The 57,671-nt window shown below is 45.5% G+C and carries 53 protein-coding genes (1 of these 53 running past the window's edge); 28 read left to right on the top strand and 25 right to left on the bottom strand.

Translation table 11 applies throughout. The features are described 5' to 3' along the window. A protein-coding gene (locus VNE01S_RS15470; protein WP_053395819.1) for a hybrid-cluster NAD(P)-dependent oxidoreductase crosses the window boundary here: on the bottom strand, window positions 1-375 show its start. It extends 1,443 nt beyond the left edge of the window; the window shows 375 of its 1,818 coding nt (coding positions 1-375); its start codon is at window positions 373-375; its stop codon lies off the left edge, out of view. A gap of 247 nt (window positions 376-622) precedes the next feature. Here VNE01S_RS15470 and VNE01S_RS18930 point away from each other — a divergent pair, with 247 nt between their 5' ends. Together VNE01S_RS18930 and pyrC are read left to right on the top strand one after the other, a co-directional pair. Further along, window positions 623-781: a YqaE/Pmp3 family membrane protein gene (locus VNE01S_RS18930; protein WP_082331697.1), complete on the top strand. Its 159-nt coding sequence runs from the start codon at window positions 623-625 to the stop codon at window positions 779-781. Between the two features lie 172 nt (window positions 782-953). Beyond that, window positions 954-1,982: a dihydroorotase gene (gene pyrC, locus VNE01S_RS15465; protein WP_053395820.1), complete on the top strand. Its 1,029-nt coding sequence runs from the start codon at window positions 954-956 to the stop codon at window positions 1,980-1,982. 60 nt (window positions 1,983-2,042) lie between these two features. On the opposite strand, the gene VNE01S_RS19730 is transcribed toward pyrC, so the two are convergent. Continuing rightward, a complete protein-coding gene (locus VNE01S_RS19730; RefSeq protein WP_281178107.1) occupies window positions 2,043-2,165 on the bottom strand; it encodes a hypothetical protein in 123 nt (40 codons plus the stop codon). Window positions 2,166-2,525: 360 nt separating this feature from the next. Here VNE01S_RS19730 and VNE01S_RS15460 point away from each other — a divergent pair, with 360 nt between their 5' ends. Then, window positions 2,526-4,145, top strand: a complete 1,620-nt coding sequence (locus VNE01S_RS15460; RefSeq protein ID WP_053395821.1) for an SNIPE associated domain-containing protein — start codon at window positions 2,526-2,528, stop codon at window positions 4,143-4,145. Window positions 4,146-4,249: 104 nt separating this feature from the next. On the opposite strand, the gene VNE01S_RS15455 is transcribed toward VNE01S_RS15460, so the two are convergent. Next, window positions 4,250-4,450 carry a restriction endonuclease subunit S domain-containing protein gene (locus tag VNE01S_RS15455; protein ID WP_053395822.1) on the bottom strand — a complete coding sequence of 67 codons (201 nt, stop codon included), beginning with the start codon at window positions 4,448-4,450 and terminating at the stop codon, window positions 4,250-4,252. A gap of 81 nt (window positions 4,451-4,531) precedes the next feature. Next, window positions 4,532-6,445, bottom strand: coding sequence for a methyl-accepting chemotaxis protein (locus VNE01S_RS15450; protein WP_053395823.1), 1,914 nt, complete (start codon window positions 6,443-6,445; stop codon window positions 4,532-4,534). A 367-nt stretch (window positions 6,446-6,812) separates the two neighbouring features. On the opposite strand from VNE01S_RS15450, the gene VNE01S_RS15445 reads away from it, so the two are divergent. The 7 genes from VNE01S_RS15445 (at window position 6,813) to VNE01S_RS19480 (ending at window position 13,846) form a co-directional block, all read left to right on the top strand. Beyond that, entirely contained in the window at window positions 6,813-7,769 is a 957-nt protein-coding gene (locus tag VNE01S_RS15445) for an AAA family ATPase (protein WP_053395824.1), read from the top strand. Window positions 7,770-7,779: 10 nt separating this feature from the next. Further along, a complete protein-coding gene (locus VNE01S_RS15440) occupies window positions 7,780-8,697 on the top strand; it encodes a DUF58 domain-containing protein (RefSeq protein ID WP_053395825.1) in 918 nt (305 codons plus the stop codon). A gap of 3 nt (window positions 8,698-8,700) precedes the next feature. After that, the gene (locus tag VNE01S_RS15435; protein WP_053395826.1) at window positions 8,701-9,165 is read left to right on the top strand and encodes a DUF4381 domain-containing protein; all 465 of its coding nucleotides are present in this window, start codon (window positions 8,701-8,703) and stop codon (window positions 9,163-9,165) included. Window position 9,166: 1 nt separating this feature from the next. Continuing rightward, window positions 9,167-10,135 (top strand): vWA domain-containing protein, encoded by a 969-nt coding sequence (locus tag VNE01S_RS15430; protein ID WP_053395827.1) that lies wholly within the window; start codon window positions 9,167-9,169, stop codon window positions 10,133-10,135. Further along, window positions 10,128-11,981 (top strand): vWA domain-containing protein, encoded by a 1,854-nt coding sequence (locus VNE01S_RS15425; RefSeq protein ID WP_061781653.1) that lies wholly within the window; start codon window positions 10,128-10,130, stop codon window positions 11,979-11,981. The genes VNE01S_RS15430 and VNE01S_RS15425 overlap by 8 nt, the downstream gene beginning before the upstream one ends. Further along, a complete protein-coding gene (locus VNE01S_RS15420) occupies window positions 11,981-13,615 on the top strand; it encodes a BatD family protein (RefSeq protein WP_053395829.1) in 1,635 nt (544 codons plus the stop codon). Before VNE01S_RS15425 ends, VNE01S_RS15420 begins: the two co-directional genes overlap by 1 nt. A gap of 63 nt (window positions 13,616-13,678) precedes the next feature. Continuing rightward, window positions 13,679-13,846, top strand: a complete 168-nt coding sequence (locus tag VNE01S_RS19480; RefSeq protein WP_169773947.1) for a hypothetical protein — start codon at window positions 13,679-13,681, stop codon at window positions 13,844-13,846. Between the two features lie 75 nt (window positions 13,847-13,921). On the opposite strand, the gene VNE01S_RS15415 is transcribed toward VNE01S_RS19480, so the two are convergent. Beyond that, the gene (locus VNE01S_RS15415) at window positions 13,922-16,045 is read right to left on the bottom strand and encodes a sensor domain-containing diguanylate cyclase (RefSeq protein ID WP_053395830.1); all 2,124 of its coding nucleotides are present in this window, start codon (window positions 16,043-16,045) and stop codon (window positions 13,922-13,924) included. A 336-nt stretch (window positions 16,046-16,381) separates the two neighbouring features. Between VNE01S_RS15415 and VNE01S_RS15410 the strand changes: the two genes are divergently transcribed. Next, window positions 16,382-16,819, top strand: a complete 438-nt coding sequence (locus tag VNE01S_RS15410; RefSeq protein ID WP_053396134.1) for a L,D-transpeptidase family protein — start codon at window positions 16,382-16,384, stop codon at window positions 16,817-16,819. 10 nt (window positions 16,820-16,829) lie between these two features. Here VNE01S_RS15410 and yddG read toward each other — a convergent pair whose 3' ends face one another. The 6 genes from yddG to VNE01S_RS15380 all read right to left on the bottom strand — a co-directional run bounded on the left by yddG (window position 16,830) and on the right by VNE01S_RS15380 (window position 21,552). Further along, window positions 16,830-17,714 (bottom strand): aromatic amino acid DMT transporter YddG, encoded by an 885-nt coding sequence (gene yddG, locus VNE01S_RS15405; RefSeq protein WP_082331698.1) that lies wholly within the window; start codon window positions 17,712-17,714, stop codon window positions 16,830-16,832. 284 nt (window positions 17,715-17,998) lie between these two features. Beyond that, window positions 17,999-18,397 carry an OsmC family protein gene (locus tag VNE01S_RS15400; RefSeq protein WP_053396135.1) on the bottom strand — a complete coding sequence of 133 codons (399 nt, stop codon included), beginning with the start codon at window positions 18,395-18,397 and terminating at the stop codon, window positions 17,999-18,001. Window positions 18,398-18,410: 13 nt separating this feature from the next. Next, window positions 18,411-19,388: a Gfo/Idh/MocA family protein gene (locus tag VNE01S_RS15395; RefSeq protein WP_053395832.1), complete on the bottom strand. Its 978-nt coding sequence runs from the start codon at window positions 19,386-19,388 to the stop codon at window positions 18,411-18,413. Between the two features lie 96 nt (window positions 19,389-19,484). Continuing rightward, on the bottom strand, window positions 19,485-20,099 hold the full coding sequence (locus VNE01S_RS15390; RefSeq protein WP_053395833.1) for a LysE family translocator: 615 nt from the start codon (window positions 20,097-20,099) through the stop codon (window positions 19,485-19,487). Window positions 20,100-20,162: 63 nt separating this feature from the next. Continuing rightward, window positions 20,163-21,113, bottom strand: a complete 951-nt coding sequence (locus tag VNE01S_RS15385) for a LysR family transcriptional regulator (protein WP_053395834.1) — start codon at window positions 21,111-21,113, stop codon at window positions 20,163-20,165. Continuing rightward, complete coding sequence (locus VNE01S_RS15380; protein ID WP_053395835.1) at window positions 21,103-21,552, bottom strand: Lrp/AsnC family transcriptional regulator; 450 nt, start codon at window positions 21,550-21,552, stop codon at window positions 21,103-21,105. Before VNE01S_RS15380 ends, VNE01S_RS15385 begins: the two co-directional genes overlap by 11 nt. 264 nt (window positions 21,553-21,816) lie before the next feature. Here VNE01S_RS15380 and VNE01S_RS15375 point away from each other — a divergent pair, with 264 nt between their 5' ends. From VNE01S_RS15375 to VNE01S_RS15325, 11 genes are all read left to right on the top strand, one after another. Next, a complete protein-coding gene (locus VNE01S_RS15375; RefSeq protein WP_053395836.1) occupies window positions 21,817-22,866 on the top strand; it encodes an ethylbenzene dehydrogenase-related protein in 1,050 nt (349 codons plus the stop codon). Window positions 22,867-22,933: 67 nt separating this feature from the next. Next, on the top strand, window positions 22,934-23,515 hold the full coding sequence (locus VNE01S_RS15370; protein ID WP_053395837.1) for a hypothetical protein: 582 nt from the start codon (window positions 22,934-22,936) through the stop codon (window positions 23,513-23,515). Further along, the gene (locus VNE01S_RS15365) at window positions 23,512-23,952 is read left to right on the top strand and encodes a cytochrome c3 family protein (RefSeq protein WP_053395838.1); all 441 of its coding nucleotides are present in this window, start codon (window positions 23,512-23,514) and stop codon (window positions 23,950-23,952) included. Before VNE01S_RS15370 ends, VNE01S_RS15365 begins: the two co-directional genes overlap by 4 nt. Window positions 23,953-24,099: 147 nt before the next feature. Next, on the top strand, window positions 24,100-25,359 hold the full coding sequence (gene yjeH, locus VNE01S_RS15360; RefSeq protein WP_053395839.1) for an L-methionine/branched-chain amino acid transporter: 1,260 nt from the start codon (window positions 24,100-24,102) through the stop codon (window positions 25,357-25,359). Window positions 25,360-25,468: 109 nt separating this feature from the next. Further along, window positions 25,469-26,815 carry a magnesium transporter gene (locus VNE01S_RS15355; protein WP_053395840.1) on the top strand — a complete coding sequence of 449 codons (1,347 nt, stop codon included), beginning with the start codon at window positions 25,469-25,471 and terminating at the stop codon, window positions 26,813-26,815. Window positions 26,816-27,967: 1,152 nt separating this feature from the next. Then, a complete protein-coding gene (locus VNE01S_RS15350; RefSeq protein WP_053395841.1) occupies window positions 27,968-28,441 on the top strand; it encodes a dCMP deaminase family protein in 474 nt (157 codons plus the stop codon). Between the two features lie 615 nt (window positions 28,442-29,056). Next, complete coding sequence (locus VNE01S_RS15345) at window positions 29,057-30,493, top strand: glyceraldehyde-3-phosphate dehydrogenase (protein WP_053395842.1); 1,437 nt, start codon at window positions 29,057-29,059, stop codon at window positions 30,491-30,493. 169 nt (window positions 30,494-30,662) lie between these two features. Then, on the top strand, window positions 30,663-30,869 hold the full coding sequence (locus VNE01S_RS15340) for a hypothetical protein (RefSeq protein WP_053395843.1): 207 nt from the start codon (window positions 30,663-30,665) through the stop codon (window positions 30,867-30,869). A gap of 20 nt (window positions 30,870-30,889) precedes the next feature. Continuing rightward, window positions 30,890-32,059, top strand: coding sequence for an alpha/beta hydrolase (locus VNE01S_RS15335; protein WP_053395844.1), 1,170 nt, complete (start codon window positions 30,890-30,892; stop codon window positions 32,057-32,059). A 114-nt stretch (window positions 32,060-32,173) separates the two neighbouring features. Next, entirely contained in the window at window positions 32,174-32,659 is a 486-nt protein-coding gene (locus tag VNE01S_RS15330) for an acyl-CoA thioesterase (RefSeq protein WP_053395845.1), read from the top strand. A 115-nt stretch (window positions 32,660-32,774) separates the two neighbouring features. Then, window positions 32,775-33,020, top strand: a complete 246-nt coding sequence (locus VNE01S_RS15325; protein WP_053395846.1) for a hypothetical protein — start codon at window positions 32,775-32,777, stop codon at window positions 33,018-33,020. Window positions 33,021-33,030: 10 nt separating this feature from the next. On the opposite strand, the gene VNE01S_RS15320 is transcribed toward VNE01S_RS15325, so the two are convergent. From VNE01S_RS15320 to malE, 5 genes are all read right to left on the bottom strand, one after another. Further along, the gene (locus tag VNE01S_RS15320; RefSeq protein ID WP_053395847.1) at window positions 33,031-34,683 is read right to left on the bottom strand and encodes an ABC transporter substrate-binding protein; all 1,653 of its coding nucleotides are present in this window, start codon (window positions 34,681-34,683) and stop codon (window positions 33,031-33,033) included. 80 nt (window positions 34,684-34,763) lie between these two features. Further along, entirely contained in the window at window positions 34,764-35,375 is a 612-nt protein-coding gene (locus tag VNE01S_RS15315; RefSeq protein WP_053395848.1) for an outer membrane beta-barrel protein, read from the bottom strand. A 545-nt stretch (window positions 35,376-35,920) separates the two neighbouring features. Further along, the gene (gene malG, locus VNE01S_RS15310) at window positions 35,921-36,811 is read right to left on the bottom strand and encodes a maltose ABC transporter permease MalG (RefSeq protein WP_053395849.1); all 891 of its coding nucleotides are present in this window, start codon (window positions 36,809-36,811) and stop codon (window positions 35,921-35,923) included. Window positions 36,812-36,823: 12 nt separating this feature from the next. Beyond that, a complete protein-coding gene (malF, locus tag VNE01S_RS15305; RefSeq protein WP_053395850.1) occupies window positions 36,824-38,398 on the bottom strand; it encodes a maltose ABC transporter permease MalF in 1,575 nt (524 codons plus the stop codon). 73 nt (window positions 38,399-38,471) lie between these two features. Further along, a complete protein-coding gene (malE, locus tag VNE01S_RS15300) occupies window positions 38,472-39,653 on the bottom strand; it encodes a maltose/maltodextrin ABC transporter substrate-binding protein MalE (RefSeq protein ID WP_053395851.1) in 1,182 nt (393 codons plus the stop codon). Window positions 39,654-40,329: 676 nt separating this feature from the next. On the opposite strand from malE, the gene malK reads away from it, so the two are divergent. Beyond that, window positions 40,330-41,454: a maltose/maltodextrin ABC transporter ATP-binding protein MalK gene (malK, locus tag VNE01S_RS15295; RefSeq protein WP_053395852.1), complete on the top strand. Its 1,125-nt coding sequence runs from the start codon at window positions 40,330-40,332 to the stop codon at window positions 41,452-41,454. A 333-nt stretch (window positions 41,455-41,787) separates the two neighbouring features. Here malK and VNE01S_RS15290 read toward each other — a convergent pair whose 3' ends face one another. Both VNE01S_RS15290 and VNE01S_RS15285 read right to left on the bottom strand, forming a co-directional pair. Next, window positions 41,788-42,630, bottom strand: a complete 843-nt coding sequence (locus VNE01S_RS15290) for a MalM family protein (protein ID WP_174522343.1) — start codon at window positions 42,628-42,630, stop codon at window positions 41,788-41,790. A gap of 82 nt (window positions 42,631-42,712) precedes the next feature. Next, on the bottom strand, window positions 42,713-44,122 hold the full coding sequence (locus VNE01S_RS15285) for a carbohydrate porin (protein WP_053395853.1): 1,410 nt from the start codon (window positions 44,120-44,122) through the stop codon (window positions 42,713-42,715). A 442-nt stretch (window positions 44,123-44,564) separates the two neighbouring features. Between VNE01S_RS15285 and glgX the strand changes: the two genes are divergently transcribed. Then, complete coding sequence (gene glgX / locus VNE01S_RS15280) at window positions 44,565-46,541, top strand: glycogen debranching protein GlgX (protein WP_053395854.1); 1,977 nt, start codon at window positions 44,565-44,567, stop codon at window positions 46,539-46,541. A gap of 49 nt (window positions 46,542-46,590) precedes the next feature. Here the strand turns inward: glgX and VNE01S_RS15275 are convergent, their stop codons facing one another. The 6 genes from VNE01S_RS15275 to VNE01S_RS15250 form a co-directional block, all read right to left on the bottom strand. Further along, window positions 46,591-47,658 (bottom strand): YjhT family mutarotase, encoded by a 1,068-nt coding sequence (locus VNE01S_RS15275; RefSeq protein ID WP_053395855.1) that lies wholly within the window; start codon window positions 47,656-47,658, stop codon window positions 46,591-46,593. Window positions 47,659-47,836: 178 nt separating this feature from the next. Further along, complete coding sequence (locus VNE01S_RS15270; protein ID WP_053395856.1) at window positions 47,837-48,670, bottom strand: MurR/RpiR family transcriptional regulator; 834 nt, start codon at window positions 48,668-48,670, stop codon at window positions 47,837-47,839. 140 nt (window positions 48,671-48,810) lie between these two features. Then, window positions 48,811-49,707: a dihydrodipicolinate synthase family protein gene (locus VNE01S_RS15265; RefSeq protein WP_053395857.1), complete on the bottom strand. Its 897-nt coding sequence runs from the start codon at window positions 49,705-49,707 to the stop codon at window positions 48,811-48,813. Window positions 49,708-49,754: 47 nt separating this feature from the next. Then, complete coding sequence (gene siaM, locus VNE01S_RS15260; protein WP_053395858.1) at window positions 49,755-51,038, bottom strand: sialic acid TRAP transporter large permease SiaM; 1,284 nt, start codon at window positions 51,036-51,038, stop codon at window positions 49,755-49,757. Window positions 51,039-51,047: 9 nt separating this feature from the next. Then, window positions 51,048-51,569 carry a TRAP transporter small permease gene (locus VNE01S_RS15255; protein WP_156309871.1) on the bottom strand — a complete coding sequence of 174 codons (522 nt, stop codon included), beginning with the start codon at window positions 51,567-51,569 and terminating at the stop codon, window positions 51,048-51,050. A gap of 56 nt (window positions 51,570-51,625) precedes the next feature. Next, the gene (locus VNE01S_RS15250; RefSeq protein ID WP_053395860.1) at window positions 51,626-52,591 is read right to left on the bottom strand and encodes a sialic acid TRAP transporter substrate-binding protein SiaP; all 966 of its coding nucleotides are present in this window, start codon (window positions 52,589-52,591) and stop codon (window positions 51,626-51,628) included. A gap of 248 nt (window positions 52,592-52,839) precedes the next feature. On the opposite strand from VNE01S_RS15250, the gene VNE01S_RS15245 reads away from it, so the two are divergent. The 4 genes from VNE01S_RS15245 to VNE01S_RS15230 all read left to right on the top strand — a co-directional run bounded on the left by VNE01S_RS15245 (window position 52,840) and on the right by VNE01S_RS15230 (window position 56,563). Continuing rightward, window positions 52,840-53,538 (top strand): N-acetylmannosamine-6-phosphate 2-epimerase, encoded by a 699-nt coding sequence (locus VNE01S_RS15245; protein ID WP_053395861.1) that lies wholly within the window; start codon window positions 52,840-52,842, stop codon window positions 53,536-53,538. Further along, a complete protein-coding gene (locus tag VNE01S_RS15240) occupies window positions 53,538-54,401 on the top strand; it encodes an N-acetylmannosamine kinase (protein WP_053395862.1) in 864 nt (287 codons plus the stop codon). The genes VNE01S_RS15245 and VNE01S_RS15240 overlap by 1 nt, the downstream gene beginning before the upstream one ends. 3 nt (window positions 54,402-54,404) lie before the next feature. Further along, window positions 54,405-55,538 carry an N-acetylglucosamine-6-phosphate deacetylase gene (gene nagA, locus VNE01S_RS15235; protein ID WP_053395863.1) on the top strand — a complete coding sequence of 378 codons (1,134 nt, stop codon included), beginning with the start codon at window positions 54,405-54,407 and terminating at the stop codon, window positions 55,536-55,538. Window positions 55,539-55,696: 158 nt separating this feature from the next. Then, on the top strand, window positions 55,697-56,563 hold the full coding sequence (locus VNE01S_RS15230) for a hypothetical protein (protein ID WP_053395864.1): 867 nt from the start codon (window positions 55,697-55,699) through the stop codon (window positions 56,561-56,563). A gap of 4 nt (window positions 56,564-56,567) precedes the next feature. Here VNE01S_RS15230 and VNE01S_RS15225 read toward each other — a convergent pair whose 3' ends face one another. Continuing rightward, on the bottom strand, window positions 56,568-57,470 hold the full coding sequence (locus tag VNE01S_RS15225; RefSeq protein WP_053395865.1) for a LysR substrate-binding domain-containing protein: 903 nt from the start codon (window positions 57,468-57,470) through the stop codon (window positions 56,568-56,570). Between the last annotated feature and the right edge of the window lie 201 nt (window positions 57,471-57,671).

Raw genomic sequence — 57,671 nt, 5'->3', positions numbered from 1 at the left:
ACAATAAAGAAGCTCGACTCGTTGCCCTAATACTTCGCTGAACCAATCATCGGCTTCATCAGTTGTTGTGTAGGCAGTGAAAGAGTCTTTCCACACTTGCGCGGGTGCTTCCTGCATTTTGAAATCGTGATAACGAATACGTAGCGGTGTTTTCCCCTGTGCACTAAAAATCAATCCATCCGCAGTCAGACTAGAGTTAACCGTCACCATTTGCGGGTATTTTCTGGCGGTTACCATCGAGCCATCGGCAAGAGCCAACATAAATCGGCGGTCAAAAGTAAGCCCTTGCTTTTCAACCCAAGCAGACGACAGCGCAATACCGCCGACCGATTTAACAGGAAAGACATTGATTTGAGAGAGAGTGGGTGCTGACATTACTAATCCTAAGTATTCGTTATTGTGGTCTTATTATACGCAAATCACTTTTGTTGTCTTGAACCAGCGAATACTGCGACCACAATAAGAGCGCTGTTCCACTTTTGATAACTCTCTCGGTAAATAGCAGAAATTCATAAACTTTCTGCTTTAATAAAAAGAACGTTGAATCAAAACTCGTGAGTGGATCGTCATCAACATGACATGGTTCACCGCCATACTACGATCAAGTTGTAAGGAGAACCCCATGAATAAACTCGTCATGATACTGCTATGTATCTTTTTGCCCCCTGTCGCGGTATTTATCGACCGTGGCCTCGGCAAAGATTTCATTATCAACCTTATTTTAACGTTGATTTTCTTCCTGCCTGGCAGTATTCACGCGCTATGGTTGACCATGAAATAACCTCGCCGTTCACCCGCTCGTTTCCCCCCACTACATGTGTGCTTGGAAAAAAGGGGTGAAATAGCGCTCGCTTTGCTCTATCATCCTGTCGCCTAAGCGTAAGCGTTTGCTTTAACAGTTATCGCTTTGTTTAGGCTCCAATCAGACAACTCAAATTATGGTGGGAGCAATAATGACAACACTTACGATTACACGTCCTGACGACTGGCATGTTCATCTTCGCGACGGTGACGTTTTAAAGGATACGGTGCGTGATATTAGCCGCTACAACGGACGAGCGCTTATCATGCCGAACACAATCCCACCTGTAACGACTACGGAAATGGCGCTGGCATACCGCGAGCGTATCATGGCAGAGAAGCCTTCAGAGCAATTTGAGCCACTCATGGCGCTTTACCTGACAGACAACACCACACCAGATGAAATTCGCAAAGCGAAAGCGTCTGGCAAAGTCGTGGCAGCGAAGCTTTACCCAGCGGGTGCAACCACTAACTCAGATTCAGGTGTTACTTCAGCGAAAAACATTTACCACGTATTGGAAGCGATGCAAGAAGTCGACATGCTGCTACTGGTACACGGCGAAGTCACCACGCACGATGTGGATATTTTTGACCGCGAGAAAGAATTCCTAGATAACGTACTCGCGCCAATCGTTAACGACTTCCCAAACCTGAAAATTGTGTTAGAGCACATCACAACTGCAGATGCGGCGAACTTCGTTAAAAACGCAAACGACAACGTGGCTGCAACCATCACCGCTCACCACTTGCTTTACAACCGCAACCACATGTTGGTTGGCGGTATCAAGCCTCACTTCTACTGCCTACCGATTCTTAAGCGCAACACCCACCAAAAAGCGCTGATTGAAGCGGCAACGAGCGGTAGCAAAAAGTTCTTCCTTGGTACAGATTCTGCGCCACACGCAAAAGGCATGAAAGAAGCCGCTTGTGGTTGTGCTGGCTCTTACACTGCGCATGCTGCCTTAGAACTGTATGCAGAAGTATTTGAGCTAGAAGGCAAGCTAGAGAACCTAGAAGCATTTGCCAGCCATAATGGCCCTGACTTCTATGGCGTTCCTCGTAACTCAGATACCGTCACGCTAAGCAAAGAAGAATGGACAGTGGCAGAAAGCATGCCATTTGGTAACGATATTGTCGTCCCTATCCGCGCGGGCGAAACCATCGGCTGGACAGTTAAGTAATATCGGCTTTCACACCGTTCTGTAGATTTAATAAAAAACCGCCAACTGGCGGTTTTTTTATTACTTAAATTCACTCAGGAAACGAGATACCCAAGTAATTTCGCCAAACGCGATAAGGTCATAGATAGTAAAAAAGATGGCACAAATTGCGGCCAGCTTTAGCAGTCGGTAAACAATGAACATGCGTGTTCCAGATAATTGAAGCGTTGCCATTATAAATAAAGCCGCATTATGCGGCTTTAGAACAGAAACTTAAATGGTAAGAATGAGTAAACTGAAACGTTCAACGTGCATACTCATCAAAGCTCACAAACATGTAAGCAGTTGCTGGGGTGCTTAAACGCATAGTGATATTCTTTCCAATAAATCTAATCATTTGCTGTTGTAATCGCTCAACTTTATCCAATGACTACCGACACAACTGGCAGTTGTCTTTAAAGATGCAACCGTAAAAGTGCAGAAGAAAATATAAAAGTTGTCAAAAGGGTTGCGATAACTTTGAAGAACGATTGATTTTGTTTGGTTGTCTAGGAGAAAAAACTTATGGATAAAGATGCTACATTAAGCCTCATTCTGATCTTCTTACCTATATTTATAATCATTTTTAGCATCATACGAGGCAAAAAGAACAAAAAGGCTTTTGAAAAGAAACTAGCCGATTCCAATAGTGAGACTGAGCGCGCTTGTGCCAAAATTGCTCGCCTTGAAGAAGATCGAAACAGTTTGAGAAAGAAATATGGTCCTATTTTAGATATTGAAGGTCATGCCGCGAAGTTGCTAGATGATGCAAAGAAAGACGCAAAATCTAGACGTAATGAAGCCGACAAATACGCTGCATCTAAACAAGAGCAATCTGTCAAATTACTTGCAGAAGCCCAGGCTGAAGCTGACAAAATACGTCAAGAAGCAAAAAGCCTTAGATCAGAAGCATCGCAGCAAGTACGAAATTCAAAAGAAAAAGCCGACGCCATTAAGAATGAGGCTCGAGAGGAAGCTGAAAAAGTTGTCAGTTTTGCTGAAGCTCAAGCTAAACAAATTGCAGGTGATGCTTACGAGGCAAAAGCAAAGGCTGATTCTTATGATAAAGCTATCCGTGCGATGAGAAACACCATTGAAGGCTACAAGGATGCGTACATTATTCCAAATCATTCTGTATTAGACGATCTAGCCGAGGAGTTTGGCCACAAAGAAGCAGGTGAAGAACTCAAAGCAGCGAGAAAACGAGTTCGAGAGATGATTAAAGATGGCCATGCGGGAGCATGTGATTATGCAGAGGTAAATCGTAAAACCTATGCGATTCACTTTGCTGTTGATGCCTTTAACGGAAAAGTAGATAGCGCGCTGTCAAAAGTTAAGCATGATAATTACGGAAAAATTAAGCAAGAGATTATCGATGCATTTGCTCTCGTCAACCACAACGGTGCTCCTTTTAGAAATGCGCGTATCAACCAAGAATACCTAGTCGCTAGACTTAATGAGCTTAAGTGGGCAGTGGCTGCTTTTGAACTCAAAAAGATAGAAAGAGAAGAGCAAGCTGAAATTAAAGCTCAAATTAGAGAAGAAGAGCGTGCTATTCGTGAGATGGAAAAAGCTCGTAAAGAAGCGGAGAAAGAAGAGCGTATGCTTCAAAAGGCTCTTGAAAAAGCTCGCTCTGAACTTGCGGCTGCTAATGATGAGCAAAGAGCTCAATACGAATCTCAATTATCTGAGCTTGAAGGAAAACTCAAAGAGGCAGAAGAAAAGGGACAACGAGCACTTTCGATGGCACAACAAACTAGAAGAGGTCATGTTTACGTTATTAGTAACGTAGGTAGCTTCGGTGAAGAAGTCTTCAAAATTGGTATGACCCGCAGACTTGAACCAATGGATCGAGTCAAAGAACTGGGAGACGCTTCAGTCCCGTTCTCGTTTGATGTCCACGCAATGATTTACAGCGAAGACGCGCCTGCACTGGAAAAAGAGCTTCACAAACGATTCGATTTGGATTCTGTTAATAAAGTAAACCCACGTAAAGAGTTCTTTAGAACGTCAGTCGCGGAAATTAAACAAGCGGTTGAGCACCATGGGGTTACAGATATTCATTGGACTCTTAAAGCAGAAGCTGCGGAGTATCGTGAAAGCCTTGCAATAGCAAATGAACAGCAAGCGGAACATGTGGCTTAGGTAGACTAATTCAGGTCGAGCGAAAGTCTATTTTATATATAAAAAGGCCGCTATAAGCGGCCTTAATAATTTGATTTTCTTACTTAAAAGATAAGAATCCGATACTAGTGAACAGGCGTATCTGTCTTGGCGTAAAATTTACCGAAATGCGCTTCAAGCACTTCTGGCGTCAGCTTGCCTTCGGCTTCCAACTTTTTAAGTTCAGCAGCAATCGCTTTCTGCTCTTCCAGTGAAGGAAGTGCCACTTCAGGCTCATCACCCATTTCTTGTGACATTAGCTCAAGTTCTTTTTCGAAATCACTCATGATCCCACTTACCTTTTCAATACAAAAACTGGGGTCAAGTTTACCTACTTAACCCCAGTTATTCTAGTTTCTGTAAGAAGATTACAGTTTGAAGCCGCCGACTAAGCTATCCAAACGCTTCGACAACGCTTTAAGATCCGCGCTCGCCTGTGCCAGCTCTTCTGCTGTTCCTGTCGTCACTTCGTTGATTGCGTTGATCTCTTCAATGTTCTGGTTAATGGTGTGAACCACGGTCGATTGCTCTTCAGTCGCCGTAGCCACTTGGGTATTACGATCCGAAATATCGTGGATACGCTCTGAGATACTGATCAACACTTGAACCGCTTCATCCGATGATGACACCCCTTCACCCGTCACAGCTTTACCTGCTTGCATTGCAGTAACGGCATCTTGCGCATCACTTTGCAGCTGGTTAATCATCTTCTGGATTTCTTCTGTCGAATCTGCCGTGCGACTTGCTAGGTTACGAACCTCATCAGCAACTACAGCAAAACCACGACCTTGTTCGCCCGCACGTGCTGCTTCAATCGCGGCGTTCAATGCTAACAAGTTAGTTTGCTCAGAAATATCGCGGATAACGTCTAGAATAGAGCCGATCTCTTGCGTGGTTGAAGCTAATTGTTCTACCACCATGCTGGTATTTTCAATGTCCATCGACAAGCGGCTGATCGCGTCTTTGGCTTTGTTCACCACGTCTTGACCCTCTTGGGTATTGTCTGACGCTTGTGTCGCCGTTTCTGCTGCTGTAGCCGCGTTAGAGGCAATTTCGCTGATGGTCGCACCCATTTGGTTGATAGCCGCTACAACCTGAATGGTCTGGTCGCGCTGCATTTGGCTGTTATCGTGAGTAGTATTGGATTTTACCGAAACCCCATCCGCTGCCGACTGCAATGCATGGCTAGTCGAAGCCACCTCTTTCATTGACTGGTGAATCTTCTCAATAAATCCGTTGAAACCTTCTGAAAGCTGACCGATTTCATCGCTGCTCTTCACCTCAATACGCTGAGACAAGTCACCATCGCCTTTGCCTAAGTCGCTAAAGCGCTCTGCGATCGCGCGAATAGGGCGGGCAATACTGTTGGCTAAGAACACCCCCATTAGGATAAACAATCCAGCAACGACAATCGTAGTGATCATCATCTGCTTGGCAACATGGTTGAGATCAGCAAACACCTCGTCCACTGGCACAACACCGACAACAAACCAGTCCATAGAAGGGACATGAGTGGTCGCGACAAATACGCGCTGGCCCTGATAGTCTGATTCAATCAAATTGAAGCCAGATTTGTTCAGCAACTGTGAAGACTGTGAGCCAAACAGATTCGATAGTGTCGATTTGGCTTCGCTACGGTCACGGTGAATCTGCACTTGACCTTTTTCGTCTGCTAAGAATACAAAGCCTGTCTTTTCGATCTTAAAACTGTTGAGTAAAGAGACCATATCATTCATCGATTTAGACAAGCCAGACATCGTATGTCCGTTCAAGTTTTGGTAGTTGGTGAACATTTTCACTTCACCATTGGCTTCCTGAAAAATACTCACTGAGGTTGTCTTACCAGATTGAGTAAAACCAAAGAACCATCCATCTTGCTGGTGATTCAACTGGCGCAAGAAACCATCTTGGTTCCAGTAGTATGCCGTGTTGCGGTTAGCGACGGAGGCATCGTTCAGGTTGTACTGCTGGCGTACATTGTTTAACTCTTTTACCAGCAGGGCTTCATCGGCAGGATCAACAAGCGTGGTGTTCACCGCTTGCTGAACAAATTCGTTTTTGGCAACTTGCTCTGCGGCGGACAATAGTTGGATAACTTCATGATCAATTTGATCGCTAACCTGATCGAGCATAGAAGGAAGTTCGATATCAATGAGACGATGCTCAAGTACACCCCGAGCCTGGTTCTGAGCAAGAACACCGACAATGACTGTCGATGCAAGCACAGCAAAAGTAATGCCCGCGACAACCTTTTGCTTAATTGTGATGGAATTAAGTTTCATAAATTCATCTGCCTTTTTGAAGCGATAATGTGAACGACCTCTTGCAGCAACACACTGACAACTTATTCGCGAGACCGAGTCTTTAGGCTCTTTATATCGACCTCTAAAATCATTCCTTTACGCTTTTGAATGCAAAAATTTTGAGCCCAAACTGACGCAAACGTTTTAATTTCGAGGGCTTTGCGCGTAACGCTTTGGAATTAAACAAATAGTCCCCATATCTTAACAAGTAAAAAAATGAGTGATGTTTTTGCCTTTGATGTCACTTTTTGACTCTTTTTTGTCCACTTATTTAGATATGGGCAATTAACGAGGAACTTTTTGGTTTCGATAACCACTAAGTGGAAAAATCAGGAGAATGAATTCGATGCAGTCAGAAGCGTTACAGCAACTACGAGATTACTTAAACGGCCAGGTGATTGGGCAAAGCGAGTTAGTCAATCAGCTTTTGGTGGCCTTGTTGGCCGATGGGCATATTTTGGTAGAAGGTCCACCGGGGCTGGCAAAAACGCGAGCAGTAAAATCACTGGCTGATTGTATTGAAGGCGACTTTCACCGTATTCAGTTTACCCCTGACCTGTTACCCGCAGATTTAACGGGCACGGATATCTTCCGCCCAGAAACCGGAGAGTTTACCTTTCAGGCAGGACCGATTTTTAACTCGCTGATATTAGCGGACGAGATCAACCGCGCCCCAGCGAAAGTGCAGGCCGCCATGTTAGAAGCGATGGCAGAGAAGCAGATCACTGCAGGACGAAAAACATACGCATTACCTAAGCTGTTTTTGGTCATGGCAACGCAAAACCCGATTGAGCAAGAAGGTACCTATCCGTTACCAGAAGCTCAACTTGACCGATTTTTATTGCATCTGGATGTCGATTACCCTGATGCAGAAAGCGAACTTGAGATTTTGCGCCTGAACCGTGGTGAGGCCAAAGGCGATACGACTCAAACCCCGCCTGTCATTAGCCAAGACGATATTTTTGCCGCGCGCCAAGAAGTGTTAAACACCCATATGGCAGAGGGCGTAGAGCAATACATTATTCGCCTCGTAATGACGACACGCCAACCACTTAAGTACGACGATACGTTAAACAATTGGATTGAAATGGGTGTCAGCCCTCGTGCGACGATCGCATTAGACCGCTGTGCACGCGCTCATGCTTGGTTAAATGGCCGAGATTTTGTGTCACCTGAAGATGTGCAGCAAATGGCCTTTCCGGTGCTTCGTCATCGTCTGTTACTGAGCTATCAGGCGCAAGCTGAAGGTATCCACCCGAACCAAGTGATCAGCAAACTGCTTTCTCTGGTTGGTAGTGCGTAAGGTGCCCGCAATGGAAAATGCACTTCCTCCAAACAGTGATGGTGTCAATCTCACTCTAGATGAATTGCTGTACTACAAACAGCAATGCGTAAAGTGGCTACCGCCTGCCAAGAGCTTATGGTCACAGATGCTTGGTCAGCACCAAAGCCGCCAGCTTGGCAGAGGCATGGATTTTAGTGAAGTGCGCCAATACCAAGCGGGTGACGATATACGAGCGATTGACTGGCGGGTCACGGCTCGCACAGGCAAACCTCACACCAAGCTTTTTAGTGAAGAAAGAGAGAAACCTATCGTGCTTTACCTCGATTTGAGTAAGAGCATGATGTTTGGTTCTCAGCTCATGCTGAAATCGGTATTGATGGCGCACATGGCCAGCTTGATTACGTGGCTGAGTGTTGCTCAACAAGACCGAGTGGGTGCGGTTATCGAATCGGGCAATCAAGTTATTGAATTGAAGCCTACCGCGCGTAACAAGGGCGCACTGGCGATTGCACAAGGGCTAGTGACGCAACATAACCAGCAACTGACACAACTATCAAATAGCCATGGTTCAATGAGCCGTGGACTGCATACACTCGCGAGAATGTGCCCGAAAGGGAGTGAAATCGTGCTGCTGAGCGACTTTATTCGCTTAGACGAAGAGGCCCATCTGCTACTGAGACGACTCGGCCAGCACAACCGAGTTCGATTGGTTCAGATCATCGACCCTCTTGAGAAAGGTATCACTAACTACCGTGGCACAGAACAAGTTTCCGATAAAAACGCCACTCGCTGGTTAGATTTTTCTTCTCGTAAAACACGCGAGGGTATAGAGTCCGCGTTTTCTCAGCAGCAGCAACAACTGATCACGTTGGCTCATAGCTTAGGTATGAGTTTTTCAACGCTCTCAAGCGATGTTGCGCTTTCTCAACAGTTACACGGATTTTAATCAATGAGCAACGAGACTCAAACGTCATCACTTCCCCTTCAGCCAATGCATTTACCTGAGCCTCCAAGTTGGCTTCCGCTTTCATGGGGATGGTGGGCGTCAATAGCCGCAATTTTAGTTCTGATACTCGCGACATGGTTTGTCATACGCAGGAGCAAAAAGCATCAAGCTCCTAAAAAGACGGCGCTGCGCCTTCTTGATAACTGCACTCGACCTTCCGAAGCCATCGAGCTACTGCGCCAAGCCGCGTTTTGCTACTATCCAAGAACCGACATCGCGCAGCTCACTGGCAACGAATGGTATGAGTTTCTCGACTCGCAAATAGACTCACCTCGTTTTGTCGCGAATCAAGCCTTATGGCAACACGCTTTATATTCAAAAGAACCGATCGAAAAGTCAGACGAATTAGTTCAACACTGCATCGATTGGGTTGAGAAGGCGTTGCCTCCAAAGAAAAGGAGAAACTGACTTGGCAAGTTTTGAGCTAGTCTGGTGGTGGAGTCTCCTTCTACTTCCACTGCCACTTTTGGTTTACTTTTTGCTGCCTGCCGCCAAGCAGGCAACCCCGATTTACCTGCCTTATATTCCCAAGGCAGACTCTGCCCAGACACCTAAAAACGGTTTTACACGCTTGATCGCCGCGATCATTTGGATCGCACTGGTATTCGCGGTAGCCAGACCAGTCTGGTACGGCGAACCTGTCACGACACAACCTAAACACCGCGATCTTATGTTAGTGCTGGACCTGTCTTACTCAATGAGTAAAGAGGACATGAATGACGGCAGTGACTACATCGATCGCCTGTCCGCAGTCAAGAAAGTCGTTAGTGATTTCGCCAAGCAGCGAGAGGGTGACCGACTGGGCTTAGTTTTGTTTGCCGATCACGCATACTTGCAAACCCCTCTGACATTGGATCGCGAGACGATCTCTAATCAAGTCGACCAACTGGTTCTTCGCTTGATTGGTGAAAGAACAGCAATTGGCGAAGGGATTGGCCTCGCGACGAAGACATTCATCGATAGCGATGCCCCGCAGCGCGTGATGATTCTTCTCAGCGATGGCAGCAATACATCTGGCGTGCTTGACCCAATTGAAGCCGCCAAAATCGCGAAAAAGTATAACGCGACCATTTACACCATTGGTGTCGGCGCAGGCGAAATGGTGGTCAAAGAGTTCTTTATGAGCCGAAAAGTCAACACGGCTCAAGATTTGGATGAAAGAACGCTGATGGAGATCGCCAATATTACGGGTGGGCAGTACTTCAGGGCGCGTAACGCCGATGAACTGGCGACCATTTATGACACCATCAACAGCTTAGAACCCATCTCACAAGCGACACAAACCTGGCGACCGCAAACAGAATGGTTTCCTGCGCCACTTTCTGTCGCTTTTATTGGCTTTGTTATCTTAATGCTCATGAGGAGGAATCATGTCTGAATTTACTTTCCTCTATCCATTGTGGTTAACCGCCCTCATTCCATGGGCGATATTGATTATTTGGCTCAGTAAACGCCAGCGCAGCCAAACTCTGATTGCGCCTCACTTAGCAAAAGCGATGGGCTTACAAGGCAATCATTCTGGTTCTCACTTGACAACCTTTGCTGGCATCAGCGGTGTGCTTGCCATTCTAGCGCTGTCTGGCCCCAGCTTTTCCTCTCAGGAAAGGCCAAGTTTCACCAACACCAGTACACGAGTGATTGTGATGGATATGTCGATGTCCATGTACGCCACCGACATCAAGCCTAATCGGCTGACTCAAGCGCGCTATAAAGTCACCGACTTATTAAATAGCTGGAACGAAGGTGACACGGGTTTAGTGGCTTACGCTGGCGATGCTTATATTGTGAGCCCGCTGACGAGCGATACATCGACGATTGTTAACCTAGTACCGAACCTTTCCCCAGATATTATGCCCTACCCTGGCGCGAATGCCGCGAAGGGCGTTGAGCTTGCAGTCCAAATGATGCAAAACACAGGGGCTGGCACTGGCAATATCGTGCTGGTTACCGACGATCTTGATGACACCGAATTGGCAGACGTCAGATCACTTCTTTCAGGAAGTAACTGGCAACTCAGCCTGCTTGGTATAGGCTCTCGCTCTGGTGCCCCTATTCAGCTTGCAGATGGCACCCTACTGACCATGGATAATGGCCAGCGTGTGGTGGCTAAATCTAACTTTAGCAATATGCAAAGCTTGGCGAGCGCAGTGAATGGTCAGTTCATTCCGGTGCAGCTAACTAACAATGATATTAAGCAAATCGTAAAATTAACCTCGCAAGTCGACGATGCCCGTTCAGCGAGCAACAATCAAAAAGTCGCCAATAGGGTCAATCAAGGATATTGGCTCCTTCCTTTGCTGCTCATCCCTGCTCTATTTATGTTCCGCAAAGGCGTGCTGTTTAGTGGCGTTTTGGCGATATTTCTGCCTTTTACCGCGCCATCTCCAGCTCATGCAAACCCTTGGCTAAACGCGGATCAACAAGCCAAGCAGCACTATGACGCAAAGGAGTACGACAAAGCCGCAGCGCTTTTTTCAAACTCAGAATGGAAAGGCATTGCACAATATCAGGCGGGTGACTACCAAGAAGCGATTGAGTCGTTGAAAGGCAGCACAAGCCCGAATGGGCGTTACAACTTGGCCAACGCGTATGCCCAAGCTGGCGACCTTGAACGCGCGATTGAGTTGTACGAAGACGTTTTAAAACGCGAACCAGACAATGAAGACGCTAAGAAAAACCTTGAGTTGGTCAAAGCAGCACAGCAACAGCAACAGCAACAGCAACAGCAACAGCAACAGCAACAGCAACAGCAACAGCAACAGCAACAGCAACAGCAACAGCAACAGCAACAGCAACAGCAACAGCAAGGCGATTCTGATCAGTCTGGCGACCAAAAGCAAAGTGAAAATGGAGAACAATCTTCATCACCGCAAAATAGCCAAAACCAGAATCAATCGAATAGCACAGAGCAAAACCAAAGCGAGTCAAATGAGCGCGCTGACAACGCTGAAAAGGAAAGCCGTCAAAATGACAAAAATGATCCTGATAACAGCGAAGAGCAGCAAACTAACGCTCAAGCACACAAGTCTGAACAGGCAGAAAACAGCGAACAAACACCAGCGTTGGATGCCGAAAAACAAGACAATCAACAGCAAATCGACCCCGAGTTAAGAAAACTTGAGCAGGTGGAAAGCGCTCGTGATCCTAGTAGGTTGCTTCGCGCACAACTTTTCCTTCAGGCACAACAAAAACAACCGCCTCAACAAACAGGTAAGAAATGGTGATGATGAAACATATCAAGTTCTATTTTGTCGGCTTACTCGCTGTATTGAGCCTTATCGCGAGCCCTGTTTCTTTAGCCGCTAACATTCAAGTCACGGTTAACAAAACCAAAGTGGTTAAAAATGAGGTGTTCCAACTGAGAGTGGTGGTTGACGAAAAAGTCTCGTCTGATGACATTGATTTCTCACCGCTAGAGAAAGATTTCTACCTAGGCAGACCAAGCTTTGGTACATCGATCAACATTATCAACGGCTCTCATAGCTCTCGCAGTGAATGGAATCTCTCCCTAGCAGCACAACGAATCGGGGTAGCAAAAATTCCTGCTTTCACAGTCGCAGGTGCAACCTCACAGCCTATCGCTATCCAAGTCACCGTCGATAGAGATGAACCAAACGTCGGCGATTTAATTGAGGTACAAAGCTCACTCGACAGAAATGAACTGTACCCCAATGAAAGCGCGCTGCTAAAAACGCGCTTAATCATCAAAGCCGATCCAAGACGCTTGCAAAATGCCAACGTTATTCAGCCAAAATCCGATGGACTAACATTAGCTGCTCTGGGGGAAGCTAAGCAGTATCAAAGCGTACTGAATGGTATGGAAGTGACGGTGCTTGAGCAAAATTACCGCATCACCGCAGACCAGCCAGGTGAGTACTCACTTAGCGGCATTGGCTTTTCTGGCAGTGTTGTATACGGCAACAATCGCTCTGGTAGCACACGACTTATCGACGCATCAACCAAAGCCAAACAATTTGAGCTTACGGTCAATCCAATCCCGGATGGCTATCAAGCTAACTGGTTGCCTGCAGCAAATTTAACTCTGGCTCAACGATGGATAGATGCTGACGGTCAAACCATCTCATCCGATACCTATCCAATCAAAGTAGGTGAATCTATCACACGCGAGATCACCTTAGATATCGAAGGCATTACTGCGGAGCGCTTCCCTAATATTGCGGTTAACTACCCTGATTCACTGCGTGTGTATCAAGAAAAGCCTCAATTTGAAGAAGTTGAACAAGGCATAACCAGAATGACGTTGACTCAAGTTTTGATCCCGCAGCAACAAGGCGAGATTGAGTTAAACGACGTTTCCATCAATTGGTGGAACAGTACCAGCAAACAACAAGAAAGTGACAATATTAAAGGGTTAACACTCTCTGTTTCGCCAGGTGACAGTATCAATATGGGTGAAGCCGCCATCGTCGACGACACCCCCACAAAAGTTGAAACTGTGATCGTAAAAGATTCTGGCATTTGGCCTTATCTCACCGCTCTTTTCTCTGTGCTTTGGCTTGTTACATTAGCGCTATGGTTCAAAGCTCAACGTACTCAAACCGTAGAGAAACGAAGTAAGCCAATGAATTTGAGCAATAAAAATCACCTAATTGATGCTTTGAAACGAGAAGGTTTGGTTCACACGAACTACTATTCTAAAGAGTGGCTAAAAGAAGTCTCGCACCGGGACAAGGATTTAGTCGCAGCGTTTCAAAAGGAATTGGAAGCTATGAATCGACATCACTACTCTGCAAGCGGTAAAAAATGGGATAGTCAAAAGATGCTTAAGCTCATTGCTCAACTAGAAAAAAGCGCCGAGCAATCCTCTAGTCCTGCAATAAAACTTCCAGATCTTTAAAGAACGGTTGTAATTTGAGAGACTTTTACCTATTCGTCGGAAAAATAATAGAAAGGAGGGCTGATGTCGGCTGTTGAAAAGTTCGAGCAAGATCGCCAATACATAATCCTCTATTTTGACGGTTCTAAAATGGCTCAGTTTGAGGTGAATGCCAGTAACCGAGAAGAAGCCATTGAAGCCTTCAAAGCACAAGGTATTTCAGTGAAAGACATTTTTTCCATTACCCCTTGAGCACCCATTGGCTATATTAGCAAACGTAAAGAGGCACCCGATATTGGTGCCTCTTTCACTGCGTTAAACATTCAATCACTGCGTATTCTCTAGCAGCTCTGCCTGCCCAACCACACAGTTGCGCCCTTGTTCCTTAGCTTGATACAGTGCTTTATCAGCCAGCGTATAGAGGCTATCAAAATCGAAGTCGTTTTGGGTTAGCTCTTTTACCACATAACCAACCGAGGCGGTCAAATACGTACTGCTAGGGTTCAGCTTATGCAGAATATGTTCGTCCTCAATGCAACGTCGCACACTTTCCGCCAGCTCAGCAACTCGCTTTTCATTTTGGTTAGAAACTAAGAGCGCGAACTCTTCTCCGCCTATGCGACAAAATACTTCACTTTCAGACTGAGTGTGATGCTGCAAAATATTACCGACTCGCATCAATGCAATGTCACCCTGCATATGACCATAGTGATTGTTGTACAAGCCAAAATGGTCAATATCGACCAAGATCAAACCATAGTAACTGCGTTCCGTAGAGGTGGGTAAGCACATCGACTCAAGAACCGTTTCGAACATACGGCGATTGCCAAGCCGAGTGAGAGGATCCATCTTCGCCATGATCTCCAGCCTTTCATTCGCCTGTTGCAGCTCGTGAGTTCTAATTTTCACTTCTCGTTCAAGATTTTCATTGAGCTCATGTATCGCTTCTTGTGCTTTTACGCGCAGCAGTACCTCGGTCAGGTTCGAAGCAAACATGCGAATCACTTCTCTGAGTTGGTGTGTTAATGGTGAACGCCTGAGTAAGTTGTCTGCGGCAATAAACGCGACGGGATCGCCATTGTTATCCACCAGCAAAGTCATGGCTGTCCAACCAAAACCGACAATTTTGTAATCGTGGTAGATAGGGACTGATTCTTCAAATACCACATCATTCGGACTGACTCTTGCCGCATTGACGATGGAACGATCGACTGTTTCTGAGTAGTAGTAAGACTCATCCACCACATTGCCTTTAATATCCGTGCCCCAAGTACCCTGCATGTAAGAACACTGTTTATCGGTGAGGAAAACGGCAAACCGATCGATACCTAGCCTTGAGATGGCAAAGGTGACCGCAGATTTACATACTTCACTGACTGTCATACAGCGTGATAGCTCTACCATACTGGCGTGCAGCATACGCACGTTTTGCTCTTGCCGTTTCCGGATATAAATTTGAGACAACAAAGAACTGAAAGACTCCAGCATTTGTCTTTGATACGAGGTGATAGGATTTCGGTTGATGTAATTGTCTAACGCGAGCCAGCCGATAACCTCTTTATCATCGCGTAAGATGAGCATGCCATTCCACCCCTGCCCAACGACAGTCCCTGCCGTATAAAGGGGTGCATCCTCATTAATAATCAGGTTATCTTTCCCCTCAAAGAGCGCATCGATATAAAATTCTTCAAGCAGGTGCAAGTCATATTGGGTGTGGTGTTCGCTGACGGTTTCGCCCTGCTCGTTGGTTCCATATGTACCGCTAAAACAGCGTTTTTTAATATCTAATAACATAAATGCAGCGCGGTCAAAACCCAGTTTTTCTCTGACCGATTCCACCGTCATACGATAAAAATCATCCAGATCTTTGGGGTTGGCAATTTCAACCGCCGTTTGCTGAATCACTTTCATGTGATCAATAAAAAGCTCACGTTGCTTTATCACATCCAGGTATTTGGCTTCTTTAATGTCTCGCTGCTTGAACTGATTGGATGCTTCAAACTCTGCTCGAACACATTGCCATCGCGCCGCGAAAATTTGTAACGTCTCTAACTCATTGCTTTGGTTTGCTGTACTGACTTTTTCAGCGCTGACACTTTCGATCACCATATAAGTGCGCATGTCGGGACGATTATCCAACATAAACACATGGCTTTCTTCTGCCAACGCTTCAGTGCCGTCCCAGTGGCTGCTGCTCATTATCATAGGTATAAGGCCATCAGAAGTATCAAACTGTGCAACCCAACTCCAAAAAGAATCTGGATAAAGGTTTAAAGGGGTCGGTTCGCCTTTTTGATACAAGAATTCACCACTAAGACGACTCTTTGGCTCGTGGAAAATGCATATGCGGTCTGTTTGGAGCTGCTCTTCCACGTATTCGAATAATAGGTGAGATAGAAGCCGCTGATTCCTGGCGGCTAAAATTTTTTTAAGAAACTTTCGAGAGTACATCAGCCTAGCCCAAAGCAAATTTATTATCTTTTTTCGATGAAAAAAGTAACAGTAAGTCTTTGACAAGCAAATATGATTCGATGTCCTATGTTAACCCGCTCGCAAACAGCCTGAAATGAGTTTCCCAGTTATGATAGCGCAAGCAGTTTTATGATCTTATTTCCAAAGCTTGCATTGACAACAATTGGAATCTAGCATTGCGTTCACATTAACCTGACGACGCCAACTCGGCGTCGTTTTTGTTCGCTAAAATTAAGCGACTCTCGAACCTAAACTAACGATGGAGACAATTCTGTGAAGAGTAAGCTGACTCTGCTGCTCCTTGCTTTTCTGAGCATGTCAACTTGGGCCGATGTCGATCTGATCAAAGTCGATAAGTCCAAACGCAGGATGTATCTAATCGATGGGAATGAGGTAATAAGAGAATTTCGAATTGCTTTGGGTAAGCAGCCTAAAGGCCATAAAACAACAGAAGGCGATCAACGAACGCCGGAAGGGCTCTATTTTCTCGACTTTATACTGGAAGACTCTAAATACTATCGCTCAGTACACATCAGTTACCCTAACGCTCAAGATCTAGAGAATGCACGCCGATTTAACCTCAACCCAGGCGGCAACATTAAAATTCATGGACTTAAAAACGGTGAAACCAAGTCAGCTTCGTATATCCAAAGCTTCGATTGGACAAATGGCTGTATCGCGTTAACCAACCAAGAAATGGACGAGTTCATCGAGCTGGTCGAACTTGGTACACCGATTGAGATTTATTGGTAAGACACGTTAGCTACGAATTATCTCGTGTTACCCACCAGCACATTAACGAACCGATTGTCACCATTACAACGCCTTCAAGGAAGCTTTGAGTCAGGGAAAGTCCCAGTATAAATGACGACAGAATTGTTGAAAGCACTGGGGTAAAATACGAAAGTGTGGCTAAAAGCACCATGTTTCCACCTAAAATAGCAAAGTTCCACAAAGCATAACCGCTGCCCATCGCCACACCTGAAATTAGCAGTAGCCCGCTCGCTTCCCAGGTGAGTGTCATACCCGTTTCGTTGCTAAGCGCATACTTAATCCAAAGCGTCACGGCCGTCATTATAAAGAACAGCGTAATGCCATTTTGCCCATCTGAGATGCGTTTGGTTAAGTTGCAATAGATAGCCCAAAGAAACGCGCCCACAAATGCCATCGCATAGGTTGTTGGGTTTGTCGCAACATTAGCGGCGATCTGCGCAAGGGATAAACTTTGATCCCCCGTAATACTCCAGGCCACGCCCAAAAACGCGATAACAATACTTGGGTAGACTAAAAAATTGGTTTTCTTGTTACTCACGATAACCGCGAGTAGTACAGTTAATGCCGGCCATAAGTAGTTGATCACCAGCATTTCTATTGCCTGTTGCCGAGAGTTCGCCATCCCCAACGCTAACGCCAAGCAGATCTCGTAGGCAACAAATAACCCACCGCAAATGACTACGTACCTAGGCGGGTAGTTTTTTACTTTAGGAACTCCCATTACGAGAACCAAAAACACCGAAGCAACCGTATAAATAGACGCTGCACCGCCAACAGGGCCCAGTAATTCCGTGACATTACGAGCAAAGCCCATAACCCCACTCCAGAGCAGAATGGCTATCACGCCACAAATCGTAAACTTATGTTGGCTCACTTTTTACCTTCACATCTTTGATAAATCAGTACTTTAAGTACTCTTATACCAATCACAGTAAGTAAATGGTCAGAAATAGCGTAGGAAAAATGCTTGAGAACAAGGCAAAATTTTTCGATAAGTAGTTATTCTACAATCAAAAATTTTAACGCAGTTATCGAGTATTTTAACAAGCTAGAATGAGCAGTTATTTATTACGATTGGTATTACTATGCCGCACATTTGCTCAAGTGAAAAAAAAGCCGGACTTTAATCAGCCCGGCTTAACACAGGAAGCCGTTTAGTTAGATAATTTCCCAGCTATGCGTCATTTCTACGCCTTGACCTAGCATCAGACAGACTGAGCAATACTTCTCTAACGAATCAGCCGCAACTTTAGCAACCACTTCAGCATCTAACGCTTCACCAGACACTTCAAAATGAATGTTCACCTTAGTGAAAATACGTGGAGCTGTTTCGCGTCGCTCTGTACTAAGTTTGGCAGTACATGCTGTCACCTTTTCTCCTGCTTCTTTTAGTCCGTCGACCACGTCTACAGAGCTGCAACCACCAGCTGCCATTAAGACCATTTCCATTGGGCTTGGCGCGGTTGCACCGCCGTTCCCATCCATCACAACTGCGTGGCCAGACTGAGATTGACCTAAAAACTTAAACTCTTCGACCCATTTAACTTCAGCTTGCATCGTACTTTTCTCTTTAAACATCCATAGGGAAAACCACGCCAGTCTGGCGACGGATTTCTGTTAATAATTTAGCGACAATCAGTGATCGCGTTTTGCACTGTTGATCGATCTGCTTATTTGCCAATTGTTCGGCGAACGCTTGGGCTTCATAGAACATTGGGTTGCTGTCTTGTTCTACGCTTAAGTCTACCCCTGCACCACCGCGAGGAACCTTAGTTAACTTTTTCGCGGTAGAAATCATTTCCATAACCAGCGCCCCATCCTCACCTTGTATTTCACTTGGCAGGTAAGAATCACTGGTTTTTGAGTGCTGCAGCACGACATCAAAACCCTGATAACCAAGGATCACACTGCCGCTGCCATCCACACCAGAATCCAGTAACTGTGCTTCTGCTTTTACCGATTTAGGTTCACCAAAGAGCTCTATCGCACTACCAAGGCAGTAATAACCGATATCCATAATAGAACCATTGGCAAAAGCCGGATTAAACGTGTTTGGGTTTTCGCCAGCAAGATACTTAGGGTAACGCGACGAGTATTGGCAGTAGGTGATAAATGCTTTGCGGATTGCACCAATCGAGTTTAAGTGGCTTTTTAGTAGCTTGAAGTTTGGCGCATGCGGCGACATAAACGCTTCGAACAATACCACGTTACTCTCTTCAGCAACTTGATACATTTGCTTTGCCAACGTCTCATTCGCCGCCATCGGTTTTTCACACACTACATGCTTGCCCGCTTTCATCATTTGCATTGCCTGCGGCGCATGCAATGAGTTTGGGCTCGCGATGTACACAGCATCTACCGAGTCTGAATTGGCCAGTTTAGCCAAATCGTCAAATAGCTCTGGTGAGCCGTACTTTCCTGCGAACTCTGCGGCTTTTTCCAGCGAACGTGAATACACTGCGCTCAGTTGATATTCCCCAGTTTTTAGTGCGGCTTCGACAAACTGGCCTGTAATCCAGTTCGTTCCTATCACAGCAAGTCTAATCATCAATTTGTCCCTTACCTTAAAAGGAGCCAAAACGGCTCCCATCAGACACTAGGCTTTCTCCACCTAAGCGTAAAAATTTATTGTTATGTGCTGTGGCTATACGGTTAACACAACTCTAACCGCTAAGAGAATCAAAACTGCACCAGAAAGTCTATCGATAAATTGCGCTTTAGCGCGAATCTTATCCAACAGCCTTGGGCTTGAGAGCAGCAAAGTAATGAAGGTGTACCATAAACCGTCAACCACAAAAGGCGTCAACACGATAAGAGATTTCGCGCTAACACTGTCGCCAACCGCGACAAACTGACTAAACAGTGCGGTAAAAAACAGCGCGATCTTTGGGCTAAGCAGAGAAATCAAAAAACCTTCTTTCGCCGATTGCCAAGCGCTGCTTTGGTCACCGGCTTCCAGCTTCGCGGCAACCCCACCTTTTGAGCGCAACGCGTTAAAACCTAAATACGCCAAATAAGCGGCACCCGCGTAACTGATCGCCTTAAACACCAATGGCGATTGCTGCAAGACAACGGCCAAACCAATCAACGTAATAAAAGCATAAATGCCAATCCCAAAAGCGTGTGCCCAAGCGGTCGCTAAACCATTAGAGCGCCCCCCAGCCAAACTGTGTTTTGCGACCATCGCTAAACTTGGCCCTGGCGACATAGCACCGAGCAAGCAGATAGTAAAAAGTGAAAGCCAAATCGTGAATGTCATTATTGTTATCCTGTTATGTACTCAATTAAGCTTAACTTAGTTCAGGCGAAAGATGATTTGAAATCAAACTTTAGAATAATCACTATGACTTGAAATCATACCTATTGAGTAGCTTGAGGTTTGCATTACATTCAGAATCTGTTCACGCATCCATTGATGGGCTTTGTCTTGGTCATATTTGGGATGCCACATTAGCCAATATTGGTGTAACTGCGTATCAAACGGTAAAGAGCAATAGGCCAAGGGGTGATCGTTAGAGAGGTTCACCGCGATATGTTCAGGAACAATCAACAGATAGTCACTGGACATTAAAGCGTTAATCGCGGCAGAGAAAAACGGTATCTTCAACGCTACCCGTCGCTGATAACCCAAGGTGTTCAACGCCACATCAACGCTCGAATCTTTGTCGCCGCCACCTGTCACTTTTAAGTGTGGGTAGGCCACAAGGTGATCACAGCTAATGTCTGTTTGACTCAATAAAGGATGCCCTTGGCGCATTAAGCAAACCGATTGGTCCTCACCAATTTTAATGCTACTCACATTCTCTGGTTTTTCAGGCAACATCGTTGAGGCTAAATCGATCCCTGTCGCATTGAGCTGTTGCAAGTAGTCCGGCTGCCACAACCGATAAGCAATGTTCAGATTCGGCGCCTGTTCAACCATCACTGACACCACGTCCGGCATAATGTACTGCGCGACATAGTCACTAGACGAGATCACAAACTCTTGCTTCCAAGTTTTGGGCTCAAATACGTCATCGCTTAATAAACTTTCGAACTCGCCCAACAAGTCATTCAACTTGCTTTGAATCGCCAACGCCCTAGGTGTCGGGATCAAGGTATTGCCATCTCTTACCAACAATGGATCGCCACATAATTCACGCAGTTGAGAAAGCTGACGGCTGACCGCAGATTGCGTGATGTTTAAACGCTCCGCGGCACGGCTGACATGACACTCATCCAGTAGCACTTGTAATGAACGCAATAAATTTAGATTGATGTGGCTAAGAGGCATGGGCAGTATTAAAAAATTCGGTTAGCACAGTATGGGTCATTAAATGACGCAATTCAGGAATCGTTTGGAGTTCATCTCTGATCTGGTTTAGACGCTGCATGGTCGGGACTTCAACAAACAGCATCATATCCGTTTCGCCACTGATAGCGTGGCACCACTTCACACCGTCGATTTGATAAATTCGGCTCGCATAGGTTTCGCAATAATACGTCGCAGCAGACATATCGAATTTAAGCGCCATATAGGCTTGTATCATAGGGCTATTCTTAGGTGGCGCGAGCTGTGCGTGGTAACCCAATATCACTTTGTCTGCTTCAAGCTTCTGGATTCGGGCGGTGACAGCAGAACGCGATAGATTCACTTCTCGGGCGATATGGCTCACAGATGCGCGAGCCTGATGTTTTAGTATTTCTACGATTTGACGATCAAACTTGTCCATATTACTTCCTGTCATAGCTCAACTTATCCTGTTGATTACAAGTAATGTGACACAAATTCGCGCAACGATAAAGCCATCCGTTTGCTTTACATTCGATCAATTCAAACAGAAGTTCAGCATTTGCTAATATTTAATCCGAATCTGATAACTTCATCACTCCACACTCAATAACCATACAAATAGTGTGATTTTGTTCAAGCTGATATTCAAAGAGTAATCCTACGCTTAATACAAAACAGACCAAAGCAAAGCCAAGGAGTTGATATGAGACTGTCGCCAATCATTATTGGCATTACTGCAGCAACAGCTATCGCGCCGCTGAGTATTGCCAACGCGAAAAAGGACATGGTTTTAGAAAGTATTAAAGCGCCCACAACAATTAGTATTGATGGTATACCAGACTCTACATGGGATGCGGCAACCGCGCTTAAAGTAAAACTTAAGAAGCTCCCCTATAAACCAGATAATGGCTACAAAGGCATAAAAAGGACAGACGTATTGATCAAGTCGCTCTATGACGATGAATACGTATATTTCCTTATTCAATACGACGACCCAACAAAAAGCGTCGAACGCTTCCCTTGGATGAAGCAAGCAGATGGTTCGTGGAAACAATCCATGAATAAAGACCAGACGGGTCATGAAAATACATACTATGAAGACAAGTTTGCTGTGTTCTGGGATATCAACACCGATGACTTTGCAGAAAAAGGATGTAATGCCGCCTGCCACCGTGCCAAAGGCGGAAAAATTGGCGGCAGAAAGGATAAAAACCCGGCCAGAAAGTACACCAAAGAAGGCCAATTTATCGATATGTGGCACTGGAAGGGAGTCAGAACAGCCGCGCATAATCAACTGGATGACCAGTATATTGATAGCAATACCGATCCAAAACTAAACAAGGGCTGGGGTCGTAAAGGTGATGATAAAACAGGTGGCGGCTACGTAAATAACATTAAAGACGGTCAACCTGCATTTGTGAGTGCCAACCTTTCCGCTGATACATTACTCATTCACGAAAATGAAAAAATGCCTTTTACCCAAGATTACAGCAAAACAGACCGTATTCCTGGGCTGACTGGTGCGCCATTCCAAGGTTCACGAGGGGATATCGAGGTAGGTTCAAACTGGAACGAGGGTGTTTGGACACTTGAGATGAAACGGAAACTTGTCACCGCTGGCTCAAATGCGAAGACACAAGACGTTCAATTTGATGACATGTCTAAGAGCTACCCGTTCGGTGTTGCCGTTTTTGACAACAGCCAAATCAACCACGTATATCACCGAGGTGTTCTAAACATGGTATTTAAATAATGGCTACAGTTAACGTTGGGCGGTGCCTTCGCCCAACGTATCGCGATTTATCTTGTTGAGGGTAACTATGCGGATCTTTTCCCTACTTCGTGCAATACAGAACTCTGCTCTAAAGTGGCAGTGTGGCCTTATTGCATTACTTGTGGCTCAAGCCACTTTTGCCGACAGCAAGCCTGATTTTGCTCAACAAATCACGCCAGAACAAACGATGGCAGTGATATCCAAAGAAAATAAGAGGTGTATTCGGTGCCATCAAAAGAAACGTCTGATTAAGAATATTGACGCTATTACGTCGGTAGGTCAGCACGAAAGTCGTCTATTTTACGACAATTGTACCGCATGCCACGGCAACAAAGGCGATCACCCTAAAGATGATCACGCCATCATAGGCTTCAATGACACAAATCGGTCAACGATGTTTGAGCAAAACCAACAGTGCATCATCTGCCATCAGCCACAAGCACTCAGAGCAGCGGAGTGGACGCATGATCTGCACGTAAAAGAAATGTTTTGTTCAACATGCCACTCTCTACATCAGCCTCGCGATCCTATTATCGGTATCACAAAGAAATTTCGAATTGGATTATGTGTCTTTTGCCATGACAAAAGATCTGATGAGACTTCCAGCCATGAGGAGACATCGCGATGAACAAATTTCTCGTTACCCTTTTATTGGTCATTTCTCCACTCACTTATGCCGATGATCTTCCTAATCCAGACGAAGACACACTCGCTAATTTCCATTTAAAAGACGAGACGTGTGCTGGACAATGTCATGAGGATGAGTCGGTTTCTGACGATTTGGTCTTTGAATATCGCAGTTGTGTTGAATGTCACGATGACTTTGGCTTATTACGTGGAAAAAGCCATAACTTAAAACACAAGGAGAACGAGAACATGGAGTGCGTAGAGTGCCATTTCCCTCACGAAGAATTCGACCCCAAAGAAACTTGTCTAGACTGCCATGATGAAGGTGATAGTGAAATTGAACACATCTACTCTCATCGTTTAGAACGCTATATGAGTCACTTTGTATTTATGCCCCATAGTAAGGCTTTATCAATTAGCCCTTCGGTTCACAATTGAATAAGGGAAGCACTGTCTAGCCCAAGCGTCAATTCGCTTACCCACCGTGAAAATTCCGTCATTTTGACGGTTATCTACGACGAAATGCTGGCTGCTTAACTCGCAGTTATTCAGTAAGCTATTCCTGTATTAGAAGGAATGGAAGCTATGGGCGAATTAAAAAAAGAAATAACCCTCATTTCAGGAATAGGACAACTTTCAACAACGTTACTAGGCACTGGGCTGTTTATGGTCCCAGCGATTGCTGCTGGCATTGCAGGGCACCTGTCACTGTGGGCATGGGGATTGCTTTTTATTGCCATTTGCCCGATTGCCCTCACCTTTGCGCAGTTAGGCAAGCGATACCCAAGTGCGGGGGGCACCGCGTATTTTGTCCGGCAGGCGTTTGATAAACGGCTTGAAAAGAGTGTAGCGTGGCTGTTTGTCAGCGTAATCCCCGTCGGCATACCCGCCGCCATTGCGCTTGCCGCAGGCTTTTTACAACAGCTGTTACCTGAAGCGATTAACTCGGCGATGCTGGCTCAAATACTGACGGTGGCCCTGCTAATGGCGGTCAACTTGTCTGGAACTAAGTCCTCCGGCCGACTACAAACGGTCATCGCGTTGAGTGTATTTGCGCTCGTCGCGGCCTTTTGGTGGAAAGGAGGACTATCGACCAATGATATCGTGATGCCGACGCTCGATTCAGACTCATTCTGGAGTATTGGAGCGGCTCTCGGCGTTATGTTTTGGTGCTTTGTTGGCATTGAAGCATTGGCCCATATGGGCGAGGAATTTAAAAATCCGCAGCGAGATTTTCCCATCGCTATCTTAGTCGGCAGCTTCATCGCAGGGGCCACTTACTGGGCTTGCTCGGTGATTATTCTTAAGTTTGGCGCTTACGGCTCTGCCGAATTTGAAAGTGCGTCTATTCCCTGGATCTCAGAGCAACTGTTCGGCAATCAATTTAAAGTGTTGATTAGCCTGCTTGGTTTCGCGGCCTGCTTTGCCAGTGTTAATTTATACACACAAAGCTTATCTCGTATGGTGTGGGCCCAAGCGCGAGAATACAAACCGACCAGTCCGTTGGCGAGAGTGTCAATTAAAGGGGTACCCGCAAATGCCACGCTAGTCATAGGTGCTATATTGATCCTTTCTTGTGTCGGTGGCGAACTGTCAGGACTGGACCTTGAGTTCTTTCTGAAACTCGCCAACAGTGTGTTTGTCTTGGTTTATCTACTGGCTATGTTGTCCGCCTATAAGCTGCTTACAGGAGTGGGTAAAGCCCTGGCGGCGATCGCACTTATCCTTTGTACCATCGTTTTTATCTGCTTAGGTTGGTCGATGCTGTATGCACTTAGCATTTTAGCTCTATTCTCTCTTCCTTGGGAGAAACTGAGACCACTCAAACAACCAAAAACCGAGTAACGTTAAGGCCCAGAATTTCTGGGCTTTTTAATGATTTTTCATTCCCCAAATCACCGCTTCTGCTAACATGTGCTCATAAAATCAAACCGTAAACCTGCGGAGTGCAACGATGAGCGAATTTCAGGAACTATCTCATCACATACAGACCATTGCCCGTGCTGATGACGAGCAACAGAATCAAATATTAAACGAGTATATTGAAGAAGGGCTAGAAGCAGGTTCCATTGCGCTGATACTTGAAGCATTTCCGATTGATGATCGTGTGCGCTTGTGGCGAGGCCTACCATTAGAGTTGCATATTGAAGTACTCACTGACGCCCGTGCGGATGTGCGTAACTCAATTATCTCCGCTCTTTCCGAAATTGAGCTGAAACTTACTCTAGCGAAACTCGATAACCTATCTTTGATCGAGTGGGCCGACTCGTTACCCGATGACATCATCAGTGAAGCACTCAGCCTAATCGAAAAAGACGAGCTAGAACTTTATGACTTAGCCAACGAGTACGAAGATGATGAACTGGGCCGTTGGGCAGAACGTAAAATAGTCACGCTTCCGTTTAACCTTTCCGTAGCAAGGGCAACCGCGCTGATGGAGCGTTATAGCTATGATGCACCGCAGCAAATCTACTTAATTAATAAACGTAAACAGTTCCGTGGTGTCGTGAGCTATATTGATTTGCTCAGAGCAGATGAATCCGAAAGGCTTAAAAATCTCGCCTGCGATAACGTGGTAACGCTGAACGCCAAACTCACCTTGGCCGAAAGTATCGAAGCACTAGAACACTCTTCGTCCTCAACAATGCCCGTCATTGATGATGATCAAATGCTGATCGGTGAGGTCGACTGGCAATTTGCCCTCAGCACCCAACGAGAGATATATGAGTCACGTTTGATGGCGGGTACGGGTATGGATGAAGGCGATGACCTATTCGCACCTGTGATTAAAAGCTCACAAAAGCGCGGCGTCTGGCTCGGCATTAATTTAATGACGGCCATTCTTGCCTCTATCACCATTGGTTTGTTTGAAGACGTCATCGCACAAGTTGTTGCTTTAGCTGTATTGATGCCGATCGTGGCCTCTATGGGCGGTATAGCAGGCAGCCAGACATTAACGCTTATGGTGCGTGCCATGGCACTCAATCAGATCACTGTAGGTAACCGCTGGGCGCTGCTGAAAAATGAAATAGGCATTGGTTCAATCAACGGTATTCTGTGGGCAGTGATCATTGGTGGGCTAGCTGGCATGTGGTTCCAGTCAGGAATACTTGGCGCCACGATAGCTCTGGCGATAATCGTGAACATCATTACTGCCGCACTGTTTGGAGTACTTATCCCCATTGCTTTGGAAAAGTTAAAACTAGACCCGGCCTTAGCTGGCTCCGTTATTTTAACCACAGTAACCGATGTTGTCGGTTTCTTTGCATTTCTTGGTACCGCAAGCCTGGTTATGCTTTAAAAAGACACACTAATAATATGGAATAATGCAAATATTTGCATTTTGCACTTTCAATATGCAAATGCATGACGGAAAATTAATGCTAAAGCATTAGTTTTTTGTGCAAATACACTCTATTAGACTTGGCACATATAGTGCATTTATTAAATCGACCCTTGATAAGCCGGGGGTCACCTAGCCAACTGACGTTGTTAGTGAACCTATATGTTCACACTCATACAAGCCAATCTCCCTTTTTGAGGTTGGCTCTTCTTTTATTATACCTGTGCAAATACCCACCTTATTTAAAAGCAGCGAAGTTTAAAGACTGTCAAACTTATAAAAAAGAGCGTACAAAAAGAAAACCCCACTAAGCTCTCGCCTAGTGGGGTTTAATCTTTACTCGCAGCAATCCGGCTACTAATAGGTGCTCCCTGCATCTATTCCTTGATAGTACACTGAATCCTTCAGCTCTTTCCTTACCATCGCCGTCCTAGCGGTGTCCTTGGCAATCCAGCCCGTTAACTATCCCAGTTAACTCTCATCGCTTTATCCTTAAGCGGTGTCCCTGATTCCGTCACCCTGACAGAAATTGCCTTAGTCCGTTAAGCGTCCATTGTCTGTCCTTGCGCAACCATCCTAGTTACTAGCGTCCAAGCCAATGTCCTTTGCTTTCCATGCCAATTGTTCATCCTAAACAATCGAATCTTCTTCCTGAAGATGACCAATCCGTGGGTCTTTCCTGTTCCATGTCTGCTTCCTGCTGACAACTCAAGAATATGCCACTGACCGTTTTTAACAACAGAACTTTTAATTTCTCCATGCTGACTCAGCCTAAGAAAAACAATAAATTAATTAATTATCAATTACTTAACTTTAATCCAAATAGATATCTGCGTTAAAAACACAAATTATGCTCACAGCTTTGTAAGAGATCTCGCACAAGCAACGTGACCAATCTGCCCTACCTAAATCCCCCCACGCAAAAATCAAATGTGATAATAGTCACTTAAAATTGGCTTTTTATGCGATAAACACTGAGCCGACCACGTTTTTTACTGGACTAAAAGCAGGGAAATTAGGATATTATGAGGCGATCTCTATCACAATTAACCAGTATCCATGCCTAAAGGTACACTTTAGGCAAGTAAACATTTCCTAGAGGAAAATTGAATGATTTCTAAATGGGCACAACGCTTTTACCAAATGGCTGAACTTGTTGGCTCTTGGAGTAAAGACCCATCCACTCAAGTTGGCGCTGTTATCACTAAACAAAATCGCATTGTTTCAGTCGGATTCAACGGCTATCCACACGGTATTTCAGACAGCGCTATTACTGACGATAGAGAAATGAAGTATCTGAAAACATTGCATGCGGAAGAAAACGCCATTCTATTCGCCAAACGCGATCTAGATGGCTGTGAGATCTGGGTAACACATTTTCCTTGCCCTAACTGCGCTGCAAAAATCATCCAAACAGGTATTTCAGCGGTTCATTGTCCAGAACAAACACCTGACTTCCTTTCTCGCTGGGGCGATAAGATCAAGGTAAGCCAAGAAATGTTCCTGCAGGCAGGCGTAAAAGTAAACTGGCTACCACTCAATGAGCTGGCCGAGAGCGCCCGACCGCTCCAGACAGCAGAGTAACCCCTGAACAGTTCAACTCAAAAGACTGTCTTGCCCTGCCCTAATTCATGAATCATCAGCACACTAATCAGTGCTGATGGCTCATTTATCAACCACGTCACCACCGTTCCACGACAAAACTCGCCGTTAGTTCAATCAAAACACACCACAAGTCGCTCAATAAACACTCATACAGTTCAAAGAAACGAAAAAAATTACTGATGCACTTACCTAGAAGTGACCAAAAAACATGCTACTGAATGCAGACACAACAAATGACCCGTTTTTGTTTACCATTTCCGTTTTAAAGTTGCCACTGATCACAATTGATCTAGATCAATTTTCATAATTTATCATTAAACTAGCGATCCAAGTATTTTTCGATGAAAATTAACTAAGGCTAATTTTTATTGTCAATAGTGGTAAGCGCACAAAAACAACAGCTAAAGCCTCTATAAAAACCCTTAAATCCAGAGCAAACGCCTGTCATTATTTTTACTAGCAGAATAAGGGGGTTGGCCTTACAATCCTGCCGCATAAAAATTACAAAATTGATACGAACGAATTCCAAGCTCTACTCGCCTCCCCTACACCGCGGGTAGAGTCAGTCCCCAAAAGCGAAAGGTCCAACGAAAAATGAGTCCAGAGAAACATCTTTTAGACTGGCAAACTAGCCAAACGATTGCGGAAATCATCTCGCCACTACTTGGCCAGCTTTACCGTCAGAAAGGCGTAGAAGTTCTACTATTTGGTAAAACTCTAGTGAATGCAGCGACAATTGATATTATCAAGACTCACCGTCTAGCTCGTCGCTACACAGGTACTACACTATCACCGGAACAAACTCTTCCTCTAATCAAAGCACTTTCGGAAATGGAACTGTCGCCATGCCGTATTGATGTTGGTCAGTTGGCTCATGAGTTCTGGCAAGATCGCGAAGACGAGCACGGTGTGAAAGACTTCCTTCACAGCTCACTACTAGGCGCGATGAACGGCCAAACAGTTAGCGAACCTCGTGATGTTGTACTGTACGGTTTTGGTCGCATCGGTCGTCTATTGACTCGTCTTCTTGTTGAGAAAAACGGCCCAGGTTACCCACTACGTCTACGTGCAGTTGTTGTTCGCGGCGGTAAGAAAGGTGACCTAGAAAAACGTGCTAGCCTACTACGTCGTGACTCTGTACACGGCCAATTCAACGGCAGCATCGTGGTTGATGAAGAGCGTAAAGCGATCATCGCGAACGGTAACTACATCCAGTTCATCTACGCGAACAAGCCTGAAGAAGTGGATTACACTAGCTACGGTATCAACAATGCACTTGTCGTTGATAACACAGGCGTTTGGCGTGACGCAGACGGCCTAAGCCAGCACCTTGGCTGTAAAGGCGCAGAGAAAGTACTTCTTACTGCACCTGGTAAAGGCGACATTAAGAACGTGGTATTCGGCGTTAACGACAATGTTATCCAGCCTGAAGATAAAATTATCTCTGCGGCGAGCTGTACAACCAACGCTATCACACCAATCCTAAAAGCGATGAACGACAAGTATGGTGTGACATCTGGTCATATCGAAACTGTTCACTCATTCACTAACGACCAAAACCTGATTGATAACTTCCACTCAGGTGAGCGTCGTGGCCGTAGTGCTTCGCTAAACATGGTATTGACAGAGACTGGCGCAGCTAAAGCGGTAGCGAAAGCACTACCTGAACTAGCGGGTAAATTGACAGGTAACGCGATTCGTGTACCAACGCCAAACGTATCTATGGCCATTGCTAACCTGAACCTTGAAAAAGGCACAGACAAAGACGAGCTAAACGCTTACCTACGTGAAATGGCAATTAAGTCAGACCTTTCAGCGCAAATCGACTACACAGAGTCAACTGAAATTGTTTCGACAGACCTTGTTGGCTCTCGTTTCGCTGGCGTTGTTGATGGTGCGGCAACTATCGCGCAAGACAACCGTTGTGTACTGTACATCTGGTACGATAACGAGTTCGGCTACAGCTGTCAGGTTATTCACTGTATGGAACAGATGATGGGCGTGCGTTACACAACGTACCCAACTAAATAATTCTCTGAATTAAGCTCCTGGCTTTGTCAGGAGCAAATCTCCACAACACTTATAATAATCCCCCCAATTATTGCCACTTTCATTCTTTGAGAGTGGCTTTTTTGCTTGTGTTCATCTTTTATTCATTTACTACTCACTATTGTGAATCATGAACAAAAAAGAGGTGTTTATGAAGAATCTCGTATCCAGCAGCGTTGTCCTATTTGTCGGTTTTTTTACTCTGCTTATGGGCCTTATTTTAGCGATACCACTAACAGTTTTAGCTCTTGTGACTGGCAAAAAGTTACAACGTCGGAATAAAGTGAGCTCAGCAACTGATAATACAAGTACTCATGGAGCGGTACTCGAAGGTAAGTACGAAGAAGTCTCCAAATAACGACGAATAGACAACAGACTGTGAACATCAAAACGCGCGTATTAACCGCTTCAGGATTAACCCTTATCACTCTGCTTGGCTGCTCTGCTGATATTCAAGCCCCCGAGTATGAATCAGCAGACAGTCTGCCTCACTATACCCAATCTAGCTTTGCCGAGTATCTGGCAAGCACCCGAGAATGGCTGGAGCAAAACAGGCTGTTTATTACAGCGGATAAGCAATCAGAACTTTCGTTAGTGATACCTAAAGAGTACCGCCCTGATGAACCCAATGGCCAAGGTGTGTTGCTGGTTCATGGTCTGGGCGATTCCCCTTACTCCTTTGCAGATGTGGCCACTCACCTTGCCGAGCAAGGGTATCTGGTGAGAACCATTCTATTGCCTGGACACGCAAGTAAAGTAGGTGATTTGCAGCTTCCAACGCTCGAAGATTGGCAGGGAGTGGTGCATCACCATATTCAGTTACTAAAGCAGGATACCGACTCTATCTGGGTTGGGGGCTACTCTACAGGTGCAAACCTGGTGGCATCGGAAGCTCTTAAGGATCGCTCGATCAATGGCATGCTGCTTTTTTCCCCCGCACTGTTACCCAACTCCTCAGCCGTTAAGTTCGCGGAATTGGCCAGTTACTTCATTACATGGGCCGATCAAGATCCAGAAGACAACCCACTGCGATATAACTCGCTGCCGATGAGTGCTGCTGCGGTTTACTACCAAACGTCGGTGCAAGTGAGAAAACAACTTGAAGATGCACACTACGACAAGCCCGTGTTTATGCTCATGAGCGAGGGCGATAAAGTCATTAGTACCCAGTTTGCGATAGAAACGTTCAGCACCAAGATGTCTCACCCTCACAGTCATATTGTGTGGCAAGGAGAGCAAGAGCTACGCGAAAAACGTTCCACGCGTTTCTCGATGCAATTACCTGAGTATCAAATCTCCAATGGCTCACACATGGGGCTGTTATTTTCTCCTGACAACCCACACTATGGAGTGAAAGGGACTTATATCATATGCAGTAACGGGCAGGATGAAGAAGCCCAGCAAAGATGCTCGAACGGAGAAAATGTATGGTATTCCGCATGGGGTTATCGAGAAGAAGGGAAGGTTCACGCCCGCCTGACCTACAACCCTTATTTTGACCAAAGTATGGAAATTTTGGATCGAACCATGTCTGCAAATGCGGGCTAAACGCTGACCAACAACACGCAGCCAATTAATATTAGCCAAAAGTCGAATATTTGTTGCGCAGGAATGACCAATTTGTTATTAAAAATAAAACTAATAACTATACAGGATTGACAGATGAGCACTGGTCAACGCACAACAACCCTACGTTTTCTCGCTGAGCCCGGAGATGTAAACTTTGGCGGCAAAGTCCATGGTGGCGCCGTAATGAAATGGATCGATTTAGCCGCATACGCAAATGCGGCTGCATGGAGTGGGAAGTACTGTATCACAGCCTATGCCGGTGGTATCCGCTTTGTCCAACCCATTCATGTGGGTAACCTGGTAGAAGTAAGCGCTAAAGTCATCTACACCGGGCGTAGCTCCATGCACATAGCAATCGATGTACAAGCCAGTGACCCAAAAGAACTTAAGAACCGTCTTACCACGCACTGTATCGTTATTATGGTTGCGGTGGACGAAAACGGAAAACCAACGTCTGTTCCCGAGTGGATTCCAGAAACGCCTGAAGACATTGCCTTAAGAGATTCAGCGATTCGCCTTATGAATATGCGCAAGGAAATCGGCGAAGAGATGGAAGCGCACGTTAAATATCTAAAATAAACCTTTTAATTCAAAAAAGAGGCTCTAAGCCTCTTTTTTACACTTTTCTGTCATCTTTTCTTCATCTTGTCCTGATTTAATCGTCTAGCACGTAAAAATTCATCAAGGACTATGAGTGAACATAAATGAAGTTACATTGAGTGAAAATACACTATCAAACCTTAAGGCGGTTGAGTATCAGTGGGTTCGTTCTATGTATGTGGAAGGTTACGGTGATGGTGAAATCAATCACTATATCAAGGCCTGTTTTGGGGGAGATGACACCTTTGCCGATCTGTTTCGACGCGTTGCACTCTCACAAGAAAGCATTTACGTTTTATTGCAATACATTGGTTGTGCCCCTTCAAGCCGCGAGTTTTAAATAGTCCTAGCTAGTTATCCGAAACCCAAAGTCGAAAAAAGTCACTGTAGCCACTTTTACGTATCTGTACACCTTTGACTTGAGCGGCCTTTGTCACTTCTTCTTGCCCGCAGAATAAAGGCAAGCAACGATGCTCTTTATACAGAGATTCTTCTATCTCAAGTAACGCTTCGTATGGATTTTCACTGCCGACGGCATGGCGTATTTGATCTTGGTGTGACTGCATTTCTACTGGCGTCAGAGCGTACCGCAAGCCTGTCGATACACTTAACCACTCGTACAAGCCGTATTCCTTTGGCGCTTCAATGATTTCGTCAACCAGAACTAGGTCAGCCGCTTCAGAGATAGATTCAGGACAACTGATATCTTCAATTACAACGATCTCCAATTCAAGGCCCGTCGAACGGATTAATCGATGTAGCCATTTCACTTGGCGTATTAAGCTGGGTATCGTCCAAATTGGTTCTGCAATCGTAATTTTTCCATGTAGGTTTGGCTTAGGATAATGATCACGTAGAGCCGTGTTCTGTTTGAATTCAATCCCTTCTACAGCGCCTTTAGCGTCATAGCCATATTTTTCATGACTGATGAATTTTGCCAGTTCTTGCCAGGTTTCAAGCGATATTTTTGCATCAGGTCTTTGACGATAGGTCAGATAAGAGAATGAACTGATCCATTCGATGTTCACCTCACCCACTTCTTGGTTGAAACTCACAATATTTTCTAAGACTTCCGTCTCATGAGATAAAGTGACGCTTTCAAGTAAAGCACAGGTAGAAAAATACTGGCTATGTGCGCGTAAGCGAAGTCCATTACTGTTCCAGTCTTCAATCTTAAACGGCCCAGTTCCAATATGAGACGTGTAGTTTCCAAACGATTTCTGATCGCGGCAGATAATTGAAGCATTGGGCATCGCGAGCACATACGGAAAAAGCTTGTTTGGATAATGAAGAGTAATCTCAATGCAATTTTCAGCCACTACGTCTACGCGTTTAATGCTTTGCCCAAGTCCACTTACAGGGCCATTCTGGTCACGTAATCTCTCTATGCTCCATATGACATCATCAATATGTAGAAGCTCACCATCATGGCGGTACACCCGAGGCATCAGCCACAACGTTATGACGTTATCATTTACTTCCCAAGAATGGGCCAGTGAAGGAATAAGATTACCTGCAGCGTCTTGCTTGATCAAAACGTCATAAACGCTCTTGATGACCTGCAGTTCAGACAGGCGGTATGTTTTGACTGGATCGACGGTACTAACCCAAGGGTAAGAGGATATGAGGACCGAATTACGCTTTTCATTGGTAATGCTTAACTCTTCAGTGGCTACCGACAGTGCTCGTACCGCTATCTCTCCATAAATATCGAGTAGCTTCGCGATCAGCTTGAAACGCCCTAGCTCCAATTCATTGGTTAGCACTTCCGTTAACGCTTGCTGCAATGACTTTTTGATGACTAGCTGGCTTGACTTACTTCGCCCAATAGCAGGTTGCCAAATCACCCACCCCAAGTGAGATAATTTCCGCATGACAATCGACACGTTTCTTCTGGACGTGTATAAAACGGTTTCAAGATCGTCCAGCACCACCGAACAATGTTGATTGATCTGATAATGCTTTAGCAACAAATCAAGGTGCCTTAGGTTTACATCGTTCACTTAAACTCCGCGCTAGAATTTCTTACCTTAAAAATAACATAGGGAGCCCTGTAAACAGAACTCCCTACTAATAAGTAATTCTAGAAGTGGTAGCTTACACCCAATGATAGAACACTGATTTCCGCTTCTACTTTCGCATTTGCATCCGCTGTCTTTACGACTTCAAGCTCAGGTTTCATGTAATCCCAAGATGCTTCTAAGTGTAAGTTATCCGTTAACGCAAACTCTGCACCTAGCCCGTACATACCGCTCAATGCTGTATCGGAGAGCGTGGTATAGCCTGCTGAGCCTACAAAAGAATTGCTCGCCTTAAACTCAGCGTTAAAGTAAGACAAACCTGCTTTCGCAAATAAGTTAAAACGCTCGCCAACAGGCACAATCACTTTAGGCTGAATAGCGAAAAACTTCATGTCACCCACTGTCACAAGATCGCCATCTAATGCATCGTAACCACCTAGCGATCCTTCTAGCGCGAAATACTCGTTAAACTGATAACCAGCGTATAATTTACCCGCTAAACTGGAGTCATCTTGCAATTCAAGTGAACTACTGCCGCTCACTAACGAAGAGTCCACTGAGCCAGAAGCTTTATCAAAACTAGCTTGACCAATAGAAGCGCCGACATAAGGGTTTGCATTAGCTGCAGAACATGCTGCGAATAGTGTCGCAACAAGCCATTTATTCTTTAACATTGTATTTACTGCCTATATTTATTAGTAAGTTATTTTGTGTGCACTTCCTTACGCAGCCAATGCCATCCCTATCATTGGGTTTTAAAACACTGATAGTTTAGTCAGGAGCAGGCGAATAAAACATGAAAAATTATGACGCAATATTTCTATAAATAAACAGGCATCACGTGCCCGCCGCTGTGACACCTGATCCGCGAATAATTCACTATTGTGTAGAGAGTTAGCAGAGCGAGATGCAAGAGAGGTTTCTGTTCATTGATATTTGATTGTTCGGTCGCATGGTCATCCAACCGCTATTCTCTTTAACAAGAGTTTTTTTATACTCACCACCACAAAACGGCAAAAAGCAGACATAAAAAAACCCGGGACAATGCCGGGTTTATGGTTACAAAAACTGTTAGTAGTAAAATAGTAAGGAATCTAGCTAACAGCCAGCTATGCGTAACGCCAGAGATGCTCTCTTCTTAACTGATCGGCGGCCAAACCAAAAGATGTTAAGTCGAGAAACAAAATGGGCGACCTTGCGGTCGCCCTTATCGTTCTTATTAACCTTTCACACCGCCGGCGGTTAATCCTCCGACCAACCAACGCTGCGCAAGTAAGAATACGATGGTAATTGGTAGTGCAGACAATACTGCTGCTGCTGCAAAATCACCCCATAGATAGTTCTGAGGGTATAGATACTGCTGCATACCAACCGCTAATGTGTATGAGTTTACATCAGAAAGCAGTAATGATGCTACCGGAACTTCACCAATCACACCGATAAATGAAAGAATGAAAACAACCGCAAGGATTGGCACAGACAGTGGAAGCAGCACTAATCTAAACGCTTGCCATGGTGTTGCACCGTCCAACGCTGCCGCTTCTTCCAGTGAATTATCAATCGTTTCAAAGTAGCCTTTGATTGTCCAAACATGCAGGGCAATACCACCCAAGTAAGAGAAAATCAGGCCGCCGTGCGTGTTCAAACCAAGGAATGGAATATATTGCCCTAGTTTGTCGAACAAAGCATAAAGTGCCACCAGCGCCAGTACAGCTGGGAACATTTGGAAGATCATCATCGCTTTAAGGATGGTGTTCTTACCTTTAAAACGCATACGAGCAAACGCATAAGCCGATGTTGTAGACAGCGCAACAATCAGAATAGACGTAATTCCAGCTACTTTAACTGAGTTCCATAGCCATGTAAGTACTGGGAACGGAGGCGGTGTGACCGAACCATCAGCATTCGTTACAGCAATACCCAGTGCTAACTTCCAGTGCTCCAGTGATGGGTTGTCAGGAATAATACTACCTGTAGCGAAGTTACCTTCACGGAATGAAATCGCGATAACCATCAATAGCGGAAAGATGATTGAAGCTAGGAATACCCACATAGCAATATGGGTTGCCCATACGCGGTATTTAAGTGATTGACCTTGTACCATTGCCATTGGAAATTCTCCTTAATCCTGAGACAGCTTAGTAAAGCGAAGGTTAAGCAATGCCAGCGCACCAACCAATAGGAAGATAAGCGTTGCGATTGCACTTGCCAGACCGAAGTCCTGACCGCCAGAGCCTTCAAACGCGATGCGGTAGGTGTAGCTTACAAGCAAGTCGGTGTAACCCGCAGGTTCTGACGTACCGATCATATTTGGACCACCCTGAGTCAATAGCTGAATCAGAACGAAGTTGTTGAAGTTAAATGCAAAGCTCGCGATAAGTAGCGGAGTCAGAGGCTTAATCATCAGTGGCAGTGTGATTTTACGGAAGTTCTCGATGAAGTTAGCGCCATCAATTGCAGAGGCTTCGTATAAATCTTCAGGAATCGCTTTAAGCAGGCCCATACACAGAATCATCATGTACGGGAAACCAAGCCATACGTTGACCGCTAGCACCATGGTTTTCGCCATAAGTGGATCAGAGAACCAAGCTGGGCTGATACCAAACAGCGCCTCTAGCACCATATTGATTTCACCAAAGCTTTGGTTAAACAAACCTTTGAAGATAAGAATCGAGATGAAAGCTGGAACCGCGTAAGGAAGAATCAGAAGTACACGGTAAATCGCACGGCCTTTTAACTCTTCCCACTGCACCACACTCGCCAGGACTAAGCCAATCAATGCCGTTAGAATAACCGTCAGACCTGAGAAAAGTACCGTCCAGATAAAGATACTAACAAACGGTTCTTTGATGCCATCATCTTTCCAAACACGCTCGAAGTTGTGCGTACCAATGTCTACCACGAAACCTGGTGACACAGTTGAACCAATAAACTGGCCGTTTTCATCAACAGGTTGATAGAAGCCCACTTCCATATTTGGACGCAGTGTTTCACCCGTTTCGTTGTTGTAAAGCGATTGACCATCGTCTTGCAGCGTGTAAAGAGGCACAACAGCAGCAAATTTGCGTAAGCCACTCATACGGATGTCTTCGCCAGAAGGCATGTGTAAATCAATCGAACCAAGCGCGGCTTTGTTTTTGATGATGGCTTTAATGCGTTCTTTTTCACCAGAAACCGACTCAACGGGTGTGAGATCTAGCCCTGCACCTGATGATGCTGAAATGCTGAATTCATCCGTCGCTAACAGTTGATCGCCTTTCTTCACCGCAATGCGGTGGCCGCTATCCGTTTTGTATAACGTGAAGGGATAACTATCACCACTTTGGAAAGTGCGATCCATTAAAACGGTTTGGGCACGATCTAGTGAAAGCTGGTTTTTAGCACTGTAGTTGGTAAATGCTAATCCGACCGTATATGCCAGAGGGAAAAGGATGAATAGGATCATACCCGCGATGCCTGGGTAGATGTAACGGTGAGCATACGTCTTTTTGCTACCGAAAATGTACAAAGCCAGAGCGGTTAGAATAAGGGTAAGCAGCGCGAACGCCATCTCACCACGTGAATACATAAGAATCGTTGCATAGCCATTAAGGATGCCCACACTGCCAAGCAGTGCCCACTTAACGAATACATTTTTACTTGATGGCAAGCTCGTTGTTGAAGATGTCATAGCATCTGTACCTTGAACTGACTGCATAGAAGAACCTGCTAGCGATAATAATACTTAGAAAATAAGGAGGAGTTTCCCCCTCCCCAAAAATTGATAATAATTATTTAGTCATTTGTTTTTCTGCATCCGCTAGAGCTTCGTCTACAGTTTGGCGACCATCCACGATGTTAATAATTGCGTTTTTCGCGCTGCCCCAGAAAGCGTTCATCTGAGGAATGTTAGGCATAATTTCACCATTCATCGCGTTGTCCATTGTCGCCGCAATGCGTGGATCTGAATCTAGCTCATTCTGGTAAGATTTCAGAGCAACTGCACCTAGCGGTTTGTCTGCATTGACTTTACCTAGGCCTTCATTGGTTAGTAGGTAGTTTTCTAGGAACTCCACCGCTAAATCTTTGTTTGGTGATGCGGTGCTGATGCCCGCTGTCAGTACGCCTACAAACGGTTTAGAAGGTTGACCATTAAATTTAGGGAGAGTGCTCACGCCGTAGTTAACGCCCGATTTTTCGATGTTACCCCAAGACCAAGGGCCGTTGATGATCATCGCAGCCTTACCTTGGTTAAATGATGCTTCAGACACTGAGTAATCCATATCCGCAGAAATGACACCTTTCTCTACTAGGCCTTTCACAAAATTCATCGCATCTTTAACGCCATCTTTCGCGATACCCGCGTCTTTGATGTCGTATCCTGCCGCGCCGTATTTAAACGCGTAGCCGCCGTCTGCAGCCATTAGTGGCCATGTAAAGTACGGTTCTTTTAGGTTCCACATAATCGCAGATTTGCCATCTTTCTTAAGCTCTGCGTCTAGCTTCGCCACCTCTTCCCAGCTTTTCGGTGGGTTAGGCACCAAATCTTTGTTGTAGATAAGAGACAGAGATTCAACCGCGACTGGGTAGCCAATCAGTTTGCCGTCGTATTTCACTGCATCCCATGCGAAATCAACAATGCCTTCTTTCATTTGCTTAGATGGTTTGATCTCAGCAAGCAGACCAGCTTCTGCGTAACCACCAAAACGGTCGTGTGCCCAAAACACAATATCCGGACCATCGCCTGTCGCCGCTGTTTGCGGAAACTTATCTTGAAGCGCATCAGGGTGAGCCACGGTCACTTTAATACCTGTGTCTTCTTCAAACTGTTTACCTACTTCCGCCAGACCGTTGTAACCTTTGTCACCATTAATCCAAATGGTCAGTTGGCCTTCTTCGATGGCAGCGTTTGCACCGAATGAGCCTAAGGCAACTAGCGTACCTAGTGCGACTGTGCTTAGGGCGTTTTTCATATTCATATCCTTGTTATATTTCTGTTGTAGGGTTCGACCAGGAGGTTTCACCGTATTTCGACATCTATTTTTAGCCAAACCGATAGGTGACTCATCCTCCTACTCCCTACGCCCTCAGTATTATGGCCTATTTTCGTGATCCCCATCGTCATAGCTTGCGGAGCAAAATCACAAAAATGGCTCTTTATGTGATCAGTTTCAATTTTAATCGCTGTATTTATTTGAACTCGATCTCCCTACGCCTTTTACCCCCTCCTCTCCCTCATCCTTATCTACTCCCCCTATAAAAAGTAGGGTCGGGAGGATGCGCCTTAACCGCAATATAGAGAAACTAGACACATCCAAAGAGTGGATGGTAAGAGCCCTTATCAGTATGTTTTCTGGTTTATTCCAAAGTAACTGTCTGATTTAAAATGCCGCGGGGTTTGCTATTACTAGGTAAGCATTCGGATTAATTTTGATCTCTGGATCGGACTGAAACGGGGGAGATGCTGACCAAAGTAGGGGGAAGCAAACCTATGATTGGCTTTGACGGGTGATGTGAGTTATCCATCACCCATTTTTCTTACCAAACAAAGAAGTCCACTTCTTACCAAATTCCTACAGTTACTGTCGTCGCAATAATTCATATAATGTTCGGCAGTAAAAATAAAAATATTGACCGAGGACGAGCTAGATGGCGAGTGTCACGTTAAAAAATTTATGCAAAGCTTATGGTGACGTTTTAATTTCGAAAAACGTTGATTTAGATATTAAAGAAGGCGAATTTGTTGTCTTCGTTGGCCCATCAGGTTGTGGTAAATCTACCCTGCTCCGTTGTATCGCCGGCCTAGAAGATATCACCTCAGGCGACCTTTACATCGGCAATGAACGCATGAACGATGTAGAACCTTCAAAACGTGGCGTCGGTATGGTGTTCCAATCTTATGCTCTATATCCTCATTTAAACCTATTCGACAATATGTCTTTCGGCCTAAAACTGGCAAAAGCAGACAAAGCAGAAATCGACAAACGTGTAGAACACGCTGCAGACATCCTTCAATTGAGTCATCTACTAGAGCGTCAACCTAAAGCACTATCTGGTGGTCAACGCCAGCGCGTTGCCATTGGCCGTACTTTGGTCTCTCAACCTAACGTATTTTTGTTGGATGAACCGCTATCAAACCTTGATGCGGCGTTACGCGTTCAAATGCGTTCTGAAATCACCAAGCTGCAGCGCAAACTGGGCTGTACCATGATTTACGTCACACACGATCAAGTTGAAGCAATGACAATGGCAGACAAGATCGTTGTGCTGGATGCAGGTTTTGTCGCACAGGTTGGTAAACCACTCGAACTTTACCACTACCCACAAAACCGCTTTGTGGCAGGCTTTATCGGTTCTCCAAAAATGAACTTTATGAGCGTATTCATTGAAGCAGTAGAAAAAGAGCGCGTGATGGTTCAGTTAGCGAACGGCATGACTTTCTGGATCCCGGTCGACGGAACAACCGTAATCAAAGGCGAACGCATGTCTTTGGGTATTCGTCCTGAGCACTTGGTTCCGGCAAACGAAGGTGACGCGACTATTGAAGGCGAAGTGAACATCGTAGAAAAGCTTGGCAACGAAACTCAGGTTTACATGCACATTGATGCGGCAGACGCAGATATGATTTATCGCCAACCAGATACATTGGCAGTCGAGACAGGCGATAAACTTGCCGTAGGTATACCAGCACACCGCTGTCACCTATTCCACAGCGACGGCAATGCATGTCAGCGTTTATATAAAGAGTCAGGCGTGGAATTCAACGAAGAATAAGCGCTAAACTAACCTTAAGATATTCTATCGGTCGCTACGCATGTGTGTGGCGACCGATTTTTATATGCGTCTTCTAAATAAAGAAGACACTCAAACCATTCCCTAAGTATTCTAGCTATTTTCTACAGTGTCATTCTTCAGCTTTATTAAGCTATCCATCGCCACTTCTCACTGAGCTGCGCCGACATCAAGCTACGTTGCCCACTATTTATTAGCACGCATATTGCGAACCATCGATTCAACCGAAAAAACGAAGTAGTAACTTGGCCTAAATACAACAAAGCCACTTGTTAATCGCAAGTGGCTTTGTTCATGTCGATATTTTGGGAAGAGTTACTTCGAATTGACAGCCTTAACAAACGCTTCTTGAGCACCTTGAATATTTAGTGCTTTGGCTTCATCCAATAAACCAAGCGCTTTGGGAATATCCCCCATTTTGACTGCTTGCTCAATGGATGAGATATAAAAATCGCGAGATTCGGGTTGTACTTTAATTTTAGCTGGGGCCAATGTTTGTTTCGCCGCAGGTTGGCTAACCTGACTAGCACGGAAAGGACGAAGCTTAAGCGTTTCAACTTGCAGCTCAATGCGTCCACCGAGCTGGTACGTGTAGGTTGGATCCGTCACCATAGGCATTGCTTCACCAAATTCTTTTGCACGCGCTTTAGCTGGGTGATCCACTTTAATACTTTGACCTAGCTTGTCCGCTGGCGTGTAAATCACAAAGTAAGGTGTGTTGTCCGTATTGGTGCGAAACTTCGAGATATAACGAGTACGAGTGAACGCATCTGAAGGCAACACAGCAAAGTCATCCAATGTAATTTTCTTTACAACGTTGAACGATTCATCAAGAAGAAGTACCTCTGGCGCCAGTACGGAGCCATCAACCATCATACTCGACACAGTCACCATCACTTCACCCGAACGATCACTGAAACGAAAAGCAGCAAAATGGCTGTTGCCTTCGCTGAAGTTACCTACTGGCGCGGATAGGTCGAGGTCAAATTTCAAATCTTCTTTATCATTCAACTGAGCATAAGGAAATTGAGAGAAATCGCCGCAGCACACTTCGGCATTAGTAGGGGGAGTAAGCTCTGTCTGCACTTGCGCATCCGATGCACAACCCGATAGTAGTGCACCCAGTACGACTGCGATAAAAGAGTGTTTATTGTTCATTATAGTTCTCACTAAAGGCTGTTGTTTAATAGGATACAAAGTGAAAAAGGCAGCCCTGAGGCTGCCCTAAACAATATCTGATTTAGAACCAGATTTCAGTGTGGATACCCACTATTGTTTCAGATTTTCCACTCTTGATACCAATGATACCAGCACTTGCTTCATCATCTGCAACAACGTGGCTTACATATGGTTTAATTTGTGGACGACCAAAATAGTCAGCATTTACGGTGAAAGCAGCTGCCAGTTCTGCGTTAAAGATATCACTCTCTAATGAATCACCAGAGCGTTCAAAGTAACCGTCTTGACCTTCTTCATGACCGTAAGAAGCTGTCATTTCTAATCGTAGATTGTCATTTACTTTATATGAAGGGCGTACTGCTGCTAAGTAGCGTTTTAGATCTTTGGCACCAAATAATTCATCTAATGCAGCAAAGTAAGTAATTTCAGAACCCATTTGCCAGTTCTCGGAAATATTCAGCACACCGTAAGAAGTTAAGAATAGAGACTCAGCATTCTCGTCACCACCAGACCAACCGCCAAAGTTCATACCATGGTTTTGTGCTGTCCCCTTACCGTAAGAAACAGCTGATTGTGTCCAACCATCAAGACCGTAGTAGCTTGAGTTTAGAGTAATTGCAGCACCAAAGCCGTCATTAGAATCACTGTCTTTATTCGCTTGTTGAATATATTTAAAATCAAAATCCACACTACCAATACCTACATCAACACCATAGTAGTATAGGTCGATAGAAGATAAAGTCTGGCGTTCGTTCGCGCCTTTTTTTACTACATTACACTCTTCAGGTATTACAGAGGTTGAACCATCTTTTTGTTCACAATCAATAGCGTAACTGTCAGCGGCACCTGCATCAGGATCAGCAGTCACATACGCAACACCCGCCGTATTTCCACCCAATTTAGTTTGCAGACCAGCACCAACACCAGAAGATTGTTTCCAGAACTCGCCAGACAGTAATCCCGAAGCACGGTTTAGGTAACGCTGACCAGCCCAGATAGATGTCTCTTCACCAAAGTAAGGTAGTGCACCAATCTCAACAAACGCTTCTTTTACTTCCAATTGAGCCGTATCATTTGCCTTTTGACTCCCCGAAGACGAGTAAGCATAAGAGTTACCATTACCGTATTCAGTACGTACAACAAAGTCAGACCATACACCGTTATTGTGCTCTGTGTGCTTCTTAACAGTAAACTCTACTTGGTTAGTACTTTTGCCGTGTGTACCAGCAGTTTTATAGTCTGGCTTACCGTACTCAGTATCGACTGACTCACCCTCAACCATACGCATATTAGAGGACAAGTAACCATGTACTTCCCAGCCGTCAGAAACAACTTCAGTTGGGTTCTTAACTTCGACTTCCATAGCAGACTCACCGCTAGTTACATCAAGTGCTACATCAGTTTCTGCAAATACATATCCAGATGCTAAAGCTGTCGCCACTGCAGCAGCAATTACGCTTACTTTTTTCATTGTTAACTCCGTTTAGGGTTTTTTATTCTTTATGTCCTCTCCCCGATACATTCCCGAAAAGGCAGTAACAGGCATATAAAAAGAGAGGTAAGATGAGACGCTAGCAGTGCCGTTGTCTCCATTTGTTTCAACTGGCTTCAGATTACTCAGGGAGGAGTTTTTCGACTTCATCCGGATGAAAAATATTTCAGGGGGATGAGAAGGGATGAGAAAATTAACCGAACGATGTATTCGTGTCGTGAATCACAGTTCTAGGGCGGAGAGTAACGTTGTTCGTAAATAAACCGACCAACAAAATGCCAAATGGCTCAACCTTTTAATAAAAAATGTCATAATTTTGAAATAAAATTACATTTACAATTTTTAATTAAGGCGCTTGACCTAGCTTAAACAAAACTATTTACTAAACTCCCTGTTATATGGAACTAATTATAAAAAAGTAATGAATATTCAGTGTGCTCACCCCTATCCTCAAGGCGCTACACCGAACGAAAATGGGTGTAATTTTTCTATCTATGCGCCTGATGCGCCAAATATTAAATTAGCAATATTTGATCAGCATGGATGCTTTCAAAGCTACCCTTTAGAGGGGGAATACGCAGGGATAAAATTTACTTTTGTTCCAGGTGTCAAAGCGGGCACGAAATATGCCTATATTATTGAAACAGATGGCAAACCACATTTAATTTCTGACCCGTACGCAAAAGCCATTGCTCGTCCGCTTAGATACACACTGCCTTTTAACTCTGAAAAAAGCTTTGAATTGCCAAAATGCGTAGTCGTAGACGACAACTTTGACTGGCAAGGTGTACAGCGACCAAAACGGCCGCGTGCAGAAATGGTTTTGTTCGAAACTCACGTAAAAGGCGTGTCTAAACTAAACCCAGATGTGCCAAGAGAAGACCAAGGCCGCTATCTCGGTTTAGTCAGCGATGCGATGCTTGAGTTTTACAAGCAACAAAACATCAACACGCTACAGCTTCTTCCGATAGCAGCCTGCATGCACGAGCCCCACCTGCTAAAGATGGAAAAGGTGAACTATTGGGGTTACAACCCATTTTTATTTATGGTGCCCGATCCCAGATACGCAGAATCTGACGCCGTTAACGAGCTAAAAACAGCCATTCGTGAGCTGCATAAAAACGGGATAGAGGTCATTCTCGATGTCGTCTATAACCACACTGCTGAAGGCGGCGCAGATGGCCCAGTATTTAATTTAAAAGCGCTCGATAAAAACTATTACCTCAAGCATGGTCGCCATTTTGCCAACTACACCGGTTGTGGCAATACCGTTGATCTTTCCTACCAGCCCAGCCTGAATTTGGTGATGGATACGCTTCGCTACTGGGTCACAGAATACCAAATTGATGGCTTCCGCTTTGATCTTGCGGCGACGTTGGGACGTAATGGCGATTATTTCAATGCAGAATCCGGCTTCTTTAAAGCTGTCGCTCAAGATCCGGTACTCAAAGAGGTCAAGTTGATTGCCGAGCCATGGGACATTGGCCCAGATGGCTACCAAGTCGGGAACTTTCCATTTGGATGGAACGAATGTAACGACCGCCTGCGAGACATCACACGTAGTTTCTGGCGCGGTGATCACGGATTTTTAAAAGAGTTCGCCACCCGTATTATGGGCTCACGTGATCTCTACAGTGCGGCGAACTGGCCATACAAACTGACGGTAAACTACATCACCTATCACGATGGTTTTTGTATGCAGGACCTCGTTTCCTACAAGCAAAAACACAACGAAGCCAACGGTGAACATAACCGAGACGGGCATGGTGACAACCGTTCAGACAACTACGGCGTCGAAGGGCATACGGAAAACCCGCTAATTATTGAAAAACGCGAAAAACAAAAACGTAACTTTATGGCGAGCTTGCTGTTTGCGTTTGGTATCCCTCATATTCTCACCGCTGATGTTCTGTCTCACTCGCAAAGAGGCAATAACAACGCCTACTGTCAAGACAACGAAATCAGCTGGCTAGACTGGCATATGACGCCAGAGAAAGAGAGCTTTAAAGAGTGGCTATCGAAGATGGTGGAAGCGCGACAAACCTATATGGTTCCGTTTATTCGTGCGTTTAGTGGCAAGAAGCGTAATGAAAACCGCATATTTTGGCGTCGCTTAGACGGCACTTTCATGGAGCATGAAGATTGGAACAACCTAAGCTCTGTCGCGTTGCATTTAGGCTTGGGTCAAGAAGGCGATGAGCTGTTTTATTGCATCAACCAGACCAATGCACCGGCGCGCTTTACGCTACCGACCGAAGCCAACCAAGAGTGGATCATGATCTGTAATACCGATTCGCACAAGTTGCACCAGACTGTGGATCGTAAGCAGGTACTTGTCGCACCTGCCTCTATCGCGATTTTCCATGCCAAGTCTTGGGCATCGTATGCCAGCGTGTAACTGAACATAAAAATACATCCGCACCGTGCAACACAGGCGGATGTAGTCATTATCGAATCACCGAGATCAGCTCACACTCCGTGAGAGCTTGCCCGCTTGCATCTTCACCACCAACCAGCACGATACCGTTTGAGATCGATAGGCAGACGCCGTACGCCTTACCTTTTTCCAGATCACCAACATGCTGCCACTGGCCACCACATAATTGCCATATTTTAGTTGCGTAGGTTTTTGTCAGCCCTTGGTGACTGTAGTATTGCCCATCGCGATAATTGCTTTGACTTCCTATAAAATACGCGCCACCCAGCATCATGCACAGACCGTCAAGTTCAGCGCAATACGCACCTGCAAGACCTTCATGGTATGGGTCTTGTTCCACAATTGGACTTAACTCCGCAGCGTCCACCAAGCCTTCTGAATTCAGGAGCAACAACTTGCTTTGCAAACTACGCAGCCCCGGCTTCACCTCACCTTCAATCAACGCAAGCGCATTACCTAAACGCCATACTCCCGCGCCACAATTTGGTTCAAATGGATTATCGCCAATATCCAGCCACTCTTTTGTCTTGATATCAAAGCGATAAATTTTGTCGTTCCAGCCGTAGAACTCGATTGGTTGGTCCATAAATGTACATAAACAGTCGAGTTTTTGGGCTTCATTGCCACACACCAAAGGATCGCTTAATTGCTGCATCAAGGTATCGAATACAGATTTGTTATAACCGCCGACCAAAACCAGCTGTTTGTTTAAAAGCTCGATACCTGCACCACCCAAAAGCCCTACCGGAATATCATCTGTCACTAAGTTCCAGCTATCTCGGTTAGCATCATAAAAATATCCATCTTCTAAGACACTTAGAGAGTGCGATCCTGGCGCGATGCCTGCACCAGAGAAAATATAACACCCACCTGAAACGGGCACACAGACCGGATCGGTACGCTTTACTCCCGGAAAATCCGCGCATTCCACCCAGCCCGTTGGTTGCCTTGTATCAAGTCGTAACCATTTACTACCCAGGCTGCCTAAACCAGCATAAACCTTATCCTTGTCAGCAAAACCTGCGCCGTTACGAAACCCTATGGGAAGCGGTGGTAATTGAGTCAATTGAAGAGACATGTGACACCTTTACATCGTCATATAAGTTCGGTTTAGAACTCAAACAAATTCTAAACGAATGAAAAAACTAATAATCAAGGAATATTTCTTTAGCTTTAAATATAAGGAAAAAATATTCTTCAAAAACAACGAAAAATAAAGCCCGCTTTCAGCAGGCTTAATCATTATTTCTTGAAGATTATTTCATCAAAGGGACAACAACTTCAGCCGTCTCAAGTACAGAGTCTGAGTATTGAGGGTACTTATCAAGCAAGGTATTAATTAATACGTCGACAAGCAATAAAGCACCGACTTTGGATGAAAACGCCCCCCCGGTTAACGGACCCTCAGGACGCGCAGCGACCAACAGCTCAGTACAAATTGCCGTAAGTGGGCTGTGAGTGACGTTAGTCAGTGCAACCACTGGCACATTTCGTACATGAGCCTGTGATACCGCGTGGATAACATCTCGTGTCGAACCCGAGCTAGATAGAGCGAACCAAAGATCACCTTCTGTGCTACGAACCGCATTCATTGCCGCTAAATGAGTGTCTTCATACATTGAAACTTTCTTTCCAATTCGCAGTAAACGAAATGCCAGATAACGCCCAACAATACTTGAAGCCCCCACACCAACACAGCTGATAAAATTGGCCTTATGGACTAACTCACAGATACGATCCAGAACCTTACGATCCACCAGCTCTGCGGTGTCTAACAGGCTCGCTGCCGCGCTTTTCGCCGAGACATCACAGATATCCCCATCCATTTCTTGAGGTTTACGATCCTGAGACTGAGAAAGGTCAACGGCTAACGCCATACGAAAATCGGAATAGCCTTTGTATCCCATATCTCGACATAAACGTACCACTGTCGCCTCACTGGTTTTGGTGTTTCGCGCCAGATCGGTAATCGTCTGGTATTGCACTTCGTTGGCATTCTCAAGAACATAATCCGCAACGACGCGCAGTTTTTTGCTTAACGGCTCAATGTTTGAGCGCAAGCGAACTAACAAATTTTTAGGCGAATTCACGCGTGCCTCTTCTACGCTTATAGCTGTTTGCTAAAAATAACAAAGAGATAGACACTTTGACACATTAGCTGAAGTTAATTTTAAGGATTTTCTGTAATACGCAGTATATAAGACAAATTTCCGACATACTGCGGCTTACTTTATAGATCAAGAAAATCCGCCTCCCTCATCTTCGCGACAACATCCGCTTTCTGCGCAGCGGTCAGAGCGCGGATTGGTGTGCGTGGATCACCCGCATCAATGCCATGCAACTGCATCGCCGCTTTACCCGCGGCCACGCCACCGTATTCAACCAAGACGCGGACAATCGCGATCACCCGATCCATCAGTTTCGTCACCAATGCTTGGTCGCCATTGTTAAACGCTTCAATGATCTTAAGATACAGAGGCGCCGCATAGTTGTATGTACTGCCTACTGCGCCAACCGCACCCACCGCTAAGCCCGCAGGCAAGAACTCATCGACACCGAATGGTACGTCGAACTTGCCACCGGATACACGCAGCGCGCGTTGGTACTCGTACAAGTCCATATTGTTGAATTTGGCACCAGAAAGATTGGGAATTTTCTGTTCACCTTTGATCAGAAACTGCTCAAGATCTAGGTTCACCCCTGACATCCCCGAGTGGTAATAGTAAAAGCCTTTCGAAGGTGCAGCCGCGGCAATTTGCGCGCAGTAATCGACTAAGTCATCCACGCTCGCTGGCTTAAAGAAACAAGGACCAATCGCCGATGTGGCGAGAATATCGAGTGTTTCTGCGTGGCGAGTGAGCTCAAGCGAATCGGTGATGCTTAACGCGCCAGTATGAATGATCAAATCCAGTTTGTTGTCTGACGCTTTTACCCAACGCTCTGCGATAGCTTTACGCTCTTCGACCGAACAGTGAATACCTTCACCCGTCGTCCCACATACATACGCACCTTTTACGCCTTGCTCGATAAGGAGCGCGGCAATTTGGTCAATCGCATCAAAGTTAACCTTACTATCTTGGTTAAATGGAGTATGAGGCGCAGCAATTAATCCGGTTAATTTATTCATTTTTCTTTCCTAATCAATATGAGCGGGCACTCGCCGCTCACAACATACTATTGGCCGTAGCCGAGGAATAATTCAGGTAGTAACAGCGTAAATTGAGGGAACACCGCAACGAGAATCAAGACAATAAACAATGGCACTAACAGCGGTACGACGCCGCGAGTTAGCGTATGGAAAGGGATATCACCGACCCGGGACACCACGTACAACGCCATCCCCATAGGCGGAGTCAAAATACCGATCATCAGGTTCAAAATAGCCATAACGCCAAAGTGAACAGGGTCAATACCCACCGCGCTCGCCACTGGCACTAGGAATGGCACAAGTAGCAGCAACAAAGCCAAAGACTCGATAAAAGTGCCTAAAAACAGCAACAACAAGTTAATCAGTAGTAAGAGAACCAGCGGGTTATCACTGATGGTCAAGAAGTAATCGGCCAGCATTTGTGGTAGCTGCTCGCGTGCAACAATCCAGCCAAACACCGTGACGCCCATTACCATCAAGGCCACCACGGCAGTGGTATTCACGGTCTCTTTTAGGATATCGACAAAGCCCACTAGCGTAAGCTGTTTGTAGACAACTGTGCCAAGGAACAGCGCGTATAGAGAAGATACGACCGCCGCCTCAGTTGGCGTGAATTTACCGGAGAAGATGCCACCGATAATGATCACCGGTGTCAACAGTGATAAAAACGCCTCTTTGAACGATTTAAGCTGCTCGCGGCGGGTCGCTCGTGGCAACGTCATGTAGCCACGTTTTTTACAGATAAAGTAGCTCATCGCCATCAGGGCAACACAACATAAAATCCCTGGGATAGCGCCCGCCAAGAAAAGAGCACCGATGGACGTGTTCGACACCACACCATATATGACCAGTGGCACTGAAGGGGGAACTAAAGGACCAATAATACAAGATGCGGCCGTCAGCCCACCGGCGAAATCGTCATGGTATTTCGCATCACGCATCGACTTGATTTCGAGTTGCCCTAAGCCACCCGCATCCGCCAATGCTGAACCTGACATACCCGAGAACAACAGACTTGCCATAATATTTACGTGGCCGAGACTGCCAGTAATATGACCAACCATAGATTTTGCAAAGTTAAAGATACGTTCCGTAATACCAGCGCTATTCATCAGATGACCAGTCAGAACAAAGAAAGGCACCGCTAAGAGCGTAAAGTTATCTATTCCGCCCAGCATTTGTTGGGCAGCAAAGTTAATTCCAGTACTGTTGGTCATCACCAAGAAAACCAAAGCGACAAATATCAGTGAAAAGCCAACCGGCATTCCTGCAAACAGCAACCCGAGCCAGCCAAAAATTGAGCCTATCATAATCTATCCCTATCTCTGCGCTATGTTCGAGTCAGTCGAAGTGTTGCCAGCACAGCAACTCACGAGTTGTTTTGAAATAGCAAACATTTTCTCAAGCTGCCTGAAGACCATAAATAAGCCGCCCAAAGGCAAACTGTAGTTCATCCACTTGCTTGAAACCCCCAAAGTAATCAACTCGAAAAACGCAGTTCTTTGAACATGCTGATAACCCAAATAGACAATGGCGATGATCGAAACCAACACCGCCAATTCCAGCGATAACACCAAATACAAGCGGGCTTTCTCCGGCAGCTTATCGGAGAAGAAAGTAATGTTGACGTGCGTACTGCGTTTGATCGCAATTGCACAGCCGATTAACGACATATACATAAATAGAACTCTGGCAAGTTCTTCACTCCAAAGCGAAGGGTCATTAAGTAACCATCGGGTCCCGATTTGCCAAGTCAGAATTGCCAGCAAAGCGGCCATCAACGGCACAGTAATGATCTCTTCAATATTATTAATTATCTTGCGTAACATCTTGAGCTCCAGGGCTGGCCTAAATCAGGCCAGCCAGAATAATGGAAATTAACATCGCGTTAATTTACTTACATAGAAGCGAGCTTTTTCACGATCGGCTGACCGATTTTGTCTTCAAATTCTGCGTAAAGTGGCTGCATAGCTTCACGGAACGGTTCTAGTTTAGGATAGGTCACATTAACGCCCGCTTCTTCAAAGAATGAGATCAGTTCAGCTTCTTGCTGTTTGACGGTATCTGTATGTACCTGACCTGTTGACTTAACCGCTTTCTCGATCAGTTGCTTATCCTGGTCAGACAGTTTCTGCCAGGTCGACTCAGAGATGATCACCATTTGATCGTTAACGATATGGTTGGTCATCGCCAGATTGGCCTGAACCTCGTAAAACTTCATGGTTTTGATGGTTGGCAACGGGTTTTCCTGGCCATCGACAGCATTCGTTTGCAACGCAAGGTACACCTCAGAGAAGGCCATCGGAGTCGGTGACGCGCCCGACAGTTTCGCGTAGTTAAGGTTTGGCTTAGCATTTGGAACACGCAGCTTGAGACCTTTGAAGTCTTCAATGCTGTTTAAAGGGCGGTTAGAAGTGGTTTCGCGTGTACCGTTGTACCAAGTATCCAATGCTCGCCAGTTGAATTTACTCAGCATTTCTTCACGAATGCCCTGACCGAAATCGGAATTAAACATGCGGCGCAAATGGTCAAAGTCGCGTGCTACGTAAGGCAAAGTCACAGCTTCCGCGCGCGGGATCCACAACCCCATACGGCCAAACTCAGCGTAAGTAATGTCCAAATCTCCGTACGTCAACTGCTGTAGCATGGCACGGTCATCACCCAGTTGTGCACTTGGGTACAACGCGATCTTGATTTCGCCTTTACTCAGTTCTTCTACTTTATCCGCCAGCATTTTTGCTGACGTATATTCCACAGAACCTACCGATGCCTGCATGCCCATTTTCAATGTTGTCGCAGCCTGTGCTGATACCGAACAGCCAAGCACTAGCATAGCGAGGGTAATCTTGTTCATGGCTTTCATAGTCTTCCCTTTTCGTTATTTCTGCCTAGTTTCACTATATCCGAAAAAATTTTTTATTTTGTTTGAAAAAAATCTTCGTTGTGAATTATTATTGTGGCGAAGATTATTTTCAAACCAACTTTTTTCGAAATGTGATCGCGGACAGAAATTATCCGGATAGGTGATTCGGCACTAACCTGAACATTCAACAAAGTCGCCTATCCATGTAGCCTAAACCCGCGGCAATCTGTTTTACTGAGAGGCCAAGCGTGAAAACAAAAACCTATAATATCAATCAATTAAAAGAGTTCTTACAAGGACAAACCGTGGTATCTATTCAACCAGTGACAGGGAGTCCACTCGATAAAACGGATATCATCGTTGCGATGGCACAAGCCGCAGAACAGTCAGGAGCACGAGCACTTCGCATTGAAGGGGCGAGCAATGTCAACGCCGTTAGCCGTGTCGTCACGATACCGATTATCGGCATTGTGAAACGTGACCTAATGGAAAGCCAGGTGCGCATTACGCCTTACGTCAACGACGTAGAAGCATTAGCCAAAGCTGGCGCAACGATTATCGCTTTCGATGCTACCGACCGAATCAGGCCAGAGAGTAGAGAGACCATCGTCAATGCGATCAAAGCCGTCGGCTGCTTTGCGATGGCAGATTGCTCTAGCTTTGCTGACGGTCAATGGGCAAATGGTTTTGGCGTCGACATCATTGGTACAACTCTTTCTGGTTACATGGGTGATGACGAACCAACCGAACCCGACTTAAAATTAGTAGAACAGTTTTCTCAAGCCGGTTTCTTTACTATGGCAGAAGGTCGATACAACACACCTGAACTTGCAGCACAGGCAATTCAACACGGCGCGGTTGCGGTAACGGTTGGTTCAGCTCTGACTCGCTTGGAGGTAGTAACAAATTGGTTTAATCACGCAACACAAACCGCAGGAGCCAAGTAATGTTGACTTTAGCCATCGATATTGGCGGAACCAAAATAGCCCTCGGCTTGGTTGACAATGGACTAATACGCGAACGTCGCCAGTTGCCAACCCCAACCGTACAAAGCGCCGAGCAGTTTGCCGAACACGTGATTGAGCATTGCCAAGACTGGCTTGAAAACACCTCTCAGATTGGCATCTCAACCACAGGGTTAGTGAGTGATGAGGGTATCAGTGCGATTAACCCAGACACTTTGGCGTTTCCTACTCCGTTTCCGCTAGCTCAAGTGCTCCAAACACTCACAGCCAAACCAGTAAAAATACTCAATGACGCACAAGCCGCGGCTTGGTTCGAGTATCTCAATTTGGACTTTCCTGCAAGCAACATGGCGTTTGTCACCGTCTCGACAGGTGTCGGAGGCGGGATCATTATTGATGGTAAACTTCACAGCGGTAAATCTGGATTGGCAGGACACATCGGCCATATGTCTATTGACGCCAATGGTCCGACTTGCGGCTGTGGCCAAATAGGCTGTGTTGAATCGATAGCCTCTGGCACTGCCATTCAGCGCGCGAGTAATCTCATCTTTAACCCACCGATATCGAATGTCGAACTGTTTCGCATCGCAGAACAAAATGAACAAGCCAATCGTCTGATTCAAAACAGTGCTAATGCGATCGCAACGCTGTGCTGTAATCTAAAAGCCGCATTGGATTTAGACATCGTTGTATTAGGTGGTGGCGTAGGATTAGCCACAGATTATCTTAAAAAAGTAAACCAAGAGATCGCTCACCGCCCTGTGGCATTTAGAGTTCCGGTTATTGCTGCCAAGGGCGATTACGACGCTTGTCTGCTCGGCGCTGCTTTCCAGTTTAAGGAGTAACTTATGGCACTAAGAGCTGTATCTGCCACTCGCCTTTTTGACGGGTATACCTACTATCAAGATTTTGCCTTAGTGTGGGAGGATCAAACGATAATCAGCATTGTGCCGCTAGAGAAATTGCCGCCTAATATTGAACATCAGCACTTTGAAGGTGCACTTATCGCGCCGGGTTTTATCGACCTGCAAGTTAACGGTGGTGGTGGTGTGATGTTCAATAGCGACATATCTGCTTCAGCAATGGGGACGATTTGTGAAGCGCACCGTGCCCATGGTACGACTTATTTATTACCAACCTTAATCAGCTCCACTCCTGAAGATCTCAGCCAAGCACTCTGCTCTCTCCAACAAGCCAAACAGCAAAATATCCCGGGTGTACTCGGCGTTCATCTTGAGGGCCCATGGCTTAACGCCGATAAGAAAGGTGCGCACAACGCTAACCTGTTTTATGCACCTACTGCAGGGCAACTTTCACAGTTCCCGTGGCCAAAAGAAGGCAAAGTGCTAGTCACAGCAGCAGTAGAAAACATCGAAATTTCGGCTCTGGAATACCTGAAACAGATGGGAGTGACACTTTCATGTGGTCACAGCAACGCACAAATCGCGCAATTGACGGAGCAAAAGCTTTCACTTGTTGATGGTTTCACTCATTTGTTTAATGCCATGTCCCCACTAGAAGGGCGCGAGCCCGGCACTGTTGGTGCAGCGCTAAAAACGGACCACGCATGGTGCTCTATCATCACCGATGGCATTCATGTTCACCCTGATAGCGTGCGTATCGCCAGTAGAATCAAACCCAAAGGTAAACTGCTTGTTGTTACCGATGCAATGGCGTCGGTAAGCAGCGAAAACAACAGCTTTGTACTGGATGGCGAAGTCATCTCCGTCAAAGACAACAAACTAGTGAACAGCCAAGGCAGTCTCGCTGGTGCACACATCGGTATGGACCAATCGGTCGCAAACCTTATCGCGTGGGGATTTTTAGAAGAAGAAGCACTACGCATGGCGTCAACTTATCCAGCCCAAGCACTCGCCTGCCATAACTTGGGCCTGCTGCGACCGGGCATGACCGCCGCCGCAACCATACTCAACGCAGATTACCAAACCACTGGCGTGTTGGTTGACGGAGAGCTGTTTTGATCCCAAGGGCATTGAAAAATGCCCTTTTCATTGGCATGTCTTACATTTAGCTGCAACTTGTCTTGAATTGGCGCTAAATAGCCTGAACAATACAAACATCATATAGCTTTTATCCGCCTGACGAACAGGCCGAGTGATACCGCTTTCAGGAACAAGGTATGTCAGACAAGATTTCCACTACTGCGCTTGCAAAGCTACGTTCAATTGAACCTAAGCAGTTGTTCGCAGAACTAAAAACTGCGGGTTATATTAACCGAGCGGAAGATAGCTGGGTACTTACAGAACTCGGGGCAAAGTTTGGTGGAGAGTATGTCGAGCACGCCAAATTCGGCAAGTTTATCGTCTGGCCAGAAAATCTACTCATTGATTCCAGCGCCACCAGCGGAAAAACACTAAGCGCGACACAAATCGGTGAACGCTTCGGCCTCAACGCGAAAAAAATCAATCAACTGCTGCAAGAACTCGGCTGGATCAACCGCAGCAAAAACGGCTGGCAAGTGAGTAATTCCGGTCTCACTGTCGGTGGTTACCAACGTGAAGACAAAGAGAGCGGCCAGCAGTTTGTTGTTTGGCATGACTCCATCGTCCGCAATAAGCGCTTAAAGCAATCTGTATTGGAGTTCTCCGGTCACGATGCAGAGGCGCACGCAACCGACAAGTCACTTTCCAGTTTCAGACAAAAATTCGAAGCCAAACACAGAACTCTTGACGGTCATTACGTTCGCTCCAAAGGTGAGTTGATCATCGATAACTGGCTATACATGAACGGCATTGTGCACGCCTATGACCGACAACTGCCCATCGAGCCAGACGTGCTGAGTGATTTCTACTTACCGCAAGGCAAAGTTTATCTGCAATTTTGGGGCAGAGACAACGGCACCATATCCGATAAAGAGCGAGAGCAGATAAGGTCTATCTACCAAGCCCACCAGTTTGAACTCATCGAAGTATTCCCAGAAGAGATCGATCAACTGGATAACGTATTACCGTCAAAGCTGCGCGAGTACGGCATCAAGGCTTACTAATTCGTTATACCAATTCGCTTTGCTGCTCGGCTGAGGTTAGCCAGCCGACTAAATTGGCAACTTTGGCGTTGTCATTGTCGCTGTGTGACATCAAATAATATCCGTTGCCTGACGACACCACTTCATCAAAGGGCTGTATCACTCGCTTGAGTTTTAAGTCTTGCTCAGCCAACGTCAAATCCCCAATTGCAATCCCATAACCGAGCTGCGCCGCGTTCATTGCTTGGTCGAGCGTGGCAAAGGTCTGATTGGTTTTACCTTTCAGCTTTGGTAACCCACAAGCGTTAAGCCACAGTTGCCAGTCCGATTGTTCTTGGTTGGCGTGCAACCAAGTAAATCGATCAAGCAGAGATTCGTCACCTTGCTCAGACGCCGAGCGTTGCTTTTGCCACAGTTGCGGAGAACAAATCGGTGCGAGTTTTTCTTCAAACAACAACGCTTGCTGAACATTTTTGGTTTTGCTCGGTTTGCCGTACATCACCACTACGTCAAAGCTATCAAAGTTAGGGATGGGTTGATGCTTGGTGGTTGAGGTTAATTCAACATTGATATCCGGATACGCTTGTTGAAAACTCGCCAAACGGGCAAGAATCCAACTGGTAATGCAGCTTGGCGCGTTTAACTTGATCCGGTTCGCGCCTTCAGACACCTCTCGCACCGCACCTTGCAGACGCTTAATGATGTCTTCCGCCATTGGCACAAACTTGTCCCCTTCAGGGGTTAACGCCAACCCTCGAGCCTGACGATAAAACAGCATCGCGCCGATGATCGACTCCAACGCCTGTATCTGCCGACTGATCGCACCTTGTGTCATGTTCAGCTTCTCTGCCGCATGGGTAAAGTTAAGGTGCTCAGCGGTAGCTAAGAACGCTTGTAAGTTTTTTGTAGAGGGCAATCGACTGTTCATTCTCGCACCGTTGAGCCATGTTATTTTTGCATGTCTATTATGTCTTAATTTCGATTCATTATTAAATTCATTTTGACTAGATTAACAATTAGCCCCGCTCAAGATGAATTTTATTTCATTCATCACGATTTATAAGTCATACAAAAGGATTTTTCATGGGTTCACTTGCAGACAAATTGGCGCCTGAGAGCATAAAAAAAT

This window comes from Vibrio nereis NBRC 15637 (assembly GCF_001591105.1).
Classification (GTDB): Bacteria; Pseudomonadota; Gammaproteobacteria; order Enterobacterales; family Vibrionaceae; genus Vibrio; species Vibrio nereis.
The sequence above is the reverse complement of the archived record's forward strand: the minus strand, read 5'-3'. Positions and strand labels throughout refer to the sequence as shown.

Bases quoted from the DNA above. Each gene is read 5' to 3' on its own strand.
- VNE01S_RS18930 (WP_082331697.1), top strand. From the start codon at position 623: ATGAATAAACTCGTCATGATACTGCTATGTATCTTTTTGCCCCCTGTC.
- pyrC (WP_053395820.1), top strand. From the start codon at position 954: ATGACAACACTTACGATTACACGTCCTGACGACTGGCATGTTCATCTT.
- VNE01S_RS19730 (WP_281178107.1), bottom strand. From the start codon at position 2,165: ATGTTCATTGTTTACCGACTGCTAAAGCTGGCCGCAATTTGTGCCATC.
- VNE01S_RS15460 (WP_053395821.1), top strand. From the start codon at position 2,526: ATGGATAAAGATGCTACATTAAGCCTCATTCTGATCTTCTTACCTATA.
- VNE01S_RS15455 (WP_053395822.1), bottom strand. From the start codon at position 4,450: ATGAGTGATTTCGAAAAAGAACTTGAGCTAATGTCACAAGAAATGGGT.
- VNE01S_RS15450 (WP_053395823.1), bottom strand. From the start codon at position 6,445: ATGAAACTTAATTCCATCACAATTAAGCAAAAGGTTGTCGCGGGCATT.
- VNE01S_RS15445 (WP_053395824.1), top strand. From the start codon at position 6,813: ATGCAGTCAGAAGCGTTACAGCAACTACGAGATTACTTAAACGGCCAG.
- VNE01S_RS15440 (WP_053395825.1), top strand. From the start codon at position 7,780: ATGGAAAATGCACTTCCTCCAAACAGTGATGGTGTCAATCTCACTCTA.
- VNE01S_RS15435 (WP_053395826.1), top strand. From the start codon at position 8,701: ATGAGCAACGAGACTCAAACGTCATCACTTCCCCTTCAGCCAATGCAT.
- VNE01S_RS15425 (WP_061781653.1), top strand. From the start codon at position 10,128: ATGTCTGAATTTACTTTCCTCTATCCATTGTGGTTAACCGCCCTCATT.
- VNE01S_RS15420 (WP_053395829.1), top strand. From the start codon at position 11,981: ATGATGAAACATATCAAGTTCTATTTTGTCGGCTTACTCGCTGTATTG.
- VNE01S_RS19480 (WP_169773947.1), top strand. From the start codon at position 13,679: ATGTCGGCTGTTGAAAAGTTCGAGCAAGATCGCCAATACATAATCCTC.
- VNE01S_RS15415 (WP_053395830.1), bottom strand. From the start codon at position 16,045: ATGTACTCTCGAAAGTTTCTTAAAAAAATTTTAGCCGCCAGGAATCAG.
- VNE01S_RS15410 (WP_053396134.1), top strand. From the start codon at position 16,382: ATGTCAACTTGGGCCGATGTCGATCTGATCAAAGTCGATAAGTCCAAA.
- VNE01S_RS15400 (WP_053396135.1), bottom strand. From the start codon at position 18,397: ATGCAAGCTGAAGTTAAATGGGTCGAAGAGTTTAAGTTTTTAGGTCAA.
- VNE01S_RS15395 (WP_053395832.1), bottom strand. From the start codon at position 19,388: ATGATTAGACTTGCTGTGATAGGAACGAACTGGATTACAGGCCAGTTT.
- VNE01S_RS15390 (WP_053395833.1), bottom strand. From the start codon at position 20,099: ATGACATTCACGATTTGGCTTTCACTTTTTACTATCTGCTTGCTCGGT.
- VNE01S_RS15385 (WP_053395834.1), bottom strand. From the start codon at position 21,113: ATGCCTCTTAGCCACATCAATCTAAATTTATTGCGTTCATTACAAGTG.
- VNE01S_RS15380 (WP_053395835.1), bottom strand. From the start codon at position 21,552: ATGGACAAGTTTGATCGTCAAATCGTAGAAATACTAAAACATCAGGCT.
- VNE01S_RS15375 (WP_053395836.1), top strand. From the start codon at position 21,817: ATGAGACTGTCGCCAATCATTATTGGCATTACTGCAGCAACAGCTATC.
- VNE01S_RS15370 (WP_053395837.1), top strand. From the start codon at position 22,934: ATGCGGATCTTTTCCCTACTTCGTGCAATACAGAACTCTGCTCTAAAG.
- VNE01S_RS15365 (WP_053395838.1), top strand. From the start codon at position 23,512: ATGAACAAATTTCTCGTTACCCTTTTATTGGTCATTTCTCCACTCACT.
- yjeH (WP_053395839.1), top strand. From the start codon at position 24,100: ATGGGCGAATTAAAAAAAGAAATAACCCTCATTTCAGGAATAGGACAA.
- VNE01S_RS15355 (WP_053395840.1), top strand. From the start codon at position 25,469: ATGAGCGAATTTCAGGAACTATCTCATCACATACAGACCATTGCCCGT.
- VNE01S_RS15350 (WP_053395841.1), top strand. From the start codon at position 27,968: ATGATTTCTAAATGGGCACAACGCTTTTACCAAATGGCTGAACTTGTT.
- VNE01S_RS15345 (WP_053395842.1), top strand. From the start codon at position 29,057: ATGAGTCCAGAGAAACATCTTTTAGACTGGCAAACTAGCCAAACGATT.
- VNE01S_RS15340 (WP_053395843.1), top strand. From the start codon at position 30,663: ATGAAGAATCTCGTATCCAGCAGCGTTGTCCTATTTGTCGGTTTTTTT.
- VNE01S_RS15330 (WP_053395845.1), top strand. From the start codon at position 32,174: ATGAGCACTGGTCAACGCACAACAACCCTACGTTTTCTCGCTGAGCCC.
- VNE01S_RS15315 (WP_053395848.1), bottom strand. From the start codon at position 35,375: ATGTTAAAGAATAAATGGCTTGTTGCGACACTATTCGCAGCATGTTCT.
- malG (WP_053395849.1), bottom strand. From the start codon at position 36,811: ATGGCAATGGTACAAGGTCAATCACTTAAATACCGCGTATGGGCAACC.
- malF (WP_053395850.1), bottom strand. From the start codon at position 38,398: ATGCAGTCAGTTCAAGGTACAGATGCTATGACATCTTCAACAACGAGC.
- malE (WP_053395851.1), bottom strand. From the start codon at position 39,653: ATGAAAAACGCCCTAAGCACAGTCGCACTAGGTACGCTAGTTGCCTTA.
- malK (WP_053395852.1), top strand. From the start codon at position 40,330: ATGGCGAGTGTCACGTTAAAAAATTTATGCAAAGCTTATGGTGACGTT.
- VNE01S_RS15290 (WP_174522343.1), bottom strand. From the start codon at position 42,630: ATGAACAATAAACACTCTTTTATCGCAGTCGTACTGGGTGCACTACTA.
- VNE01S_RS15285 (WP_053395853.1), bottom strand. From the start codon at position 44,122: ATGAAAAAAGTAAGCGTAATTGCTGCTGCAGTGGCGACAGCTTTAGCA.
- glgX (WP_053395854.1), top strand. From the start codon at position 44,565: ATGAATATTCAGTGTGCTCACCCCTATCCTCAAGGCGCTACACCGAAC.
- VNE01S_RS15275 (WP_053395855.1), bottom strand. From the start codon at position 47,658: ATGTCTCTTCAATTGACTCAATTACCACCGCTTCCCATAGGGTTTCGT.
- VNE01S_RS15265 (WP_053395857.1), bottom strand. From the start codon at position 49,707: ATGAATAAATTAACCGGATTAATTGCTGCGCCTCATACTCCATTTAAC.
- siaM (WP_053395858.1), bottom strand. From the start codon at position 51,038: ATGATAGGCTCAATTTTTGGCTGGCTCGGGTTGCTGTTTGCAGGAATG.
- VNE01S_RS15250 (WP_053395860.1), bottom strand. From the start codon at position 52,591: ATGAAAGCCATGAACAAGATTACCCTCGCTATGCTAGTGCTTGGCTGT.
- VNE01S_RS15240 (WP_053395862.1), top strand. From the start codon at position 53,538: ATGTTGACTTTAGCCATCGATATTGGCGGAACCAAAATAGCCCTCGGC.
- nagA (WP_053395863.1), top strand. From the start codon at position 54,405: ATGGCACTAAGAGCTGTATCTGCCACTCGCCTTTTTGACGGGTATACC.
- VNE01S_RS15230 (WP_053395864.1), top strand. From the start codon at position 55,697: ATGTCAGACAAGATTTCCACTACTGCGCTTGCAAAGCTACGTTCAATT.
- VNE01S_RS15225 (WP_053395865.1), bottom strand. From the start codon at position 57,470: ATGAACAGTCGATTGCCCTCTACAAAAAACTTACAAGCGTTCTTAGCT.